The sequence below is a fragment of the Kitasatospora sp. NPDC092948 genome, from assembly GCF_044754805.1.
In the GTDB taxonomy this organism is placed as follows: domain Bacteria; phylum Actinomycetota; class Actinomycetes; order Streptomycetales; family Streptomycetaceae; genus Kitasatospora.
Window position 1 is genome coordinate 755,275 of sequence record NZ_JBIVPU010000001.1, and the last position, 54,176, is coordinate 809,450.

Annotated in this window: 56 protein-coding genes and 1 pseudogene (2 of these 57 only partly in view); 29 read left to right on the forward strand and 28 right to left on the reverse strand. The window is 74.3% G+C overall.

Annotated elements, in window-relative coordinates:
- From ACIQF6_RS02920 to lepB, 3 genes are all read left to right on the forward strand, one after another.
- Window positions 1-893 carry the 3' portion of a terpene synthase family protein gene (locus ACIQF6_RS02920; RefSeq protein ID WP_400889404.1) on the forward strand. Its footprint begins 64 nt before the window's first position, so the window shows 893 of its 957 coding nt (coding positions 65-957); its start codon lies beyond the left edge, outside the window; it ends in the stop codon at window positions 891-893.
- 950 nt (window positions 894-1,843) lie between these two features.
- Window positions 1,844-2,503: a TetR/AcrR family transcriptional regulator gene (locus ACIQF6_RS02925; protein ID WP_400889406.1), complete on the forward strand. Its 660-nt coding sequence runs from the start codon at window positions 1,844-1,846 to the stop codon at window positions 2,501-2,503.
- A 77-nt stretch (window positions 2,504-2,580) separates the two neighbouring features.
- Window positions 2,581-3,222, forward strand: a complete 642-nt coding sequence (lepB, locus tag ACIQF6_RS02930; RefSeq protein WP_400889408.1) for a signal peptidase I — start codon at window positions 2,581-2,583, stop codon at window positions 3,220-3,222.
- A 7-nt stretch (window positions 3,223-3,229) separates the two neighbouring features.
- Here lepB and ACIQF6_RS02935 read toward each other — a convergent pair whose 3' ends face one another.
- The gene (locus tag ACIQF6_RS02935) at window positions 3,230-3,817 is read right to left on the reverse strand and encodes a TetR family transcriptional regulator (RefSeq protein WP_400889410.1); all 588 of its coding nucleotides are present in this window, start codon (window positions 3,815-3,817) and stop codon (window positions 3,230-3,232) included.
- Window positions 3,818-3,991: 174 nt separating this feature from the next.
- Between ACIQF6_RS02935 and ACIQF6_RS02940 the strand changes: the two genes are divergently transcribed.
- The 6 genes from ACIQF6_RS02940 (at window position 3,992) to ACIQF6_RS02965 (ending at window position 8,019) form a co-directional block, all read left to right on the forward strand.
- Window positions 3,992-4,744 carry a cholesterol esterase gene (locus ACIQF6_RS02940; RefSeq protein WP_400889412.1) on the forward strand — a complete coding sequence of 251 codons (753 nt, stop codon included), beginning with the start codon at window positions 3,992-3,994 and terminating at the stop codon, window positions 4,742-4,744.
- A gap of 87 nt (window positions 4,745-4,831) precedes the next feature.
- Window positions 4,832-5,251, forward strand: a complete 420-nt coding sequence (locus ACIQF6_RS02945; protein WP_400889414.1) for a DUF6114 domain-containing protein — start codon at window positions 4,832-4,834, stop codon at window positions 5,249-5,251.
- Between the two features lie 260 nt (window positions 5,252-5,511).
- Window positions 5,512-6,285, forward strand: coding sequence for a DUF6230 family protein (locus ACIQF6_RS02950; protein ID WP_400889416.1), 774 nt, complete (start codon window positions 5,512-5,514; stop codon window positions 6,283-6,285).
- Complete coding sequence (locus ACIQF6_RS02955) at window positions 6,279-6,668, forward strand: DUF6114 domain-containing protein (protein WP_400889418.1); 390 nt, start codon at window positions 6,279-6,281, stop codon at window positions 6,666-6,668. Before ACIQF6_RS02950 ends, ACIQF6_RS02955 begins: the two co-directional genes overlap by 7 nt.
- Window positions 6,665-7,315: a hypothetical protein gene (locus ACIQF6_RS02960; RefSeq protein WP_400889420.1), complete on the forward strand. Its 651-nt coding sequence runs from the start codon at window positions 6,665-6,667 to the stop codon at window positions 7,313-7,315. The genes ACIQF6_RS02955 and ACIQF6_RS02960 overlap by 4 nt, the downstream gene beginning before the upstream one ends.
- Window positions 7,312-8,019: a DUF6230 family protein gene (locus ACIQF6_RS02965; RefSeq protein ID WP_400889422.1), complete on the forward strand. Its 708-nt coding sequence runs from the start codon at window positions 7,312-7,314 to the stop codon at window positions 8,017-8,019. Before ACIQF6_RS02960 ends, ACIQF6_RS02965 begins: the two co-directional genes overlap by 4 nt.
- A gap of 7 nt (window positions 8,020-8,026) precedes the next feature.
- Here the strand turns inward: ACIQF6_RS02965 and ACIQF6_RS02970 are convergent, their stop codons facing one another.
- Window positions 8,027-8,254 (reverse strand): hypothetical protein, encoded by a 228-nt coding sequence (locus ACIQF6_RS02970; RefSeq protein ID WP_400889424.1) that lies wholly within the window; start codon window positions 8,252-8,254, stop codon window positions 8,027-8,029.
- Window positions 8,255-8,391: 137 nt separating this feature from the next.
- On the opposite strand from ACIQF6_RS02970, the gene ACIQF6_RS02975 reads away from it, so the two are divergent.
- A complete protein-coding gene (locus ACIQF6_RS02975) occupies window positions 8,392-8,658 on the forward strand; it encodes a GlsB/YeaQ/YmgE family stress response membrane protein (RefSeq protein ID WP_400889426.1) in 267 nt (88 codons plus the stop codon).
- Window positions 8,659-8,719: 61 nt separating this feature from the next.
- Here the strand turns inward: ACIQF6_RS02975 and ACIQF6_RS02980 are convergent, their stop codons facing one another.
- Window positions 8,720-9,031 (reverse strand): ADP-ribosylglycohydrolase family protein, encoded by a 312-nt coding sequence (locus ACIQF6_RS02980; protein ID WP_400889428.1) that lies wholly within the window; start codon window positions 9,029-9,031, stop codon window positions 8,720-8,722.
- Between the two features lie 852 nt (window positions 9,032-9,883).
- Between ACIQF6_RS02980 and ACIQF6_RS02985 the strand changes: the two genes are divergently transcribed.
- The 6 genes from ACIQF6_RS02985 (at window position 9,884) to paaE (ending at window position 15,109) form a co-directional block, all read left to right on the forward strand.
- Window positions 9,884-11,053: a M20 family metallopeptidase gene (locus ACIQF6_RS02985; RefSeq protein WP_400889430.1), complete on the forward strand. Its 1,170-nt coding sequence runs from the start codon at window positions 9,884-9,886 to the stop codon at window positions 11,051-11,053.
- Between the two features lie 296 nt (window positions 11,054-11,349).
- Window positions 11,350-12,333, forward strand: coding sequence for a 1,2-phenylacetyl-CoA epoxidase subunit PaaA (gene paaA, locus ACIQF6_RS02990; protein WP_400889432.1), 984 nt, complete (start codon window positions 11,350-11,352; stop codon window positions 12,331-12,333).
- The gene (gene paaB, locus ACIQF6_RS02995) at window positions 12,330-12,623 is read left to right on the forward strand and encodes a 1,2-phenylacetyl-CoA epoxidase subunit PaaB (protein WP_033257582.1); all 294 of its coding nucleotides are present in this window, start codon (window positions 12,330-12,332) and stop codon (window positions 12,621-12,623) included. The genes paaA and paaB overlap by 4 nt, the downstream gene beginning before the upstream one ends.
- A 46-nt stretch (window positions 12,624-12,669) precedes the next feature.
- On the forward strand, window positions 12,670-13,551 hold the full coding sequence (paaC, locus tag ACIQF6_RS03000) for a 1,2-phenylacetyl-CoA epoxidase subunit PaaC (protein ID WP_400889434.1): 882 nt from the start codon (window positions 12,670-12,672) through the stop codon (window positions 13,549-13,551).
- The gene (paaD, locus tag ACIQF6_RS03005) at window positions 13,545-14,042 is read left to right on the forward strand and encodes a 1,2-phenylacetyl-CoA epoxidase subunit PaaD (protein WP_400889436.1); all 498 of its coding nucleotides are present in this window, start codon (window positions 13,545-13,547) and stop codon (window positions 14,040-14,042) included. Before paaC ends, paaD begins: the two co-directional genes overlap by 7 nt.
- Window positions 14,042-15,109 (forward strand): 1,2-phenylacetyl-CoA epoxidase subunit PaaE, encoded by a 1,068-nt coding sequence (gene paaE / locus ACIQF6_RS03010; RefSeq protein ID WP_400889438.1) that lies wholly within the window; start codon window positions 14,042-14,044, stop codon window positions 15,107-15,109. The genes paaD and paaE overlap by 1 nt, the downstream gene beginning before the upstream one ends.
- A gap of 33 nt (window positions 15,110-15,142) precedes the next feature.
- On the opposite strand, the gene ACIQF6_RS03015 is transcribed toward paaE, so the two are convergent.
- From ACIQF6_RS03015 to ACIQF6_RS03025, 3 genes are all read right to left on the reverse strand, one after another.
- Window positions 15,143-16,258, reverse strand: coding sequence for an NAD(P)-binding domain-containing protein (locus tag ACIQF6_RS03015; RefSeq protein ID WP_400889440.1), 1,116 nt, complete (start codon window positions 16,256-16,258; stop codon window positions 15,143-15,145).
- Window positions 16,255-17,172, reverse strand: a complete 918-nt coding sequence (locus ACIQF6_RS03020) for a RimK family alpha-L-glutamate ligase (protein WP_400889442.1) — start codon at window positions 17,170-17,172, stop codon at window positions 16,255-16,257. The genes ACIQF6_RS03015 and ACIQF6_RS03020 overlap by 4 nt, the downstream gene beginning before the upstream one ends.
- 128 nt (window positions 17,173-17,300) lie before the next feature.
- The gene (locus tag ACIQF6_RS03025) at window positions 17,301-17,672 is read right to left on the reverse strand and encodes a YbjQ family protein (RefSeq protein WP_400889444.1); all 372 of its coding nucleotides are present in this window, start codon (window positions 17,670-17,672) and stop codon (window positions 17,301-17,303) included.
- Window positions 17,673-17,815: 143 nt separating this feature from the next.
- Here ACIQF6_RS03025 and ACIQF6_RS03030 point away from each other — a divergent pair, with 143 nt between their 5' ends.
- Complete coding sequence (locus ACIQF6_RS03030) at window positions 17,816-18,733, forward strand: hypothetical protein (RefSeq protein ID WP_400889446.1); 918 nt, start codon at window positions 17,816-17,818, stop codon at window positions 18,731-18,733.
- 35 nt (window positions 18,734-18,768) lie between these two features.
- Window positions 18,769-19,503 (forward strand): aminoacyl-tRNA hydrolase, encoded by a 735-nt coding sequence (locus ACIQF6_RS03035; RefSeq protein ID WP_400890087.1) that lies wholly within the window; start codon window positions 18,769-18,771, stop codon window positions 19,501-19,503.
- A 148-nt stretch (window positions 19,504-19,651) separates the two neighbouring features.
- On the opposite strand, the gene ACIQF6_RS03040 is transcribed toward ACIQF6_RS03035, so the two are convergent.
- The 5 genes from ACIQF6_RS03040 to ACIQF6_RS03060 form a co-directional block, all read right to left on the reverse strand.
- A complete protein-coding gene (locus tag ACIQF6_RS03040) occupies window positions 19,652-20,581 on the reverse strand; it encodes an NmrA family NAD(P)-binding protein (protein ID WP_400889448.1) in 930 nt (309 codons plus the stop codon).
- A gap of 97 nt (window positions 20,582-20,678) precedes the next feature.
- The gene (locus ACIQF6_RS03045; RefSeq protein WP_400889449.1) at window positions 20,679-21,143 is read right to left on the reverse strand and encodes a hypothetical protein; all 465 of its coding nucleotides are present in this window, start codon (window positions 21,141-21,143) and stop codon (window positions 20,679-20,681) included.
- Window positions 21,144-21,320: 177 nt separating this feature from the next.
- Complete coding sequence (locus ACIQF6_RS03050) at window positions 21,321-21,839, reverse strand: MarR family winged helix-turn-helix transcriptional regulator (protein ID WP_400889451.1); 519 nt, start codon at window positions 21,837-21,839, stop codon at window positions 21,321-21,323.
- Between the two features lie 288 nt (window positions 21,840-22,127).
- Window positions 22,128-22,442 (reverse strand): Ada metal-binding domain-containing protein, encoded by a 315-nt coding sequence (locus ACIQF6_RS03055; RefSeq protein ID WP_400889453.1) that lies wholly within the window; start codon window positions 22,440-22,442, stop codon window positions 22,128-22,130.
- Between the two features lie 12 nt (window positions 22,443-22,454).
- The gene (locus ACIQF6_RS03060) at window positions 22,455-23,192 is read right to left on the reverse strand and encodes a 2OG-Fe(II) oxygenase (protein WP_400889455.1); all 738 of its coding nucleotides are present in this window, start codon (window positions 23,190-23,192) and stop codon (window positions 22,455-22,457) included.
- A 663-nt stretch (window positions 23,193-23,855) separates the two neighbouring features.
- Between ACIQF6_RS03060 and ACIQF6_RS03065 the strand changes: the two genes are divergently transcribed.
- Both ACIQF6_RS03065 and ACIQF6_RS03070 read left to right on the forward strand, forming a co-directional pair.
- A complete protein-coding gene (locus ACIQF6_RS03065; protein ID WP_400889457.1) occupies window positions 23,856-24,302 on the forward strand; it encodes an ester cyclase in 447 nt (148 codons plus the stop codon).
- Window positions 24,303-24,380: 78 nt separating this feature from the next.
- The gene (locus tag ACIQF6_RS03070; RefSeq protein ID WP_400889459.1) at window positions 24,381-24,893 is read left to right on the forward strand and encodes a methylated-DNA--[protein]-cysteine S-methyltransferase; all 513 of its coding nucleotides are present in this window, start codon (window positions 24,381-24,383) and stop codon (window positions 24,891-24,893) included.
- 599 nt (window positions 24,894-25,492) lie between these two features.
- Here the strand turns inward: ACIQF6_RS03070 and ACIQF6_RS03075 are convergent.
- The 3 genes from ACIQF6_RS03075 to ACIQF6_RS03085 are packed head-to-tail and all read right to left on the reverse strand — an operon-like array spanning window position 25,493 to window position 30,581.
- On the reverse strand, window positions 25,493-26,233 hold the full coding sequence (locus ACIQF6_RS03075; RefSeq protein ID WP_400889461.1) for a hypothetical protein: 741 nt from the start codon (window positions 26,231-26,233) through the stop codon (window positions 25,493-25,495).
- 26 nt (window positions 26,234-26,259) lie between these two features.
- Complete coding sequence (locus ACIQF6_RS03080) at window positions 26,260-28,383, reverse strand: PQQ-binding-like beta-propeller repeat protein (protein WP_400889463.1); 2,124 nt, start codon at window positions 28,381-28,383, stop codon at window positions 26,260-26,262.
- A complete protein-coding gene (locus ACIQF6_RS03085) occupies window positions 28,380-30,581 on the reverse strand; it encodes a protein kinase (RefSeq protein WP_400889466.1) in 2,202 nt (733 codons plus the stop codon). Before ACIQF6_RS03085 ends, ACIQF6_RS03080 begins: the two co-directional genes overlap by 4 nt.
- A gap of 161 nt (window positions 30,582-30,742) precedes the next feature.
- On the opposite strand from ACIQF6_RS03085, the gene ACIQF6_RS03090 reads away from it, so the two are divergent.
- The 6 genes from ACIQF6_RS03090 to ACIQF6_RS03115 all read left to right on the forward strand — a co-directional run bounded on the left by ACIQF6_RS03090 (window position 30,743) and on the right by ACIQF6_RS03115 (window position 36,208).
- Window positions 30,743-31,351 (forward strand): hypothetical protein, encoded by a 609-nt coding sequence (locus ACIQF6_RS03090; protein WP_400889468.1) that lies wholly within the window; start codon window positions 30,743-30,745, stop codon window positions 31,349-31,351.
- Between the two features lie 163 nt (window positions 31,352-31,514).
- Window positions 31,515-32,117 carry an EF-Tu/IF-2/RF-3 family GTPase gene (locus ACIQF6_RS03095; protein ID WP_400889470.1) on the forward strand — a complete coding sequence of 201 codons (603 nt, stop codon included), beginning with the start codon at window positions 31,515-31,517 and terminating at the stop codon, window positions 32,115-32,117.
- A 49-nt stretch (window positions 32,118-32,166) separates the two neighbouring features.
- Complete coding sequence (locus tag ACIQF6_RS03100; RefSeq protein ID WP_400889472.1) at window positions 32,167-32,499, forward strand: hypothetical protein; 333 nt, start codon at window positions 32,167-32,169, stop codon at window positions 32,497-32,499.
- 458 nt (window positions 32,500-32,957) lie between these two features.
- On the forward strand, window positions 32,958-34,160 hold the full coding sequence (locus tag ACIQF6_RS03105; protein WP_400890089.1) for a molybdopterin-dependent oxidoreductase: 1,203 nt from the start codon (window positions 32,958-32,960) through the stop codon (window positions 34,158-34,160).
- Between the two features lie 5 nt (window positions 34,161-34,165).
- Window positions 34,166-34,687, forward strand: a complete 522-nt coding sequence (locus ACIQF6_RS03110) for a hypothetical protein (RefSeq protein ID WP_400890091.1) — start codon at window positions 34,166-34,168, stop codon at window positions 34,685-34,687.
- Between the two features lie 3 nt (window positions 34,688-34,690).
- The gene (locus tag ACIQF6_RS03115; protein WP_400889474.1) at window positions 34,691-36,208 is read left to right on the forward strand and encodes a hypothetical protein; all 1,518 of its coding nucleotides are present in this window, start codon (window positions 34,691-34,693) and stop codon (window positions 36,206-36,208) included.
- A 28-nt stretch (window positions 36,209-36,236) separates the two neighbouring features.
- On the opposite strand, the gene ACIQF6_RS03120 is transcribed toward ACIQF6_RS03115, so the two are convergent.
- The 3 genes and pseudogenes from ACIQF6_RS03120 to ACIQF6_RS03130 all read right to left on the reverse strand — a co-directional run.
- The gene (locus ACIQF6_RS03120; protein WP_400889476.1) at window positions 36,237-36,902 is read right to left on the reverse strand and encodes a methyltransferase domain-containing protein; all 666 of its coding nucleotides are present in this window, start codon (window positions 36,900-36,902) and stop codon (window positions 36,237-36,239) included.
- The gene (locus ACIQF6_RS03125; RefSeq protein WP_400890093.1) at window positions 36,899-37,549 is read right to left on the reverse strand and encodes a DUF2064 domain-containing protein; all 651 of its coding nucleotides are present in this window, start codon (window positions 37,547-37,549) and stop codon (window positions 36,899-36,901) included. The genes ACIQF6_RS03120 and ACIQF6_RS03125 overlap by 4 nt, the downstream gene beginning before the upstream one ends.
- Window positions 37,535-38,242 (reverse strand): annotated as a pseudogene (locus tag ACIQF6_RS03130) (glycosyltransferase family 2 protein); the annotation flags it as partial. The gene ACIQF6_RS03125 and the pseudogene ACIQF6_RS03130, both read right to left, overlap by 15 nt.
- A 164-nt stretch (window positions 38,243-38,406) precedes the next feature.
- Between ACIQF6_RS03130 and ACIQF6_RS03135 the strand changes: the two are divergent.
- Window positions 38,407-38,862: a hypothetical protein gene (locus ACIQF6_RS03135; protein WP_400889478.1), complete on the forward strand. Its 456-nt coding sequence runs from the start codon at window positions 38,407-38,409 to the stop codon at window positions 38,860-38,862.
- A gap of 392 nt (window positions 38,863-39,254) precedes the next feature.
- Here ACIQF6_RS03135 and ACIQF6_RS03140 read toward each other — a convergent pair whose 3' ends face one another.
- Window positions 39,255-40,310, reverse strand: a complete 1,056-nt coding sequence (locus tag ACIQF6_RS03140; RefSeq protein ID WP_400889480.1) for an NAD-dependent epimerase/dehydratase family protein — start codon at window positions 40,308-40,310, stop codon at window positions 39,255-39,257.
- Between the two features lie 271 nt (window positions 40,311-40,581).
- On the opposite strand from ACIQF6_RS03140, the gene ACIQF6_RS03145 reads away from it, so the two are divergent.
- Window positions 40,582-41,298 carry a class I SAM-dependent methyltransferase gene (locus tag ACIQF6_RS03145; RefSeq protein WP_400889482.1) on the forward strand — a complete coding sequence of 239 codons (717 nt, stop codon included), beginning with the start codon at window positions 40,582-40,584 and terminating at the stop codon, window positions 41,296-41,298.
- Window positions 41,299-41,360: 62 nt separating this feature from the next.
- Here ACIQF6_RS03145 and ACIQF6_RS03150 read toward each other — a convergent pair whose 3' ends face one another.
- The 5 genes from ACIQF6_RS03150 to ACIQF6_RS03170 all read right to left on the reverse strand — a co-directional run bounded on the left by ACIQF6_RS03150 (window position 41,361) and on the right by ACIQF6_RS03170 (window position 49,051).
- Window positions 41,361-43,163, reverse strand: coding sequence for a BTAD domain-containing putative transcriptional regulator (locus tag ACIQF6_RS03150; RefSeq protein WP_400889484.1), 1,803 nt, complete (start codon window positions 43,161-43,163; stop codon window positions 41,361-41,363).
- 153 nt (window positions 43,164-43,316) lie between these two features.
- Window positions 43,317-44,345, reverse strand: coding sequence for a CHAP domain-containing protein (locus tag ACIQF6_RS03155; RefSeq protein ID WP_400889486.1), 1,029 nt, complete (start codon window positions 44,343-44,345; stop codon window positions 43,317-43,319).
- Window positions 44,346-44,529: 184 nt separating this feature from the next.
- Window positions 44,530-45,924, reverse strand: coding sequence for a hypothetical protein (locus tag ACIQF6_RS03160; protein ID WP_400889488.1), 1,395 nt, complete (start codon window positions 45,922-45,924; stop codon window positions 44,530-44,532).
- 314 nt (window positions 45,925-46,238) lie between these two features.
- Window positions 46,239-47,900: an NlpC/P60 family protein gene (locus tag ACIQF6_RS03165; protein WP_400889490.1), complete on the reverse strand. Its 1,662-nt coding sequence runs from the start codon at window positions 47,898-47,900 to the stop codon at window positions 46,239-46,241.
- Window positions 47,901-48,115: 215 nt separating this feature from the next.
- Window positions 48,116-49,051 (reverse strand): S41 family peptidase, encoded by a 936-nt coding sequence (locus tag ACIQF6_RS03170; RefSeq protein WP_400889492.1) that lies wholly within the window; start codon window positions 49,049-49,051, stop codon window positions 48,116-48,118.
- Between the two features lie 57 nt (window positions 49,052-49,108).
- On the opposite strand from ACIQF6_RS03170, the gene ACIQF6_RS03175 reads away from it, so the two are divergent.
- Window positions 49,109-49,615, forward strand: a complete 507-nt coding sequence (locus ACIQF6_RS03175) for an ArsR/SmtB family transcription factor (RefSeq protein ID WP_400889494.1) — start codon at window positions 49,109-49,111, stop codon at window positions 49,613-49,615.
- Between the two features lie 30 nt (window positions 49,616-49,645).
- Here the strand turns inward: ACIQF6_RS03175 and ACIQF6_RS03180 are convergent, their stop codons facing one another.
- The 5 genes from ACIQF6_RS03180 to modA all read right to left on the reverse strand — a co-directional run.
- Window positions 49,646-50,557: a DMT family transporter gene (locus tag ACIQF6_RS03180; RefSeq protein WP_400889496.1), complete on the reverse strand. Its 912-nt coding sequence runs from the start codon at window positions 50,555-50,557 to the stop codon at window positions 49,646-49,648.
- 215 nt (window positions 50,558-50,772) lie between these two features.
- A complete protein-coding gene (locus ACIQF6_RS03185) occupies window positions 50,773-51,651 on the reverse strand; it encodes a glycosyltransferase family 2 protein (RefSeq protein ID WP_400889498.1) in 879 nt (292 codons plus the stop codon).
- A 65-nt stretch (window positions 51,652-51,716) separates the two neighbouring features.
- A complete protein-coding gene (locus ACIQF6_RS03190; RefSeq protein WP_400890095.1) occupies window positions 51,717-52,790 on the reverse strand; it encodes an ABC transporter ATP-binding protein in 1,074 nt (357 codons plus the stop codon).
- On the reverse strand, window positions 52,772-53,611 hold the full coding sequence (locus tag ACIQF6_RS03195) for an ABC transporter permease (RefSeq protein ID WP_400889500.1): 840 nt from the start codon (window positions 53,609-53,611) through the stop codon (window positions 52,772-52,774). The genes ACIQF6_RS03190 and ACIQF6_RS03195 overlap by 19 nt, the downstream gene beginning before the upstream one ends.
- On the reverse strand, window positions 53,608-54,176 hold the 3' portion of the coding sequence (gene modA, locus ACIQF6_RS03200) for a molybdate ABC transporter substrate-binding protein (protein WP_400889502.1). Its footprint extends 217 nt past the window's final position; 569 of the gene's 786 nt are visible here — the last part of the coding sequence; the start codon falls outside the window, past its right edge — the gene reads right to left on this strand; its stop codon occupies window positions 53,608-53,610. The genes ACIQF6_RS03195 and modA overlap by 4 nt, the downstream gene beginning before the upstream one ends.

The following is a 54,176-nucleotide window of genomic DNA, read 5'->3' on the forward strand; positions in this document are numbered from 1 at the left end:
CCGCCCCGGCGCCGCACCCGCACGCCGAGGCGCTGCACGCCGAGATCGCCCACTGGCTCACCGGCACCGGCCTCCTCGACGCGCCCGCCACCGCGCACTTCCTCGACCGCGGCCACCTCGACCTCGCCGCCCGCTGCTGGGGCGACGTCCCCGCCGGGCCGGGGCTGCGGGCCGCCACCAAGTGGCTGGTGCTGACCCGGATCCTGGACGAGCGCGTCGACGGCCGCGACGAGACCGCCCGGCGGACACTCGCCGCGCTCCAGTCGCTGACCGCCACCGGCCACGTCGTCCCGGCCGCGCGGACCGAACCGGACGGCGCGGAACTGCCACTCGTGCGTGCCTTCGAGGAGCTGCGACGGGACGGGGCGACCCTCGCCGGGCCCGACTGGCAGGCCCGCTCGGCCGCCGACTTCCGCGCCCACCTGGACAGTTCACTCGACCAGTGGGAGGCCTCCGGCTCCGCCCCGACCGTCCCGCAGTACCTGACCCACGGCGGCCGCGACGGCGCCACCCGCTGCGCGGCCGGCTGGGGGGAACTCGCCCACGGCCTCGACCTGCCCGACCACCTCCACCGCCACCCGCAACTCACCGACCTCCTGACGCGCTTCAGACACCTGGTCCGCTGGATCGGCGACCTCGGCTCCACCGACCCGGCCACCGGCCAGAACCTGCTGCGCGCCCTGGAAGTCCACCGCGGACTGCCGTCGCACCTCGCCGCCACCAGGGTCGCCGAGCTGTGCGCCGCCGAACTCACCACCCTGGAATTCCTCGCCGACGGCATCGCCCGCGGCTCCCACTGGCCCACCCAGGTCCGCCGCCACGCCCAGGGCCTGGTCCGCCACGTCCACGCCCTGATCCACTGGACGGCAGGCGCGCCCGCGCAGCAGCGCTGAGACGAGGGGCCGGGCGAACGGGCTCGGGAGGGGGCGGCCGTCGAGCGGGCGGAGAGACACGGTGCGACGGTCCATGAGCCGGACAGCACAGCGGAGTTGAGGCCGGGGGGCGGCATCCGTGGGCGGCCGATCGGCTCCGTCAGGCGGCGGGCCCGCGTGCGGGAGGTCGTCGTCGAGCCAGCAGGCGGAGTGGGAGGTGACGGCGAGGAGTTCGGCGAAGGCGGCCGTGGCGGGGCCCGCGATGAGCTGCGGGCCGATGGCCCAGAGGCCGGGCGGGAGCGGGGAGTCGGGCGTGGCGGCGGGGGCGGAGACGGGGCTGAGGAAGGCGGGGGAGGCGAGGGCGTGGCCGCGCCGGGTGGCGAATGCGGCGGTGGCGGCGAGGAGTTGGGCGGGGGAGGCGCCGTGGCGGAGCTCGTGCAGCAACACGTCCCGGTAGGCGGGGAGTTCGGCGATCAGCGCGTCCGTGGCCGGGTGTCGGCCGAAGGTGACGGTGAGGACGGCCGGGGCGGCGCAGCCGCCGAGACGCGGCGTGCCGCGCAGGACGCAGCCGGTGCCGGGGCGCAGCCGGGGGCCGGGCAGCGGGCCGCGGCGGGGCGGGCCGAAGCGGACCCGGGGGCGGAGGGCGAAGTCGTGCACCCCGGCGGAGGCGAAGGTCAGCCGGAGCAGGTCCGCGGCCTGCCGCTCGGTCAGCCCGGGGGTCAGTCGGGACGCCGCCAACCGCAGGCAGCGGTAGGCGAGTTGCTGGAGATCGCGGTAGCGGTCGAGTTCGGACTCCTCCAGCGGGAGCGCGGCGGACGGCCAAACCGGGCTGCTGATCGGCATGGTTCCTGGCCTCGGGGTGGGGTGCGGGCCAACGGCGTGGGGGCAGGCCGCTGTTGAGTGGAACTCAAGAACTGTTGAGCAGTACTCAAAAGTAGTCAGGCGGCCGGGGAAGTCAATACGATGCGCAAATGCCTTCCTCCCCGGTACCGGCACGACGGCTCACCGCCGACCAGCGCCGACGACAAATCCTCGGCAGCGCCCGGGAGTTGATGCTCGACCGGGGACTGGACGAAGTATCGGTGGAGAGCGCCGCGGAACAGGCCGGGGTCTCGCCGGGCCTGCTGTTCCACTACTTTGGCTCGCAGGGCGGCTTCCGGGACGCCCTGGTCGAACTGGTCGCGCAGGAGTTGCTGGAACAGATCGCCCCCGACCGGACACTCGCTCCGTCCGCCCAACTCCGGTCCGGCATCGAGAGGTTCGTGGACACGGTGGTCCGCCACCCGAAGCTCTACCAGGCGGTGGCCCGGCACGGCGCCCGCGGCGGACCGGGCCGGATGGCCGGCCTGCACCGGGCCGCCCGGGCCACCATGGCCGACTGGATCACCGGCGCGGTCGCCACCGCCGGGGCCGACCGCACCCCCAGGCTCCGACTCGCCGTCGCGGGCTGGCTGGCGTTCATGGAGGAGGCCGTGCTCGGCGCCCTGTCCGGGGTCGAGGTCGGCCGTGACGACCTGGTCGACCTCTGCGAACGCACCGCCTACCAGGTGCTGGAGACCGCCGTCGCCGACCCCGCTCGCTGGCCCGCCGTCCGCGCCGCGCTCGACCGGCCGCCGCAGCCGGAGTCTTGACAGTCGATCATCCGCGCCGTCACGCTCACCGCCACGCACCGGCCGTCGGCCGGCCCTGCGGCGAACAGGAGTCGGCGATGACGGAGCAGGTCGAACAGCGGGCGGGCCGGCCGTGGCGGCGGATCGTCCTCGCAACGCTCGGGGCGCTGCTGGTGACGGCGCTGGTCGCCGCCGTCGCCGCCGCGGCGCTCGCCGTCCGGGTCGACGGGCACAGCATGGAGCCCACCCTGGTGAACGGGCAGCGCCTGCTCGCCGTCCCCGGCACCGCCGGGCGCGCCGAACGCCTCGACGTGGTGCTGCTGCGCACCCCCGGGCGGGACACCACCATGGTCAAGCGCGTCATCGGCCTGCCCGGCGACCGGGTGGAGATCCTCGCCCGGCCGGACGATCCGTTCGTGGTGCTGGTCCAGCCCGGCGGAAGCGGCCAGTGGTACCGCGTCGACCTGCCCACCGGGCGCGACCAGGACCGGCACGCCTCGCCGTGCTGCGCCGCCGACGGGCGCAAGCAGTCCGTCGCCGCCGCCCAACTCGTCCCGCCCGGAAAGCTGTTCTTCCTCGGCGACAACTCCGACCACTCGGACGACGCCCGCAGCTTCGGCTGGGGAGACCTCGCCTCCGTCACCGGCCGGGTCGGGTGGAGCGTCCTGCCGCTCAGCAGGATCGGCGCGCTGTCGTACCGGGCCGAGATGACTCCCGTCGCGGCACCGGAGGAGAACTGACGGATCGTCAGGTGAGGCAAGCGATGCGGACGAAGACCTCGGCGATGCGGCGGGCGGAGTCCTCGGGGGTGGCGGCGCCCTGGACGATGTGGCTGGCGGTGAGGCGGACCACGGTGTCGGCGGCGAGGGCGCGGGAGTCGGGGTCGATGGCCGGCCAGGCCTCGGCGGCGTAGTCGGCCAGCACGGCGGTGGCGGTGGCGAAGACCGGCTCGGCGTGCGTGGTGAGGTGGGCGAACATGCCGTCCGTGCCGTCGGGGGCGGCGGTGAGCATGGCGCGGGCGAGCGGGTTGCGGCCGGCCAGCCGCAGGGTGAAGAGCGCGGCGGCCTCGGCGGCGGCGCGCGGGTCGGCGCGGTGGGCGTCCAGGTGCTGCCCGATGCCGAGCAGGCAGCGCTCCAGTTCGCGCCCGAACAGGGCCTCGCCGAGCGCGTCCTTGGACCCGAACTCGTTGTAGACGGTCTGCCGGCTGACCCCGGCGACCGCGGCGACCTGGGTCATCCGGAGCCGGTCGAAGCCCTCGGCGGCGACGAGCCCGCCCGCCGTGTCGAGCAGTCGGTCGCGCAGCAGCGAGCGGACGGTCTCCCTGATCCATGCCATCGGTCGAGCATATCGACGCCCTGGCGGGCCTCGGGCCGCATGTGCTCAGGGTCTGCACATTCTATTGACACTCCATCTAGTAGTGCTTACTTTCTGGACACAATGCCGAAAGGTGTAAACCGCTCCGGGGGTCAGGGATGGGCTCCCGGGGCCGGACGACCCATGGAGACCCCCATGCAGGACGAGTCCACCGCCGCCGACCCGCAGCCCGCAGCCACCGTCGCACCGGCCGACCGCCGCGGCGTCACCCGGTGGCGCCGCTCGGCGCTGATCGCACTGCCCGCCACCGCCGTGGTCGCCGCGATGACCGTGGCGATGGCCCAGGGCGTACTGGCCGCGAACCTCTCACTGACCAGCGTTCCGTTCACGCTGTCCTCGACCACCGTGGCAGCACCCAAGGGCATCGGCGCCGTGCTGACCACCGTCACCGCGGGCAGCCCGACCGCCGCCGCCGAGGTCGGCCTCCCGAAGGCCGGGCTGGACGGCATCTGCATCCACGCCGTCCAGTCGGTCAACCTGCCGGTGATCGGCACCGTCGGCACCTGGTCGCTGAACATCAGCTCGCCCGCCGCCGCGACCCCGCTCACCACCGCCCAACTCGCCGCCGGCCAGGGCCTCCAGGCCAACAACCTGATCCTGGACGCGCAGGCCGTCAAGGGCGCCAGCGCGACCCTGAACGCCACCCCCGCCACCCCCAACCAGATCGGCGCCGCCGCCGACAGCGCCAACATCAAGGGCACCGGCATCAACGACGGCACCGCCGGCCAGTTCGGCCTGGACGCCACCGGCGGCGAGACCGACATCAGCGGCCTGCGGGCCAACGCCAACGGCGCCACCATCGGCGGCGCGATCACCCTGCCCAACCTGTCCATCAACCTCGCCAACGGCGACACCGCCGGCAAGGGCGCCGGCGGCAGCGACTGCTGACACCCCGTCGAAGACCTTCGGGCGGGACGGAACCTCCCCCCGTCCCGCCCGCCCCGCCCGTCGCTGTCGACCCGAGAGGCACCCCCCATGGCCCGCAACCCGCTGCCGGCACTCGACCGGGCCCGGCTCGCCGTGCGCCGCTGGCGCCGTACCCGCCCGTTCTGGGCCGCCCTGTGGACGGCACTCGGCGGCCTCGTCATCCTCTACCTGCCGCTCGCGCCGGTCGCGAAGATCCTGCACGTCGGCATCGGCGGCGTCAGCGGCATGGCCGCCGGGGCCATCCTGATCGCCCTCGCCCTGCTGATCCTGCTGCTGCCCGGCCAGCGCTACACCGCCGGAGTCATCGCCGTCATCGTCGGCGTCGCCTCCTTCCCGCTCAGCAACCTCGGCGGCTTCTTCGTCGGCATGTTCCTGGCCGTCCTCGGCGGCTCGATGGCCGTCGGCTGGATGCCCGAGAAACCCGCCCGCCGCCGGTGGCTGCGCCGCAACCGCCCCGCCGAGACATGACGGGTCGTCAAGTGGGCTCTGTGTACGGGAGTGACGGCAGGTGAACCGGAAGTGTTCGGCCGCCCGGCCGTGGCGCTTCGCCCGCCCCGCTGCGCGCGGTCGTGCTGCCGGGCTTTGCGTCAGGAGTGACGGCAGGTGAACCGGCGGTGTTCGGCCGCCCGGCCGTGGCGCTTCGCCCGCCCCGCCGCGCGCGGTCGCGCCGCTCTCGGCCCATGACCCGACGCTTCGTCAAATTCTCGACCCGTCAAGGAAGATCGCAGATGAATCAGCAGCGTTGGACCACCCGGCTACGGTCGCTGGCCCGCCCCGCCGCCGGCGCGGCCACCCACTGGAACGGCCGAATGCTGGCCCTGGCCGCCGACGGCCCCCGCCACGGGACCAGGTGGGGGCGCTCCGTCGCGGTGCTGCTCCCGGCCGCGCTCACCGCCGGTGCACTCGGCGGGGCGATCGCCGACGGCGCGCTCGCCGCGAGCTTCAACGTCACCAACTCGCCGTTCACCCTCACCTCCAACGGCGTCTCCGGGACCGGCTTCGGCGCGATCCTGAACACCCCCTCCGTGGAAGCCGCCAACGGCTCCACCTCCACCAGCACCGCGATGGCCCGGGTCGGCTTCGCCAGCGCCGGACTGGCCGGACTGTGCGGCATCGTCCACCAGTCCTTCGCCGGGGTGCCGTACTCGATGCTGCTCACCGCCGGCCAGCCGGTGACGGCCGCGCCGCCCACCGCCTTCACCGCCGACATCAACGCGTCCAACCTGTACATCGAGGCCCCGACGCTCACCGCCGCCGGCAACACCACGCTGCAGAACGCGGTGCTCGGCATGTCCGCCGACCAGGTGATGGTGGCCGGGCAGGGGCTCACCGGCGCCCAGGCCGGCGGCTTCGGCCTGGGCTCGGCCGGCTCCGGGCCGGGCGGCAGCACTGTCACCCTGGCCGGGCTGAACGCCAGCGCCTACACCGCCGAGATCGCCGGCTCGCTCACCCTGCCCGCCCTCAACATCAGGGTCGTCCCCGGATCGGCCACCACATGCTGACCGCCCGACTCGCCGCCGGGTGGCGCTGGTTCCGGGCCTTTCGCCGCACCCGCCCGTTCTGGGGCGGACTGTGGCTGGTGCTCGGCGGCTGGACGGTGCTCAAGTTCTCGCTCGGCGCGATCCAACTGGTCACCGCGACCGGCTTCAACGCGGTGGCCGGCTACCTGGTCGGCGGCGGCATGATGCTGTGCGGCCTGATCCCGCTCGCCGCGCCCGGCCAGCGGATCACCTTCGGCCTGATCGGCACCGTGCTCGCCGTGGTCTCCCTGGTGGTCTCCAACCTGGGCGGCTTCCTGGTCGGCATGCTGCTCGGCATCCTCGGCGGCGCGATGACCGCCGGCTGGGGACCGAAGCGCAAGTCAGCGCTGGGGGAGTCGACATGACTAAGCGTCAAATACATTCTGCGGTCGGGGTGTTGGGGGCGTTCGCCGTGCTGGTGGCCGTTGCCGCCGGACCGGGCGACGGCGACCGGGCAGCGGCGGCCGACGGCGCCGTGTCCGCCGCACCGCAGGTGCTGCCCGGTGAGCCGCAGCCGCTCGGCATGCCGTTCCTGCCCACGCCGAACCCGATGCACGTCACCATCGCCAGCCTCAACGCCGTCGGGCTGAGCGTCAAGAACAACGTCACCATCCGGCTGTCCGACGGCACCACCCGCACCACCACCCAGTACACCTTCACCCAACTGGCGATCCGCTCCAACATGCAGGTCGCGCACACCGCCCCCGACGGCACCGCACTGACCATCTCGGTGCCCGCCGCCGGCTCGCTCGGCGGCCTCGACCGGGCCGGGAAGCCCGAGACCACCGTGATGTGGGGCGACATCAGCAACCTCTGTGTCACCGTGCTGTTCGAAATCTGCGGCATCCAGGGGCTGCTGAACTTCTTCGGCTCGTTCATCAAACTCGACGCCGGCGCCACCAGGTTCACCGCCGACATCTACGGCATCCAGACCGTCGACGACCATGCCGCCCTCGACTCCACCGACAACCCCGTCCACCTGCCCGGCACCATCACGGTCACCAGCCCATGAGCGAACACGCCGACGAGACACCGGAGTTCGGGCACACCCACTGGCGGCGCGGCGCCGCCGTCGCACTGCCCGCGCTGCTCGCCGCCGCCGCACTCGGCCAGGCGATGGCCGGCGGGGCGCTGGCCGCCGGGCTGCAGATCCAGAGCGGCACCGTGCAGCTCACCACCAGCAGCCTGTACGGCACGCACTTCGCCGCCGCCGTGGTCGACCAGCCCTACACCCGGCCCGACGGCAGCACCGGCATCGCCCACCCGCTGCGGATGGGCTTCGCGCAGGGCGTCATCAACGGCCTGTGCCTGGCGCAGAAGCAGCAGATCCTCGGCGCCACCTACACGCTGATGATCACCGTCGGCGACAACAACCCCGCCACCTGGGAGATCACCACCCAGAACACCGTCCTCGACCTGCGCAGCGCCACCGGAGCGCTCGACATGGACGGCCTCGTCGACCTCAACATCAACGGCCCCGACACCACCACGGTCGGCGACGGCGCGGGCGGCTACCTGCCCAACCCGCTGAACAGCCCGCAGCACCGATTCGGCATCCAGGCCGGCTACGCCAAGTTCGACAAGGTCACCGCGACCGTTCACGACCTCCAGCTGCCGGGCCTGCTCAGCACCCCCGGCCTCACCATCGCCGTCCGCCCCGGCTCCGTCGACTGCCCGGCCCCGGCCGCACCGGTCGGCACCCCGGGCAGCAAGTGACATGCCGTCAGGCCGGGCCGTTTCGCCTTCGTCGAGCAGCAGCGCCGGCGCCCGCCGGGGTGGCGCTGCCGACGGCCTCGCGGCGGTCGTCTACCGTCGCAGCCACGGCCGGGCGCCGGAGCTTCACCGCGTGCTGCTCGAAGCGCTGCCCGTCCGGCAGTTCGACGTCCGCGACCCACGCGTTCAGCCATGCGTCCTGGTGCGCCGTGCGCTCCCCGTGCACCTTCCGCCGCATCCCGCCACCCCTTCCGCCCGCAGTGCGCCACCGCAGCCGGCGCCCGCCGCGGCCGGAACCGAACGGTTGTCCCACTCGTCCTTGTCGGGGAGAAGCACGACGGGATTGGCCCTCGTGGCGAAGGGCAGGAGAACGGCATGGGCATCGTCAGTTGGATCATCCTAGGGCTCCTCGCCGGAGCCATCGCCAAGCTGCTGCTCCCCGGCAAGGACCCGGGCGGCATCATCGTCACCACCCTGATCGGTATCGCCGGCTCGTTCATCGGCGGGTGGCTGTCCACGAAGATCCTGCACAGGTCGATCAGCGTGCACTTCTTCGACCTGCCGACCTGGATCTCCGCGATCGCCGGATCGCTGGCCCTGCTCATCGTCTACCGGCTGATCTTCGGGAAGTCACGCGACTGACGGAACGTCAGACAGGTGCCCCGGCCGAGACGTTCGGCCGGGGCACCCTGCGTTGTGCGCGTCACAGCGCCGGCAGCGGCTCCCGCGCGACCGCCCGGGCCCCGGCCGCCGCCTCCGGATGTGCGTGGGTGGCCCGGGCGGAGCGCTCTGCCTGCTCGGCGACCACCGCCAGATCGTCGGCGAACCACGCGTCCAGCGGCGCCACCCGCATCGCCGCGCCGTTGCCGGGCGAGCCCTGCCCGCCGAACATCGCACCGGTGACGGCGACATGGTCCTCGCCCGCGTGCACCGCACGCAGCACCTGATGCATCGACGGGCCGTACTTGCGGTGCGGCACCGCCGTGTACTCCGCCGCGAACTCCCTTGCCAGCACGGCCGTTTCGACCTCGCCGTGCTCGCCCAGGTGGATGGCGCTCGTCCTGCTACGCCGACGGCGCCGGGCGGACCGGCCGCCCCGCGACCTCCGCCGACGCCTCCACCCGCCGGCGGACGAACCAGCGGTCGCCGAAGGCAATCGCCCAGCGCCAGACCGTGCAGGCTGTCCAGGGCGGGCGGCGGGACGGGGTACATGGTGACTCCTCGAACGTTCAGGTGGCACCGAGTCCGGCCCGGCGCCCCGCCGCCCGTCGAGCCGATTTCCCGGCCGGAGCCCGAGCCCGGTCCCGTCTCGCCCATCGGACGGGATTCGCTCGATCGTGAGCGATTCGCGCTGCTGATTCGCCCTCGCGGGTTCAAGGTGGGAGACGGACGCGCTCGGAGACCGCGTCCCGCTCGCCGCGTCGGGCCAGGGCCCGTGGCCGCTCCCCGGCCCCGACGACGGGTCGGGCGGCGACAGCGCGGACGGAGCACACTCGCAGGGAACTGATCGAATCTTCTAGGCTCGCTTCCCGGTCCCCTGCCACGGTCGCCCCTCCGCGCCGAGGAACAGAGGACCGACGTCCCCGGACCCCGGGCCGAGCCGGGGTCGCGGACCGAGCGAGGAGGACGCAGTGCTGCCCAGCCCCACATCGCACCGGACACCACGACCGAGCCCGAAGCCGCAACAGATCCCCGCGACACCCGCCCCGGCCATACCTCCCAGTGCCACGCGCCCCACCGGGGGTGAACGGTGAGCCGCCATACCGTGGTCCCCGAGCCACATCCCGCCACACCCCCGACCGCACCGCCGGCCGCACCCCCGACCGCGCCCCCCGAGGCCGATGAACCGCCCACCACGGCAACGACGTTGGCCACCGCCGCACTACCGGGCCTGCCCCGCACCCTGACCAGCAGGGCCCGCACCCTCACCGCCGCCGTCCGCAAGCGCTGCGCGGACCTCGCCCGGATCGAAACCCCGTCCGGCGACGCGCCCCGGCTGAACACCCTCGCCGAAGAACTCGCCGCCGGATACACCGCCACCGGCGCCACCGCCACCCGCGACAGCTGCGACCACGGCGACCACCTCGTCCTCAACTGGCCCGGCCGGCACGAAGACCTGCCGCACCTGCTGGTGGTCGGACACCACGACACCGTCTGGCCCGTCGGCACCCTCGCCGACTGGCCCGTCGAGGAACAGGACGGGCGTCTCACCGGCCCCGGCATCCTCGACATGAAGGGCGGACTCGCCCTGCTGGAAGGCGCGTTCGCACTCCTCGCCGACCTCGGCCAACGCCCGCACCGACCGGTGCGGATGATCGTGGTCTCCGACGAGGAGATCGGCAGCCCCGACGGCCGCCGTCTGTTCGAACAGCACCTGCGCGGCGCGGCCGCCGTCCTCGGGCTCGAACCCGGCCACCCCGACGGCCGGTTGAAGACCGCCCGCCGAGGCTCCGCCCGGGTCCGGCTCACCGTCACCGGACGCGAGGCACACGCCGGCAACGACGCCGCGGACGGCGTCTCCGCGATCGACGAACTCGTCGACCAACTCATCGCCGTCCGCGGCCTCTCCCGGCAGCCCGGCACCGAACTCAACGCCGGACGCATCGGCGGCGGCACCCGCGCCAACGTCGTCGCCGGCCGCGCCGAGGCCGAGATCGGGCTGCGCTTCTCCACCACCGAGGCCCAGCGCCGCACCCTCGACACGCTCGCCCACCTGACCGCGAACCGGCCCGGCGCGAACGTCCGCACCGAAGTCCTCTCCTCCCGCCCGGCCTGGCCCGAGCGCCCGGCGAACCCGCTCCTGCGCCACGTCCGCTCCCTGGCCGCCGCCCTCGGCCACCACCTCGACGGCGCACCCGCCGGCGGGGCGGGGGACACCAACCTGGCCGGCGCGAGGGGTCTCCCGACACTCGATGGCCTCGGGGCGGTCGGGGCGGGGCCGCACGCGCGGCACGAGCACTTGCGGATCGACCAGCTGGGACCGCGGATCGCCCTGCTGGCAGCTCTGCTGGCGGTGCCGTTGCCCCGCTTGAGGTGACCACCGGGGCGTGGGGAGTGTGCGAGATCAGGGGCGCGTGGGGCGCCTCCCGGCCCGCCGGGGCCGGGGGAGACCTGCGCGACCAGCGCAAGGCCTGTCCGCCAGGTCGCGAGCACGTGCAAGTGATTGCCCTGCGTCGCGATCTTGCGACGTAGCGCCTTCCGCTTCGCGCCGTTCCCCGCGCCCCTGTTTTCGCGCCCACCTGCTCAAGCGCCCACCCGCTCTCGCGCAGGTCTCCCCGCGCCTCGGTTTGTGCCTCCGTACATGCTTGTCACCGGGTCTCCCGTGTGTACAGAATGGAACCGACCGAACGGTCAGTCGGGAGGTGGGTGGTGGAGGCGAGCGCGGAAGCGCAGTCGCGGTTCGAGGCGGTGGTCGCCAACGAACAGCGGGTGGAGCCCCGGGACTGGATGCCGGAGGCGTACCGGGCGACGCTGGTGCGGCAGATCGCGCAGCATGCCCACTCGGAGATCATCGGGATGCAGCCGGAGGGCAACTGGCTGACCCGGGCGCCGTCGTTGCGGCGCAAGGCGATCCTGCTGGCGAAGGCGCAGGACGAGGCCGGTCACGGGCTGTATCTGTATGCCGCGGCGGAGACCCTCGGGGTGGACCGGGCCGAGCTGACCGAGAAGCTGATCGACGGGCGGCAGAAGTACTCGTCGATCTTCAACTACCCGACGCTGACGTTCGCCGACGTCGGCGTGATCGGCTGGCTGGTGGACGGCGCCGCGATCTGCAACCAGGTGCCGCTGTGCCGGTGCAGTTACGGGCCGTACGCGCGGGCGATGGTGCGGATCTGCAAGGAGGAATCGTTCCACCAGCGGCAGGGCTACGAACTGCTGATGACGCTGATGGCCGGCACCGACGCGCAGCGCCGGATGGTGCAGGACGCGGTGGACCGCTGGTGGTGGCCGTCGCTGATGATGTTCGGCCCGCCGGACGGGGCTTCGCCGAACAGCGAGCGGTCGATGGCATGGCGGATCAAGCGGCACAGCAACGACGAGCTGCGGCAGCGTTTCGTCGATATGACCGTCCCGCAGGCCGAGCACCTCGGCGTCACGCTGCCGGACCCGGCGCTCGCCTGGAACGAGGAACGCCGCAGCTGGGACTTCGGCGAGCCGGACTGGTCGGAGCTGCAACAGGTGATCAAGGGCCAGGGCCCGTGCAACGAGCAGCGGATCGAACGGCGGCGCGCCGCCCACGAGGACGGCGCCTGGGTGCGCGAGGCGGCGTCGGCGTACGCGGCCAAGCACGCGCAGGGAAAGGGGAGTTCGGAATGAGCGGAGAGCGGGCGTCCTGGCCGCTGTACGAGGTGTTCGTACGGCCGCGGCGAGGGCTGAACCACGTGCACGTCGGGTCGCTGCACGCGGCCGACGACCGGATGGCGCTGCTCGCGGCCCGGGACCTGTACACCCGGCGCAACGAGGGGGTGAGCCTGTGGGTGGTCCGCTCGGACGCGATCACGGCGTCCAGCCCGGACGAGCAGGACCCGTTCTTCGCGCCGAGCGGGGACAAGGTGTACCGGCACCCCACCTTCTACCCGATCCCCGAGGACGTCCCGCACATCTGACGCCACGCACCTGACGCCCCGTCAATCACTCAGCAGGGAAGGCGACATGACCGACGACCACGTGTACCTCTCACTGGCTGACGCCGCAGGTGAGCCGGACGGCGAGGCGCGCTGGGCCTACGGCACGGGGTTCGCCGATCCGCTGCTGGGCGTGGACGCCGCGCCGCCGCCGGGAATCGACCCGGCGGACCTCGCGGCGTACTGCCTGATGCTCGGCGACGACGCCCTGGTGCTGTCCCAGCGGCTGATCCAATGGGTCACCCGGGCACCGGAGTTGGAGGAGGAGGTGGCGCTCGCCAACCTCGGCCTCGACCTGCTCGGACAGGCCCGCCGACTGCTCACCCGGGCCGGCCAGCTCGACGGCACCGGCCGCAACGAGGACGAACTCGCCTACTGGCGCGAGGACTTCGACTACCGCAACGTCCGCCTGGCGGAGCTGGAGAACGGCGACTTCGCACAGTGCGTCGGGCGGATGCTGCTGTTCGCCACCGCCCGCGAGGAGCTGTACCGCCGGCTGGTGGAGCACGCCGACCCGGTGCTGGCCGCCGTCGCGGCGCTCGGCGTCAAGGAGTTGGCGTACCACCGGGAGTACGCGCAGTCCTGGGTGCTGCGGCTCGGCGACGGCACCGAGCACTCGCACGAGCGGATGCAGCAGGCGCTGGAGGCGCTGTGGCCGTGGCTGGACGAGCTGTTCACCCCGCACGAGGTCGAACTGCGGCTCGGCGTCGACCCGTCGGAGCTGCGCGAACCCGTACTGGCAAGCCTCGCAGCGGTGTTGGAGGAGGCCACGCTGAGCGTGCCGCAGGCCGCACCGCGGGCGTACGTGAACGGCCGGGCCGGGCGGCACGGCGTGCACACCGAGGCGCTCGGCCCGCTGCTGGCGGAGCTCCAGGTGGTGGCCAGGGCGCACCCGGGGGCGACATGGTGAGCACCCTCGAACGGGCCCGGGAGGTCGCGGCCGCGGTGCCCGACCCCGAACTGCCCATGCTCACGCTGGCCGACCTCGGCATCCTCGCCGACGTCGAGGAGCACGACGGCGCCGTCACCGCCTGGATCACACCCACCTACTCCGGCTGCCCGGCGGTCGCCGAAATGGCCGGCGACGTGGCCCGGAGGCTGCGCGCGGCCGGATTCGACCAGGTCGAGGTGCGGTTGCGGATGAACCCGCCGTGGTCCAGCGACCGGATCAGCCCGGAGGGCCGCCGCAAGCTCGCCGAAGCCGGCATCGCCCCGCCGGTCTTCGGGGCGCGGCCCACCGCGACCCGGTTGACGCTCGGCCCGACCCGGCTGGCCGTGCCGTGCCCGCAGTGCGGCTCCACCGACACCGAGGAGCTGTCCCGGTTCGGCTCCACCGCCTGCAAGTCACTGTGGCGGTGCCGCAGTTGCCGGGAACCCTTCGACCGGATCAAGGAGATCTGATGGCCGCCCGCCGCCCGCAGTTCCACCCGCTGCCGATCGGCAACCTGGAACGGCTCTGCGAGGACGCCGTCGCGGTGACCTTCGACGTACCGCCCGCGCTGGCCGAGGAGTTCACGTTCAAGCCCGGGCAGGTGCTGACACTGCGCCGGATCGTCGACGGGGTCGACGAGCGCCGCTCGTACTCGCTCTGCTCGCCCGTCGGCGGGCCGCTGCGGATCGCCGTCCGCGAGGTGCCCGGCGGGCTGTTCTCGCACTGGCTGGTCGGCGGGACCGCGATCGGCGAGACGGTCGAAGTGCTGCCGCCCAGCGGGTCGTTCACCGCCGACCCGGCCGAACCCGGCGAACACGTGCTGATCGCCGCGGGCTCCGGCATCACCCCGATGCTGTCCATCGCCGGCTCCGTGCTGGCCGGCCACCCCGACTCGCGCGTCACCCTGCTGTACGGCAACCGGCGCAGCGACACGGTGATGTTCGCCGACGAGCTCGCCGACCTGAAGGACCGTCACCTCGACCGCTTCCAGCTCGTCCACGTGCTGTCCCGGGAGAGCCGGGACGCCGAACTGCTCAGCGGACGCCTCGACGCCGACCGGGTGAAGGCGCTGCTGGAGGCGCTGGTGGACGTCCCCGACGTCGACCACTGGTGGCTGTGCGGGCCGTTCGGCCTGGTCGCGGACGCCAAGGAGCTGCTGGCCGGACTCGGCGTCCCCGCCGGGCGGGTGCACCAGGAACTGTTCCACGCCGAGGACGAACGGGCCGAGGAGCGGCACCTGGAACCCGCTCCCGATGCCGCCGCCAGCGAAGTCACCCTCGTCCTCGACGGCCGCTCCAGCACCCTCGCCCTGCCGCGCGACCGCTCCATCCTGGACGGCGCCCAACGCGCCCGCCCCGACCTGCCGTTCGCGTGCAAGGGCGGCGTCTGCGGCACCTGCCGGGCACTGCTCTGCGAGGGCAAGGTCGAGATGCGCCGCAACTTCGCACTGGAGGAGTCCGAACTGGCCGCGGGCTACGTGCTCACCTGCCAGGCCCGCCCGGTCTCCGACCAGGTCACGGTGGACTACGACCGGTAGCTGCCGCCACGGCCGCAACTGCCGTAACTGCCGTTACACGACGGCGGGTTCGGCGGTCGGCCGGTCGCCTTCGCGGAGCAGGCGGACGACCTCGTTCACCGCCGCGCGGCCCGCCCGGTTGGCGCCCACCGTGGACGCCGAAGGGCCGTAGCCGAGCAGGTGGATGCGCGGGTCGTCGGTGACGTGCGTGCCGGTCATCCGGATGCCGCCGCCCGGGCCGCGCAGCGCGAGCGGCGCCAGGTGGGTCAGCTCGGCGCGGAAACCCGTCGCCCAGATGATCGCGTCCACCGCCAACTCCTCGTCGCCCCAGGCGACTCCGTGCTCGGTCAGCCGGTCGAACATCGGGCGGCGGTTCAGCACGCCCAGCTCCTCGGCCCGGCGGTAGGCGACGCTCGGGCCGAGGCCGGTGACGGACACCACGCTGCGCACCGGAAGCCCCGCCGCCACCCGCTCCTCCACCTTGGCGACCACCTCACGGCCGAACTCCGGTGTGAACGGCCCCTGGTGGACCACCGGCGGGGTGCGCGTCACCCACACCGTCCCGGCGACCGCGCCCACCTCGGACAGCACCTGGATCGCCGACGCCCCGCCGCCGACCACCAGCACCCGCCGGCCCGCGAACTCCGCCGGGCCCCGGTAGTCCGCATAGTGCAGCTGACGGCCCGCGAAGTGCCCCGGGTAGCGCGGCAGGAACGGCCGCGTCCAGGTGCCGGTGGCGTTCAGCAGCGCGCGGGTGACCCAGCTGCCGGAGTCGGTCTCCACCAGCAGCCGCCCGTCCGGCCGGTCGCGCACCGCCAGCACCTTCACGGGCCGCACCACGGGCAGCGCGTGCTGCGCCTCGTACGCGGCGAAGTAGCCCGGCACGGCGACCCGGGCCGGGGTGGCCGGGTCGGTGGCGGGGAGTTCGAAGTCCGGCAGGTCGTGGAAGCCGTGCACGGTGGCCATGGTCAGCGAGGGGGAGCGGTGCGCCCAGGCTCCGCCCGGGGCGTCGTCCGCGTCCAGCACCACGAAGCCGGTGTACGGAGCGAAGCCGCGACGGCGCAGGTGGTAGGCGGCGGACAGGCCGGCCTGGCCCGCGCCGATCACCAGCGCGTCCACCTCGCGGGGTGCGGCGCCGGCCGGGTCGATCGTTGCACCTTGAACAGTCACGCCCGTGAAACATCGGGCTGCGGCCGGGTGTTCCCGTCGCCGGCCAGCAGGCGCACCGTGGCGGCGGCCAGCGCCTCCGGGCCGTCCGGGCGCAGGTCCAGGAACAGCCGGGGCTCGGTGAGCTCCAGCTCGATCAGCACCGGCGAGCCGTCCGGCAGGCGCACCAGGTCGACCCGGGCGTAGAACAGCTCCGCGCGCTCCGGGACGGCCGCCAGGATCCGCTCGGCAAGGGCGAGTTGGTCGTCGGCGGGGTCGCGGACGACGTCCCGGAAGCCGCCGCCGAGCATCGGGCCGCGGCGCACCGCGTGGCTGAACTCCCCGCCCAGGTACAGCAGCGAGGTCTCGCCCTCGTCCTCGACCATCGGCAGGTACGGCTGCACCATCGCGGTGCGGCCGGCCGCCGTGAGCGCCGCGACGTGCGCGAGCGCCTCCTCGCGGTCGGTGGTGCGCAGGGTGTCCCGGGCGCCGGAGGACACGGTCGGCTTCACCACCAGCTCCGGCCAGTCGGCGCCGGTGAGTTCCTCGCCCGGGGCGACCCAGGCGGTGGGGACGATCGGCACCCCGGCCTCGGCCAGGTCGCGCAGGTAGGTCTTGTCGGTGTTCCGCTCCAGCACCGGCACCGGGTTGGCCACCCGGGTCAGCGCCGCCGTCCGGCGGGCCCAGCCGAGGAACTCGTCGCGCTGCAGGATGTAGTCCCAGACGCTGCGGATCAGCACCAGGTCGAAATCGCCCCAGTCGACGTCCGGGTCGTTCCAGACCGCCGCCTCCGCGTGCACGCCGGCCCGGGCGAACGCGGCCAGCACGGGGAACATCTCCACGTCCTCGATGCCGAGGCAGGTGGCGTACGCGACCCTCGGGCCGGACGCGGGCAGGACGCCGGACGCGGGCAGGACGGGGTGCGGGGAGGTGCTCACGGGTGCTCCAGGCGGTGCGCGGGACGGTCCGGCAGTGAGGCTCTTACGCACCCGTAAGCAGTGTCAACCGCTTTACCGACTGTCGGACAATATGCCTGCCTGGCTTGTCCGGTGGTCGGGGCCGGCGGTCAGCCGATCGGGGCGATGACCGCGGCGGTGCCGTACGCGCACACCTCGGTGCCGACGTCCGCGGCCTCCGTCACGTCGAAGCGCATCATCAGGACGGCGTTGCCGCCGCGCGCCTTGGTCTGCTCGACCAGCCGCTCCATCGCCTGGTTCCGGGTCTCCACGAGCGTCTTGGTGAGGCCCTTCAGCTCGCCGCCCATCAGCGACTTCAGGCCCGCGCCGATCTGCGAGCCGATGTGCCGCGACCGCACGGTGAGGCCGAACACCTCGCCGATCACCCGCTCCACCCGGTATCCGGGCACGTCGTTCGTGGTGACCACCAGCACGCCGCCGGACGGGTCCTGTCCGCCACCGAAATCGTTCAGTTCAGTCATGGTTCCCACCTTCTGTGACGATTCGTTCCGGGCGCCAGCATGGCACACGGAAAGCGCTTTCCGGTTGGTCCCCGCGCGATCGTCGGGCACCGGATCGGGAGAGCCGATGGACACCGGACCCTCGGGTTTGTCAACCTTGGGGCATGGGCGAGCGAAGCGATCATCCACAAGGGCCTGGCGCGGCGGAGGACTCCGGCGCGCAGGAGATCGAGGCCACCGTGGTGCTGGGCATCCGGATCACCGACTGGCCGGCCCTCCGGGCCGCCGCACAGGCGGCCGTCGAAGACCTCGACTTCGCCGGAATCGACCCCGAGGGCCAGCGCCGCCAACTGCTGCAGGAGGTCACCGAAGACCCCAACGCGGCCCTCGGCGCCCTGCTCCACCCGGACCGGCTGGTCGCCGCGATCCCCGGCATCGAAGCCCTCGGCGGCACGCTGGAGATCGCCGTCTCCGACGACTTCGCCCCCGACTTCGCCGCACTCTTCCCGCTGGACGACGACAGCGACACCGGTGACTGGACCCTGACCCCGCGCACCGCGTGCCTGCTGCACACCCAGCTGATCAGCCTCTCCGACGCCGCCTACGAAGACCTCGACGAACACGGCGACGACCCCGTCACCGTCGCCGACGAAGCCGACTGGAGCGTCTTCGGCCGCCTCCAGCAGCGCACCTGGAACCTCCACCGCGGCTGGCGCCGCGCCTTCGCCCGGGCCTTCGACGACCTCGCCGACGACCTCGCCCTCGGCGAATGGCCACTGCCCCGCAGCCTCGCCGAGGACGTCGCACTGCGCCTCGCACTCGCCGACGCCCGCTCGCTGCTCGGCTCCCAACCAGAGTCGGTGGCCGACATGATGGGCGGTCTGCCCGCGGACCTGTACGACTACGACTGGGACGGCTGCACCGACGAACTCTTCGGCGTCTACGGCCCCGAGGAGACCGAGGACGACCTGGACGCCGCCCAGCGGATCGACCGACTCCTCGCCGCCACCCACCCCGAGGGCTGGTTCCTCGGCTACCAGGACGCCGAGGAGCGCGACCCCGGGCGGGGCTACCGGCGCTGAGCTGGCATGCTGGAGGGGTGAGCTCACCCAACGATGTGACCGGCGAACCGACCCCGTCCTCCCCGGCCCCGCTGCCCGCGGTCGGCGGACACGCGGAGGACCGGGACTCCCACGACCAGTACGTGCTGCCACTGGTGGTCCGGCTGGAGAAGGCCGAACCGCCGCGCCGGACGGACGCGTTGGAGACCTCGGCCCGGGCCGTGCTCACCCTGCTCTCCGACCCGCGGGTCACCGCCGACGACGGCGAGTGGGCCGAGCGCGTCAAGGCCTGGGAGGACGCCCGGATCCGCAAGGTCGTCCGGCGGGCCCGCGGCGGCGAGTGGCGCAAGGCGAACGAGCTGCCCGGCATCACCGTCACCGGCGAGAGCGCCGAGGTGCGGGTCTTCCCGCCGATCCCGCTGGACGGCTGGCCCAAGGAACTCGCCAAACTCCAGGTCTCCGGCACCGAACTCGACGACCCCGCCCCGCCCGCCCCCGCCCCCGAGGGCGTCCCCGTCCTGTGGCTCAACCCGGAGTTGCAGATGAGCGCCGGCAAGACCATGGCCCAGACCGGCCACGCCGCCCAGCTCGCCTGGTGGGAACTGGACGACGCACAGCGCAAGCAGTGGGCGGAAAGCGGTTTCCCACTGGCCGTCAGAACCGCCACCGCCGCCGACTGGCCCACCCTGACGGACGGTCGACTCCCGGTCGTCCGGGACGCCGGCTTCACCGAGATCGCCCCCGGCAGCTGCACCGTCGTCGCCGACCACCCGGCCCTTCGACGCTCCTGAACGTGCCCGCCGACCCCCGCACGGCAACGTGGCAGGCGAGGCGTACGCGTCCTGGCGGCCGTCGTACGCCTCTGACGGGTCCTTCGGCGCGGCGCCTCCCGGGTACCGGCGTTCGGCGAGCCGTTCCGGATACGCCGAGCAGCCTGAATCACCGGAAGTGGCTGCGGTGTTCGCTCAGGAAGGCGTCGAGGGTGCGGGGCGGCCGGCCGAGGATGTCGGTGACGGTGCTCGTGGGGAACTCGGGCCGGGCGATGGCGAGTTGCTGGATCTCCACGAGGTGGTCGGCGAGCCAGGCGGGCAGGCCGGCCTGCTGGACGAGGTTGTCGCGCAGCTCGTCCGGAGCGAGGTCGACGTACTGGATCCGGCGGCCGGTCAGTTCGGTCAGCCGGGCGGCGAGGTCGGGGTGGGAGACGGCCTCCGGTCCGGTCAGCGTGTAGGTTCCGCCGGCGAGGTGGCGCCGGGTGAGCACGGCGGCCGCGACGTCGCCGATGTCGCGGCAGTCGATGTAGTTGCAGGGCGCGTCCCTCATGGCGCCGAGGACGAGGCCCCGGGCCACGGTGGGCGCGAGGCGCAGCAGGTTCTGCATGAACGCGTAGGGGCGCAGGACGGTGCCGGTGAGTCCGGAGGCGTGCAGGTGTTCCTCGACCGCGTGGTGTCCGCGGGATATCGCGACGGGTGCCGTGGGCTCGGCGGCGGGGGCGGAGAGCTTGACGATGTGTCCGATTCCGCTGCGGGCGGCGATGTCGATGACGCGGGTTTCGAGTTCGACCTGGGCGGGGCTGTTGGCCATGGCGAGGAAGAGCTGATCGGCGCCGGCGAAGGCCGCGCGCAGCGAGTCGGGGTCGCCGGCATCCGCGTACCGGACCTCGACGTGCGGGTCGTGCGGGTCGTGCGGGTCGTGCGGGTCGTGCGGGTCGTGCGGGTCGTGCGGGTCGTGTGTCGGGTCGTGCGGGGCTGCGGTGCCGGGGAGCGGTCGGTGCGGGGTGCGGGTGAGGGCGCGGACGGGGACGTCGAGGGCGCGCAGGCTGTGGAGCAGGGCGGTTCCGGTGGTTCCGGTCGCTCCCATGACAACGATCACCGGGTGTCTCCTCGGTGCTTGGTGGTGTCCGCGGCAGCCGGTGCCGCCGGGTTGGGTTCGGTGCGTCCGGGCACAGGCGCCCGGGTGTCGGGGCCGGTCACGGCCGGGCTTTCGGGAGGGTGCCGCGCCAGCGCAGGGTGACGATGGTGGTGGCGAGGACGGCGGAGACGGGCAGGTCGATGCGCAGTCGCCGCAGCCAGGGGGCGGCGTGGAGCGAGGCGCGGGCCGGCAGCCACTCGGCGGCGAACCATCCCAGCGCGGCCGCCGCACCGGTGGCCGCGCTGACCAGCAGCGCGGTCAGGACTACGCGCGGCAGGGTCGTGGTCCAGCGTCGCGGCCGCCCGCCGTGCCGAAGCCAGGCGCCGACCAGGAACGCCACCACCGCGGACGTGCCGGCGATGGAGGTGCAGGCCGCCACGGTCAGATCCGCCTGTCCGGTGACGACTCCCGCGGTACCCGCCATCAGGGCGGGGGCGGCGTAGGCGGTCAGCACCTCGCGCCACAGCGTGAACGGCCGGGCGGCCGCCCGGTTCGGGCCGGTGCTGTCGTTCGTCGTGGGCATCTTGGCCTCTTCATCTCGTTCATCTCGTTGGAGTTCCGAAAAGCGAAGGGGTGCGGGTGGGGCCCGGCGGGCCTTCTCGGCAGGCTAATTGAGTGGAGTAATTAGGTGGCTAATTACTACCTCGTGAAAAGGGCTCCCACCCGCGGGATGGGAGCCCGGGCCCGGCGGCCGGCCGGGTCAGTCGGCGGTCAGGGCCGAGCTGCTGCGCACGACGCGCGCGAGCAGGTCCAGGAACGTCGCGCGCTCCTCGACGGTGAGCCCCGTGACCATCGCCTCCAGTCGCCCGAAATGCTCGGGCGCCATGTCGCGCAGGCGCTGCGCGCCGCGCGCGGTCAGGATCGCGACCGTGCCGCGTCCGTCCTCGGTGGACGGGCGCCTGGCGATCAGGCCCTCGCGTTCCAGGCCGTCCAGCAGGCCGGTGACCGTGGCCCTGGAGACATCTAGGTCGGCCGCGAGTTGCGAGGGGGACTTCTCTCCTCCATGGCCTTCGAGGTCCGCGAGCAGTCGGTAGCGGCCCGTCGACAGTCCGAACCTGGCGAAGTGGGCCTCGGCGGCCCGGCCGACCCTCGCGCCTGCGGAGATCAGTCGCACCGCGACCAGTACCGCCTGTGGGTCCGTCTCCAGGCCGTAGTGCCGAAGTTGCCACCCGGCCTGCTCCAGTGTGGGCTGCTCGCTGTCGGCCTGGTCTCTCGTCATGTGAGTAATATGGCGGCTAATTACTTTGGGTGTCAAGGGGGACTGGGCTGATTTAACCCCGGGCCGCCTCGCTCCGGGGCGGCGGTACGGTCCGGCACCGGCTGCGCAGCCGGATCGGGCGGCTTCGGACCGCTGTCGCCCACCCCTTCCGGCCGCTGCTCGCCATCGCAGGGGACGGCCTCGCGGTCCGGCTCCGGGGCCCACGCGCCGGCGGGCAGGTGGCCGGCCTGCGCGGTCGCGTCGGCCGGAGCGGCGGAGTGGGGAGCGGGGGAGCGGGGGAGTGGGCGTTCACGGTGCGGAGGTCGCTCGGGTGTTCCACTGCCGGAACTTCTCGGGCAAGCACGTGCCGCAGGGCCGGTAGCCGGCGGCTATCGCGGTGGCCTCGTCCCGGAAGAAGACGCGGTGGCGGACGTAGTGGTCGGCGGCGATGAAGCGCAGGGCGGAGGGGCAGTCGAGGCGGCCGTAGATGCGCTTGGGGCGGTAGCCGCCGAGGGTGCCGGGGGTGGTGCTGGTACACGGGTGGCCGTCGGGGCCGATCAGGGTGTAGGTGCGCGGGGGTGCCGGGGTGGTGGTGGCGGGGGTGGACATGCCGTTGGTGGTCATGGTGGCGGTGCGTCAGGCGTCGTGGAAGACCAGGCCGAGGGCGTGCCGGCGGCCGGTGCGGACGGTGCTGACGCCGTGGCGCACCGGCGCGGCGTAGTGGCCACGGGCGGAGGGGACGGGACGGTCACGGGTGGTGAAGACCAGGCCGTGGCCCTGGGGCAGGACGGTCGCGGTGCCGCGGGACTGGGCGCGGGGGCGCTGTTCGACGAGGAGGAACTCGCCGCCCGTGTAGTCGGTGCCGTGCACGTCGAGGCCGATGACGACCTGGAGCGGGAAGACGAGGTCGCCGAAGACGTCGCGGTGCAGGGCGTTCCAGTCGCCGGGGCCGTAGCGCAGCAGGATCTGGGAGCTCTTGCCCTGACCAGCGGCATGGCAGCGGGCGGTCCACTCGGCGAGGGAGTCGGGCCACGGCGCGGGGCGGCCGAGTCGGGCGGCCCAGGCGCGGGCGACGGTCAGCAGGCGGGGGTAGAGGGCCTCGCGCAGCGCGGCGACCGGCTCGGGCAGATCGTGGGTGAAGTAGCGGTACTGGCCGGAGCCGAAGCGGTGGCGGGCCATGTCGACGGTGGTGCGGAACAGTTCGGGCCGGTCGTAGAGCGCGGCGAGCTGTCGGCACTGGTCGGGGTCGAGCAGGCGGGGCGTCAAGGCGCAGCCATGGGAGTCGAGTTCGGAGGTCAGGGCGGCCCAGTCGGCGGTGTCGAGGGTGCGTTCGGCGGCGGTCGGGGCGGTGGCGGTGGCGGTGGCGCTGTGCACGGGGTGTCCTCGGGGGTGGGTCGGACGGTCGGGAGTGGGTCGGACGGTCGGGTGTGGGCGGGCCCAGGGAGTGGTGGCCGAGGCGGACGGTCGGCGGCGCGTTGGCGAGGACCGCGGTGCCGAACGCCCGGACGGCGAGGGCGGCGGCCCTGGGAGGGGTCCTTCGGCGCGCGGGGTGGTGTCGGAGTACTGGACGGTTCCGATCGTCGTCCGGCCGGGGCCCGGGTGCTGGCGGCAATCGGACCTCGCGTCCGGGCGGAACGGGCTGGGCGATGCCGGGCAGGTGCGAGCGCTGCGCGGGTGCGAGTGCCGCGCGGGCAGGAGTGCTGGCTGGGTGACGGGGTGGTCGAGGCCGGGGCGGTCGAGGCTGCGGCCCCGTCGTCAGGAGGCCGGGGAGCTGTGGGGCGAGCGCCTCGGCTCGCATGCGGCTGACGGGTTGTCCGTGTGGGACGGGGGAGGCGGCCGGCAGCGCGGCCCCGGTGGTTCGGGCCGGTGCTCGCGGAGCTGCGAACGCCCGGTCCGAATACCGCCAGCACCCGGTCGGGGACCGGGCCAGGATCGTAAACGCCGTAAAACGGCCGGAAACCTACCGGACCGTCACTATCGGGGCGTCCTGCTGCGCACGCACGCGGTTGCCGCCCCGCCCGTACGAAGGAGCGCATCATGTCGATGGAGGAGAACAAGGCCGTCGTCGGTCGCTGGTTCACCGAGTTCTGGGGCCCCGACTTCAACCCGGCCGTCATCGACGAACTCGCCGATCCGGACATCACGTTCGAGTACTCCATGCACGCCCCCTGCCGCGGCCGCGAGGAAGTCCGCGCCTTTGCGGAGAAGTTCCGGGCCGCCTTCCCCGACCTCGCCTTCTCCGGCACCGCCGACCTCCTCGCGGAGGGCGACTACGTGGTCGGCCGGTGGGTCGGTGGCGGCACCCACACCGGTGAAGCGTTCGACGACCTGCCCGTCGGCGCCCTGCCCGCCAAGACGGGGAAGGCGATGCACTTCAGCGGTACCACCGTCTTGAAGGTCGAGAACGGCAGGATCACCGAGGAGATCGGCCTCGACGACGGTCTCACGGCCCTCCGGCAGCTCGGGTTGGTCATCCCCGCCTGACCGGCCGCCCGCCCCGGGGCACCCGCACGTCGTACGTCCGCACCACGGGCGGACGGCAACCGCAGAGAGGAGATCGAGATGGACGTCCGACATATCCACGTGGACAGTCCGGTGGGAGCGCTGCTGGTCGTCGCCGGTGGCGAGGCGCTGGTCGGACTGTACTTCCAGGGCTACCGGTACACGCCGCCGCCGTCGGCGTGGGGCCGCCGCGCCGAGGTCTCGGCCGATCCCGTGCTGGCGCAGGCCCGCAGCGAACTCGACGAGTACTTCGCCGGGGAGCGGCAGGTGTTCGACGTCGCGGCGGCGACAAGCGGTGACGGATTCCAGGAGCAGGTCTGGGCGCGGCTGCGCAGGATCCCCTACGGCGGACGGATCACGTACGGCGACATCGCTGCCGAACTGGGCGGCAGGGGATTCGCGCAGTCCGTGGGCCAGGCCGTGGGGCGCAACCCGGTGAGCATCGTGATCCCCTGCCACCGGGTGGTGGGCGCGGGCGGCAGGCTCACCGGATTCGGCGGCGGGCTCGAACGCAAGCAGCTCCTGCTGGACCTGGAGGAGCCGGCCGAGGCGCGGGCCGGGCGCCTGTTCTAGGCGTCCTCCGGCCTGTGCTGCCCCGTGAAGACGGCCCCCAGGAGGGCGGGCGGACGGTCGTCCGCCCGCCCTTCTACCTGTGCGGGCGGCGGCCGGACCGGTCGGGGCCCGTGGGCCGGGGACACCGGCCACGTTGAACTCCCGGTCGGCGCCGGCCCGGAGTCCGAGCGGGGCCAGCATGCTCGGCCCGGAGCCCGAGCGGGGCCTGCATGCCCGGCCCGGAGCGTTCGGAGACGATGTCGGCCGGGTCCCGCTCGCCCGCCAGCGAGACGTATGCCACCGGCAGCGCGTCAGCCAGGGGTGGCCGGTGTGGTGCGGCGGCGGGTCCCGGCGCCGTCGTGCGTGGCGGCGGTGACTTCGCGTAGCAGCCCGTCGGGGGCCGCCCGGGTGGGCGGCGCGACCAGGACGGCTCCCCCGGGCGATTGCGCGGATCTACTCGGTGGGGTGGTCGAAAGCCATTGTGCCGCCAGGGAGTTCACCGGTCGGAGCGTCGGCCGAGGCCCGGTTCGGCGGGACGTCCGGGGTGTCGGCACCTCCGACGGCAGGCCGGTGGACCAGGGGGAGTGGGCTGGCGTCGAGGCCCGGGGCCGGGGCGGGGTTCATGGAGTGGCGAGGGTGTTGAGGGCGTCCTTGGCGCAGGTGATGGCGGCTGTTTCGGCGGCGTCCAGGGGGGTGCTCTCGGGGGTGGGGCCGGTGGTGGTGATCGCGGAGTACTCGACGGTGACGAGTGCGTTGTTCCGGACGATCGAGAGTTTGACCCGGCCGTAGCCGCTGTAGGAGGTGTAGAGCAGCGTCGCCTTGTCGCCGAGGTCGGGAACGCTTCGGTCGTCGGCGATCGTCGCGCCGGTGGTGGTTGCCGTGGTGCGGTCGTCGGTCAGGGTCTCCTGGTGGATGCTCTCCGCGAACGGGGACAGGATGATCTCGACGTCCGCGTCGGCGTAGCCGGAGTCCTTGCTGGTCCAGACGCCTCGGGAGGTGGCGTCGCCGGCGTGGTTCGGTGCGGTGCAGGTCGCTCCGTGGAGGTAGTGCTCGACCGTCTCCGGGCGCAGCAGGGCACAGCCGTCGACCAGTGCGGTGTAGGGGGTGGTGGTCGGGGTGGCCGGTGCGGTGGGGGGTGCCGGGGTGGTGAGGTTGGCCGTCAGGGTGAGGGCGAGGGCGGCGGCGCCGGCTCCGGCGGTGAGGCCGCCGAGCAGCCAGGTCCACCGGCGGGTGGGGCCGGCGGGGCGCAGGTCGGTCGGGTCGGGGAGGGTGGCGGGGGTGGGCTGTTCCGGGAGGATGCGGGTGGGCGGGGCGGTCGGCGGTTTCCGGTCGGGGGGAGGGGTGTCCTCGATGTCGGCCATCTCGTGGTGAACCTTTCGGGCGTGGGTCAACTGCTGGGCAGGCGGTAGGCGGTGAGTGTGGTTCCGTAGCCGACCAGGAGGGCCGAGTCCTGGAGCAGCACCTGCGGATCGCCCGGCTGCCGGGCGAAGGTCTGCTGCCATCGGAGGTCGCCGTCGACGGCGCTCAGCGCCTGCAGGGTGATCCCGCCGGCGGCGGTCGGTGCGGTGAGGAGGACCAGCTTCCCGGCGGAGCCCCGGACGGTGGCGGCGCCGTGGGGCGACGGCCAGGTCCAGGCGGTGCGCCCGGTGCGCAGGTCGGTGCCGGACGTGCCCTGCGGTCCGCCCAGGGCGAGCACCCCTTCGGCGTCGGCGCTACCGGTGGCGGGGCCCCGGTGCCCGCCGCTCCAGAGCCGGGTGCCCTGAGCGGGGTCGAACGCCGCCGTGTTGATCGGTTCGTCCGGGGGCGTCGAGGCTGCTTCGGGTATGCAGGTGAGGACGCCCCGGTGGAGGGAGAGCGAGGCCAGGTAGCCGGCCAGGGAGACGGTCTGGGCGGCCGGCGACAGGCCGGTGGGGCGGCTCCACACGGTGGCGCCGTCCTGGCCGTCCACCGCGGCGAGGGCCAGGTCCATGGTCAGGGCGTACAGGCGGCCGCCGGTCGGCGGCGCGTACAGGTCCCGGGCGGTGAGCGACCAGCGTTGCCGCCCGGTCGTGCGGTCGAGCGCCGCGAAGCGGTACCCGCCGCTCACGGCCAGGTCCGAGCCGAGCGCCACGACCAGCAGGCCCGCCGGGGCCGTCCCCTGGAGGCGGTAGGAGGTGCCGAGCGCGGCGCCGGTCCACAGCAGGTCCCCGGTGGTCGCGTCGTAGGCGTGCGGAGCGCCGTCCCCGGCGGTGACCAGCAGCAGGTCGGGTATCGGCAGGGCGACGGACTGCACGCCGGGAACCGTGTCGGGCGAACGCCAGAGCGTCGCACCGGTGCGGGCGTCGCGGGCCTGCACCACCCCGGCCGCGTCCACGGTCCACACCCGGCTGCCGTCGGCGACCGGGAGGATGCCGGTCTCCGCGGTGCTGTTCCACAGCACATGCCCGTCGGTACGGTCGTGGGCGACCGTGCCGGTGCGGTCCGCGCACATCACCGCCGCCGGTCCGCATCCGAGGGGAGCCATGCCGGCCCGGGGGAGCGGGACCGACCAGGCCGTCGGGGGCGGGCCGGCCCGACCGGGCCACAGTGCCCGGGTGGTGCCCGCGGTGGCGGCCGTGGCGAGCAGGGCGCCGCCGAGCAGGAGCAGGCGGCGGCGGGTGCCGTTCGGGTCCTTCAGCACCCGGGCCAGGTCACGCTCGCGTCGGCGCACCGACCGTTCGGCCTCGCCCATCCAGTCGGTGCCGACCGCCGGACCGTACCGGAAGGCGGCGGCGAGTTCGGCCGGGTCGGGCCGCCGGGTCGGGTCCCGGTCCAGGCAGCGCACCAGCAGCCCCACCAGTTGCGGTGGCACTCCGTCGAGGTCCGGGGGCTCCTCGGCGGAGCGGTAGATCAGGACGGCGGCCGGGCCCTCGCCGAACGGTGGGCGGCCGGTGGCGGCGAAGGCCAGGACGGCGCCGAGCGAGAACAGGTCGCCGGCGGGGGTGAGGTCCTCGCCCGCCGCGTGTTCGGGGGACATGAAACCGGGGGTGCCGACGAGCTCGCCGCTCGCGGTGGGCGCCGCGTCGACCGTCGGCTTGCTGATGCCGAAGTCGATGACCCGCGGACCGTCCCGGGTGAGCAGGATGTTCGACGGCTGCAGGTCGCGGTGGATGATCCGGGCGCGGTGGATCGCGTTCAGCGCCTCCACCAGCCCCGCCCCCAGCACCTGCAGCGCCGGCCCGGTGAGCGGGCCGTGCCGTGCCACGGCCTCGTGCAGCGACGGTCCGGTGACGAACTCTGTTGCCAGCCAAGGGACTTCCGCCTCGGTGTCGGCATCCACCACCGCCACGGTGTAGGCCCCGTTGACCGCCCTGGCCGCCGCCACCTCCTGGGCGAACCGGCGGCGGAACCCGGCATCGGCCGCGTGCCGACGCCGGACGGTCTTCACCGCGACGGGGCGTCCGCTGTCGGTCGTGGCCAGGTAGACGTCGCCCATGCCGCCCGCACCGAGCCGTCGCAGCACGCGGTACGGGCCGATGTTCCGCGTGCTCATGCACCGCTTGCCCGGTAGGCGCGCAGCGTGGTGGCAGACCCGCAGTAGAGCGTTCCGCCCTTGGCGGCGGTGGTCCAACTGCCCTCGTCGGAGGGGGCTTTGGCCACCCAGCGGATCGCACCGTCGGCGGCGTCCAGGACGGCTGCCCCGGACGACCCGTCCAGCAGGGGCACCCCGAAGAAGCCGTCCCCGGCGGACGGCGCCATGAAGTCCACGCCCGCGTTCGGCCCGGCCTGCGTCCCCACGGTGGTGTGCCACAGGCCCTTGCCGGTCGTGACGTCCAGGCAGTACGCGGTGCCCTCGATCCCGGAGAGCAGCAGCCGGCCGGCCCCGAGCGCGACGCCGAGGACCATCTGCGGGACGGCGGGAGCCGACCAGCGGTGCTGCCCGGTCGCCGGGTCCAGCGCGACGATCGCGAGGCTGCCGAGGAGCAGCAGGAGTTCGCCGGCGCGCAACATCCGGGTGGGGCTCAACGGGCCCCCCGGGGTGATGCCGGTGACCTGCCAGTGGGGCGCGCCGGTGCGCAGGTCCAGCGCGTGGATGACGTTGCTGTCCTCGTAGTAGCAGCGGCCGTCGGCGACCAGGCCCATCGAACTGCCGGAACCGGCCGTCATCTGCTCCGTCGCGCGGATCTCGGCGACCGCGTCGTTCTGGGTGATCACCTGCTGCCACAGCACCGCACCGCTGCTCAGCTCGGCCCCGGTCACCACTCCGCCGCCATTGAGGGAGGTCTGCCGGGCGAGCACCACCGTACGGCTGTCCGCGCCGAAGGTCTGCAGGGTCAGCGCGGCGTTGGCGCGCTGGTCGGCGGGCACGGTGAGCGGTCCCTGCCCGCTCTCGCCGCCGGAGTTCAGCCACACCAGGTCCGTGAAGCCCGGGGACGTCCCGTACAGCAGGTCGTTCTGCACCTGGAAGAACTGTGCGTCCTGCCGGGACCAGACCTGACGCCCGGTCGCCCCGTCGAAGCCGATCGCGCCCTGCCCCCGGCCCCACCACACCGGGGTCGCACCGAGCACGGACAGCTGGTGATCGGCCGTCACACCGCCGATCGGGACGCTCCACAGCGGCGCGGGCGCGGCGGGCGGCGTGCCGGCGGTCGCCGCTTCGGCGCCCCACGCGTCCACCGCCTTGCCCACCGTCGCCCCGCCCCCGGCCGGCCGGGCGCGACGGGTGAGCAGCAGCGGCACGCCGACGGCGGCGGCCACGCCCGCGCCGAGCCCGGCGCCGAGTCCCAGCAGGCCGCGGCGGCTGAGCGACTGCCAGGTCCGCACCGGCAGTGCGGGCGGATCGGCCGGCGGCGCGCCCAGATCGGCCTCGGCCTGCCGCTCCCGGGCGTCGAGGTCGGCGAGCAGCCACGGGCTCAGCAGCGCCGCCGGATCGGTCGGCGCCAGTGCGCGCAGCACGGCCGCCGTGCTGGGCCGCCGGAGCGGGTCCTTGGCCAGGCAGGAGGCGACCAGGGGGAGCAGCGGCGCGGGCACTCCGGAGAGGTCCGGCTCCTCGTACACGACCCGGCGGTTGACGTGCGCGGGCTCGCCGTCGCCGAACGGGGTGCGGCCGGTGAGGGCGAACACCAGCAGACAGCCGAGCGAGAACACGTCGGCTGCGGCGGTGGTGGCGGAGTCGGCGACGATGCGCTCCGGGGCGACGTAGCCGGGGGTGCCGCACACCATGCCGGTCCGGGTCAGGTGCGCGGCGTCGAAGGCGCGGCTGATCCCGAAGTCGATGACGCGCGGACCGTCCCGCGCGATGAGCACATTGCCCGGCTTGAGGTCGCGGTGCACCACCCCCGCCGCGTGGATCGCGGCCAACGCCTCGGCGAGGGCCGCCCCCAGGGCCCGCGCGCCGGCCTCGCCGAGGGTTCCGAACCGCAGCACCACCTCGCCGAGATCCGGCGCGGGCAGGTAGGACGTGGCCAGCCAGGGCCGACGGCCGCGCGGCTGCGCGTCCACCACGGGCGGCGTGTGAAAACCCGTCACCCGCCGTGCGGCCTCGACCTCCTGCCGGAACCGCCGCTGGAACTGCGGGTCCTCGGCGTACTCGGCCCTGACCACCTTCACCGCGAGCAGCCTCAGCCCGGGCGAGCGGGCCAGGTACACCTCCCCCATGCCGCCCGCGCCCAACAGCCGCAGCAACTGGTGCGGGCCCACGAACACCGCCTGCTGTGCCCGTGCGCCCTCGACGTTCCGGTCGGCAGCCACCAAGCCTCCCCCGCGAGTGATGCCGTCATCACAGACAGACACAGTGACACGTCCCGCTCGTCCGGCGGTGGCCTTTCGCGCAATGCGCCCGGCGCGGGTTCGCTGCCCTCAACTTCCGGGAAGGCCCTGACACTTGGCCGCCCATCCGTGAAGATGCCGGTATGGCGGACAGTGCAGAGCTCTTCGGTCTGATCGGGGTCGTGGGCGGAGCCGTGCTGGGTGCGGGGGCCACCATGTTCTCGTCGGCCCTGCAGACCAGAACGGCGGAACGCATCCGCCGGCGCTCGCGTGCCGAGGACGAACTGCGCCGGCTCATCGCCCTGCGCAAGAGCACCCGCGAGGCGCTGAAGTACCTGTCGGACGCGATGGAAGGCCTGGAGTCCGGCCGACCCTACTCCCGGGACGAGTTCATGGCCGGCTGGCAACCGGCACGCAACGCCGTCACGGACGCGGCGGACCTGACCGCGATCGACGGACTCGGCCTCGCGCAGTCCCCCGGCAGCGAGGAAGCCATGCGCCAACTCCGGCGCGCACACCGACGCAGGTGGCCCCGCCGCCGGGAGAGCCCGTCCCAGGACCGACCGGGCATCGTCGTCGCACTGGACGCGGCCGGCTTCGCCCTGGGCGAAGCGCTGCGCACCCAGGACCTCGGCACCGCCCTGGACGAGGAGGACATGCGGCGGCTGCGTGAGCTGGTGACGCGGGTGGAAGAGGGCCGCACCGCGCTGATGACCACCCTGCTGGACCGGATGGAAGGCCTGAAGGACTGACTGCGCGTTCGTCGCGGTCGGCATGGCGGTCGCCCCGGTGGTCCGTCGTCCCGTGCCCGAGGTCGCTCGATCGGGTGGGGTGGCGGCGCGTTCCCGTGCGGACCGATGCCAGGTGGGGCAGGGTTCGGGCGGGAAACGATCATCGTTGGAGGGAGTCGGCGCGGTGGAGGAGACGGAGACGGTGGAGCAGGCACCGGACGTGGACGGGCCGTTCCTGCTCGCGTTCGAGGACGCGTTCAACGTGCCGAACCGGGGCGTCGCGGTGACCGGCACGATCGAGCGCGGCACGGTCACGCCGGGGAGCGAGATCGACATCGTCGGGCTCGGCGAGACCCGGACGGTGACCTGCGTCGAGATCCGGCAGCGCAACCAGGTGCTGGAGCAGGCGCAGGCGGGCGCGGCGGTGGCCCTGCTGCTGACCGGAGTGACCGTTGACCAGCTGACGCGTGGTCAGGTGCTGGCCAGGCCGGGCAGCATCAAGGCGCACACCCGGTTCGAGGCCGACGTCGAGCTGCTGGCCACGGAGGCCGGTGGCCCGAAGGAGCCGGTCACCGGCGGCAGTTGGCCGCGCTTCCACATCCGCACCGCCGAATTCGGCGGGTCCGTCGAGCTGCCGTCCGGCGCCGACGCGCTCAAGCCCGGTGACACCGCGCGGGTGACGGTGACGCTGGAGAGCGCCGTCGCCCTTGAGGACGGCACGCAGTTCTGGCTCCGGCGGGCCGGCCGCACGGTGGGGGTCGGCACGGTCGTCGGGATCGTCGAGTAGTACGCCCGTACGTCCGTTCACGTTCTCGTAGACAAGGAGCCCCTGACGCATGCTCACCCGACGGGCCACCGCGGCCCTGCTCGTCGCGATCTTCACGGCGGGCCTGGTCGCCGCCCCGGCCCAGGCCGAGAACCGGGCCCAGGCCCGGCCCGCCGCCGCCCGCGACGTTCCCCAACTGCCCGAGGGCGCGGAGCTGCCGGAAGGGCAGTGGCTCAACTGCCACCCCCACAGCTTCCGTGACTGGTGCCCGATCCTGGGGCCGGAGTGGCACGCACTGTTCTGGCAGTACTGCGACAGCATCTTCGGCAAGCAGGAGTACTGCGTCAAGACCCCGGCCCCTGCCGCCGCCCCGACCGATTCCGCCCTGCCGGCCGAGAGTTGACCGTTCGCCTCGGCCCGTGATGCCCTTCGCCCGTGGGGCCGGCTGCTCGTGGCCGCCGGCGCAGGGCCCGGGCGGGGCGGGCGGCAGCGGGCGGGTGGCATTGGTCCGAACGGCGGAGACACCGGGGTGTGCGAGCCGCCCTGGGCCCGGGGTCGGGCGGGCCGCACCAGAATCGGGGAGCACCGCGCCCCGGGGGACGGCGGGCGGCGGGTCCACGAGCCAAGGAGAGTCCTCGGGTGACAGGCGATCAGCGGGACGAGGAGCCCCCCGGCGGTGCGGCGGACCGGCCCGAGGGCGGGTCACCTCCGCGAGGGCGAGCGAGGAGGCCGCGCGCGCGGCGATCCGGCCTGAGCGCCGCCGTCCGGCAGGTCCGGGAGCGGGTCGCGGCAGCGCAGGAAGTCCCGCCACCTGGGCCGTTCCGGCCCGGCTTCTGGCGCAGCCCGATCCGCGGGCCGTGGCTGACGTCGGTGCTCGGGCTGGTCCTGCTGGTCGGGATCACGGTGCTCTTCGTGACCGGCCTGCTCTCGTACGCCGCCTACAACCCGGGGCTGGGCGCGGTCAACGACCAGACGCCGGACAAGGGCATCCTCGGGTTCTACCTGTTCACCTGGCCCACGCACCCGTACTGGCTCTACCGCCTCACCCAGGGCGTCCACGTCACCCTCGGCGTGGTGCTGGTACCGGTGGTGCTCGCCAAACTGTGGTCGGTCGTCCCCAAGCTCTTCGAATGGCCGCCCGCCCGCAGCCCGGCGCACGCGCTGGAGCGGCTGACGCTGCTGCTGCTGGTCGGCGGAGTGGTGTTCGAGTTCGCCACCGGGATCCTGAACATCCAACTGCACTACGTCTTCCCCGGGTCCTTCTACACGCTGCACTTCTACGGCGCGTGGGTGTTCATCGCCGCGTTCGTCGTGCACGTCGCCCTGCGCCTGGGCCGGATGTGGCGGGCCCTGCGCTCGCGCCGCCCCGGGGAGGTGCTGCGGACCGACACCGCCCGCACCGAGCCGGAGCAGCCGGACAGCGAGGGCCTGGTCGCGCTCTCGCCCCGCCCCGCGACCACGAGCCGGCGCGGGGCGCTGGCGCTGACCGGCGCCGGCTCGCTCGCGCTGCTGGCGGTGACGGCCGGTCAGAGCATCGGCGGCGGCTGGCGCCGCACCGCGCTGCTCGCCCCGCACAACCGCGATCCGGGCAGCGGCCCGAACGGGTTCCAGGTCAACAAGACCGCCGCTTCCGTCGGCGTGACCGCCGCCGACATCGGCCCGGACTGGCGGCTGACCCTGCAGGGGCCGGCCGGCACCCGGGTGCTCAGCCGCGGGCAACTGCTGCAACTGCCGCAGTACACGGCGGCGCTGCCGATCGCCTGCGTGGAGGGCTGGTCCACCGACGACCAGCACTGGTCGGGGCTGCGTCTGGCCCACCTCGCCGACCTGGCCGGCCTGCCGCACGCCGGCAGCGTGCTGGTGGAGTCGGTGCAGCGCGGCGGCCCGTTCAGCACCGTGCTGCTGGCGGGGAACCAGATCCGCAACCCGCTCTCCCTGCTGGCGCTGCACGTGAACGGCGCCGACCTGTCCGCCGACCACGGCTACCCGGCCCGGATCATCGTCCCGGCGAACCCGGGTGTGAACAACACCAAGTGGGTCGGCAGCCTCACCTTCCGGACGTGACCGCGATGAACCGAATCCCGTTCCGCCGCCGGTACGGCGCCCACCCGATCCACCTGCTCCTGATCGCCGCCGCCCTGGCACTGGCCGGCTACGCCGCCGTGCGGCTGCTCACCGGCCGCACCCTGGAGGTCGCCCTCTGGGTCGTCGGCGGCGCGCTGATCCACGACCTGGTCCTGGTGCCGCTCTACTCCGGGGCCGACCTCACCGCGCAGGCCGCCGTGAACGCCCGCGCCGAGCGGACCGGGCCGGGGGCGTCGGCCGGGCCGGGGCGGGGCGCCGTCAACTACCTTCGGGTTCCGACCTACCTGGCGCTGCTGCTGCTCCTGGTCTGGTTCCCGCTGATCCTGCGCCTGTCCCAGCCCTACACCGCCGCCACCGGCCTCTCCCAGGACGTCTACCTGGGCCGGTGGCTGCTGATCACCGCGGGCCTGTTCGCCGCCTCGGCCGCACTGCTCGCCGGACGGCTCTGGGTGCTGCGCCGCCGCTCGCACCGCCGGAAGCCGCACCGGCCCGCGAAGAAGGCCTAGGACATGGCGGAACACCGGCCGGCACCACAGGCGGACCTCGGCGCCGTCGGCGGCCCGGGCCGGTACGCGCGCCCTGCCCCGCCGGGCGCCGATCCGTTCGCGCCGCGGCCGGGGCAGCCGGGTGGGAACCGGTGGACCGTCCTGCCCTGCGCCCTCGCCCTGCTCGGCCTGCTGGCCGCGCTGGGCGGCACCCTCACCGGCGGCCCGCGACTCGCCCACGGCCTTCCGCTGTACGACTGGTACGCCCTGGACACCGCGCTGTTCGTTCTCGCGGTCCTCCTGCTGCGCCGCGTCCCGGCCGGGCTCACCGTCCCGCTGGTCCTGGCGGGCAGCGTCGCCGTCGCCGCGGTGGGCCTGCTGACCCCGCCGCGCACCAGTGACGACGCCTACCGCTACGTCTGGGACGGGCGGGTCCAGGCGGCCGGCCTCTCGCCGTACCGCTACGCGCCCGAGGACCCGGCGCTGGTCGGGCTGCGCGGGCCGGACCTCTTTCCGACCGGGACGGCCTGCACGGGGTGGGACGAGCACCGGACGGCGGACGGGGCCTGCACCCGGATCAACCGCCCCGCCGTGCACACCATCTACCCGCCCGTCGCCGAGGCGTGGTTCCTCGCCGTGCACCCCTTCGGCGGGGGCGTGCGCGGCGTGCAGGCCGCGGGGGCGCTGCTGGCGGTGGCCACCACCGGGGCGCTGCTGCTGGTGCCGCGTCGGAGACGGTGGCGGGCGGCGCTGTGGGGATGGTTCCCGGGGATCGCCGTGTGGTCGGTGAACGACGCCCATGTCGACACCCTCGGTGCGCTGCTGATGGTCGCGGGCCTCGGCTGCGCGGTCCGGGGGCGGGCCGGGCCGGGCGGTGCGCTGCTGGGCGCGGCCGTCTCCACCAAGCTGCTGCCGGTCCTGGCGCTGCCCGGTGCGCTGTCCGGCACGCTCCGCGGGTTCCCGGGGCGGTGCCGGACCGGGCGCGGAGTGCGGCGGGCGGCCGTGCTCTCGGGGGCGGCGGTCGGCGTCTTCGCGCTCGCCTACCTGCCGTACGTCCTGCTCTCCGGCGCCGGGGTGGTGGGCTACCTGCCCGGCTACCTGCGGGAGGAAGGGTACGACCAGGCCCACGTCGAGCGGTTCGGGCTGCTGCGGATGCTGCTGCCCGACCGGCTCGCGCCCTGGGGCGCGGTCCTGGTGCTGGGCGTCGTCGTGCTGCGGGTGCTCCGCCGCGGCGACCGGGACCGGCCCTGGGGCGGGGCGCTGCTGGTCACCGGCACGGCGCTGTTGACGGTCGCGCCGAGCTACCCGTGGTACGGGCTGCTGGTGGTGGCGCTGGTCGCGCTCGACGGGCGCTGGGAGTGGCTCGCCGTACCGGCGGCGGGCCAGGTGCTGTACCTGCTGGGTGGCGACGAGGTCCAACGGGCCGCCTACGGGGCGGCCCTGGGCGTCGTCCTGGCGGGCTCGCTGGTGCGCCGGTGCGCCGCCCGTCCGGTCGCCGGGCAGCGGGAGGAGCACGAGGAACTGTCGGCGGTGCCGACCTGAGGGGACGGCCCTCGGTCCGCCCCGGATGTCACCGCATGCGGAACGCCTTGCGCAGGGCCAGGAAGGAGCGGCCGTGCGAGGTCCACCGCTCCAGCTCGGCGAGCCCGGTCGCGCGGGCCCGACGGGCAGCGGCGTCCGCGCCCAGTCGCGCCCACTCGAACGGCGGCCCGAGCCTCCCGTCGGGCCCTTCGACCCGCACCGTGCAGCGCTCGTCGGCGTCCCGCGGCTCCACCTCGACCAGCAGCACTCCGCCCGGGGCGAGCAGTTCGGCCCCGCGCCGCAGCAGGGCCGCCGGGTCGCCGCCGATGCCCAGGTTCCCGTCCGCCAGCAGCGCCCCGCCCCAGCGGCCCTCCGCGGGCAGCCGGTCGAACACCGAGCGGGAGAGGGCCGGCCCGCCGAGCCGGCGGGTGCGGGCGACGGCGGCGGCGGTGATGTCGACGCCCAGCGTGGGCACGCCGAGTTCGAGCAGCGCGGTCACCAGCCGCCCCGGGCCGCAGCCCAGGTCCAGCACCGGCGTGGCCAGTCGGGTGCAGCGCTGGAGCAGGCCGAGGTCCGCCCCGGCGGCAGGCGCGCACCAGCGTTCGATGTCCAGCCGGATCCGCCCGCCGTCGCCCCGGAGCAGCCAGAGCGGGCCGCGCCCGGTGCGAACCGCCTCGGCGAACGGATCGTCGACCCAGGCGGCCGCCCGCGTCACCCCGTGACCTCCGGCGTCCCCGCGATCGTGCGCAGCCGGGTGGCGAACCGGCTGTGCGGTGCGGTGGCCGCGACCTCGTGGGCGGCGTGGACGGTGTCCACGTCGGTGAGTTCCGGCAGCCGGGCGACCGTCAGACCGTGGGCGTCCAGTCGGCCGAGCAGCGCGGCGCCGGTGCCGGGAGTCGACATCGGCACGCCCACCAGCAGGCGGGCGGCCAGGCGCTCCGTCGGCCGGGCCAGGCCGAGGGCCCAGAACCCGCCGTCGGCGGCCGGCCCGTACCAGGCGTCCACTCCGGCCCGGCGGACCGCGGAGAGCGGCTCGGCCAGCATCGGTGCGGTCAGCTGCGGGGTGTCCATCCCCACCAGCAGGGCCGGGGCGTCCGGCGCCAGACGTGCGGCGTGCGCGAAGGCCGCCGCGAGCCGTTCGTCCAGCCCGCCGCCGGCCTGCGGCACCACCTGCCAGCCGGGCGGCAGCCACCTCCCCGGCTCGCCGTCCAGCACCAGCAGCCGGCGCCCGGCGGGGACGGCGGACAGCGTCCGAAGCGTGTCGGTCAGCGCGGCCTCGGCCAGTGCGGCGGCCTGCTCGGGTGTGCACGGCGGGGTCAGCCGGGTCTTCACCCGGCCCGGCACCGGCGCTTTGGCGATCACCAGCAGGGTCGGCGGCGGGGCGGCGAGCACCGCGCGCATGTCGCGCACGGCCTGGCGGGTGCCGCGCACGGTTCCGGTCACCTTGGAGCGACCGGAGCGCGGCAGGTAGTCGACCGGCGTCTCGGCGATCCGCATCCCCGCCGCCGCGGCGGCGAGCACCATCTCCAGCGGGTAGCCCGAGCGCCGGTCGCCCAGCCCCAGGGCGAGCAGTCGTTCGCGGGGTGCGGCCCGCATCGGCCCGAGGTCGTGCAGCGGTGCCCCGGTCCGGGCCCGCAGCCGGCGGGCCAGCACGGCGTTCGCCAGGCGGGCGTGCACCGGCCAGGCCCCCGCCGAGACGGGACGGCGTCGCCCGAGCACGAGGTCCGCCCGGTCCTCGGCCACCGGCCCGGTCACCCGGGGGAGTTGGGCGGGGTCGAGCGAGCCGTCGCAGTCGAGGAAGCAGACCAGGTCGGCGGTTGCCGCCAGCAGCCCCGCGTGGCAGGCGGAGCCGAAACCCCGCCGGGACTCCTCGACCACGGTCGCCCCCAGCGAGCGGGCGAGCTCCGCGGAGCCGTCCCGGGAGCCGTTGTCCACGACGATCGCCCGCCAACCCGCGGGGATCCGTCCGAGTACCCACGGCAGTGCCGACGCCTCGTCCAGGCAGGGCAGCACCACGTCGACGGACGGGGAAGTGAGTGAGGTCACGCCCGCCACGCTAACGGCACGGTGGCCGTCGGAAGCCGCAACGGCTCCTCGCGAGAGTCCGCCGTGTCGCCGTCCGAGCCCGGCCGGTCGCCCGGTCCGGCGGATCTCACGGAACCCGAACGGCGTCCGCGCCCGGTGCGGTCGGCGGGCCCGCTGCTCATATCGTCGTCCGGGTGACGCACGAACCAGCCGCTCCGACGATGCGATCAGGCGCCTGCGACGGCGCCTGCGACGGCGACCGCGACGGCGACGGCGACGGCGACCGGGACCCGACCGGACGACGGCCGGCGGCCGGACGGCGTCACCTGCCGCTGACGGGGCCTCCCCTCGGCGGTGCTGCCGCCCCGGCGCTACTGCACGCGCGCACCGCGGAGCGCTCCCGGCACGAGCTGGTCGCCTGGATCCTGCAGGACCTGTACGGTCCGCTCGCCGAGATCACCACCGCGGCCCAGGGCATGGCGGGACGCGGCAACGGCAGCGGCACCCCGGAGGCGGAGCTCCAGCTGAACCGGCTGAACAGCGGGATCGAGCGGCTGGGCTGGGTGCTGGCCGATCTCCGTGAGGTGCTGTCCCCGGACGGTGACGCATCGTCAGGTTTGGCCGTGGCCCGGCTGCCCCGTCCGGCCTGACGGATGGGTCGGGCCGCGCGGGCCTCGGACCTGCCGTGGTGCTCCGGCGAACTCCGCCATGCTCGGCGAAGTGCTGTCCCGGACGGTGATGCACCGTCAGGTATGGCCCGGATACCCCGTTCGGTCTGGCGGCGGGTCGGGCCGTGCGGGGCTTGGACCTGCCGTGGCGTTCCGGTGAACTCCGCGTAGTGCTGTCCCCCGGCAGTGGCGCATCGTCAGGCGTGGCCCGGCTACCCCCGTTCGGTCTGGCTGCGGGGCGGGCCGTGCGGGGCTTGGACCTGCCGTGGCGTTCCGGTGAACTCCGCGAAGTGCTGTCTCCGGACGGTGGCGCATCGTTAGGCGTGGCCCGGCTGCCCCCGTTCGGTCTGGCGGCGGGTCGGGCCGTGTGGGCCTCAGGCCGGCAGCGGTGCCTCGGCGAACTCCGCCATGCCCGCGCGGAAGGAAACTCGGGGCTGCCACCCCAGCTCGGTGCGCAGCCGTGACGAGTCGGCGGTGATGTGTCGGACGTCGCCGAGCCGGTATTCGCCGGTCACGACCGGAGGGGGGCCGTCGTGGGCCGCCGCGAGCTCGGTGGCCATTTCGCCGACGGTGTGGACGGTGCCGCTGCCCACGTTGTACGCCCGCGAGGTGCCGGGCGGCCGATCGGCGAGTGCGTGCAGCGCGGCCAGGTTCGCCGCCGCCACATCGTCGACGTGGACGAAGTCCCGGCGCTGCCGGCCGTCCTCGAAGACCCTGGGCGCCTCGCCCCGGGCCAGTGCCGAGCGGAACAGCGAGGCCACGCCGGCGTACGGGGTGTCGCGGGGCATCCCCGGGCCGTAGACGTTGTGGTACCGGAGCGTCAGAACCGCCGCCCGGTCCGTGCGGGCCCAGACGGCGGCCAGCTGCTCCTGGGCGAGCTTGGTCACGGCGTAGACGTTGCGGGGGTCGGCGGGCGCCCGCTCGTCCACCAGCCCGGGCCGTAGCGCGGCGCCGCAGCGCGGGCAGGGCGGCTCGAACCGTCCCGCGTCCAGGTCGGCCGGCCGGCGCGGGCCGGGGGCGACCTCGCCGTGCTCGGCGCACCGGTAGCGGCCCTCCCCGTACACCACCATGGAGCCGGCCAGCACCAGCCCCCGGACGCCGGTGCGGTGCATCGCCGCGAGCAGCACGGACGTCCCCAGCTCGTTGCAGCCCACGTACGCGGGCGCGTCGTTCAGGTCCAGCCCCAGGCCCACCATCGCGGCCTGGTGGCAGACCGCGTCCACCCCCTTGAGCGCCCGCTCCACCGCATCGGCGTCCCGCACGTCGCCCCGCTGGAAGGCGACGCCCTCCGGCAGTCGCTCCGGCGCCCCCGAGGGATGGACCACCGGCAGCAGGGCGTCCAGCACCCGCACCCCGTGCCCCGCCGCGACCAGGGCCCGGACAACCGCCGAGCCGATGAAACCGGCACCGCCGGTGACCAGGATCTCCATGCCGCGACGCTATCCCCGCGAGAGCGCGGAAGTCCTCGCACGACCACGCGACGTCGGCGTGTCGGGTGTCGGACGGCAGCGGGCGCGACCCGGGACGTCCGGTGCGGTGACGGTTCGTCAGCCGGTGGCGGGCGGGCCGCCGTTGCCGGGTTGGGGAGGCCAATGTTCGGTCGGCGGAGGCGAGTTGTGTCCCGTTCGGGGGTGCGGCGTCCGGTGTTCTGGCAGGCTGGGGCACGGCATGTCCGAACCGGTCCGGTCAGGAGTGTGGTCCATGGCGGCGAGTGAGCAGGAACCCGCCCAGTACGACGCCCTCGGCGAGCGGTACGCCGGCTTCAAGCGCACGCGCGGCAACGCGCCCGAGGAGCCTGCGGTGCGCGCCCTGCTCGGGGATCTCTCGGGGGCCCGGGTTCTCGACGTGGCCTGCGGGTTCGGCCGCTACACCCGGCTGGCCATGGAGGCCGGCGCCGCGCGGGCCGAGGGGGTGGACGTCTCGGCGGAGATGGTGGCGCTGGCCCGGCAGGAGGAGGAGCGCAGTCCGACCGGGGCCGTGTACCACCGGCACGACGCGACGGCGCTGCCGGTGCTGGGGGTCTTCGACGTGGCGGTGGCCGTCTGGTTGTTCAACTACGCCGAGGACCCCGGGCGGATGGCCGACATGTTCCGGGGCATCCGCGCCAACCTCGCCCCCGGCGGCCGCCTGGTCGCGGTGACGGTCCACCCCGGCTACGACCCGGCCGACCCGGACCGGCAACCCGCCGGTGCGCGCGTCACGGCGGGCCGGCCCGGCGCGCGGGGCACCGCGCTCGTCGTGGAGTTCCCGGTCGAGCCGCCGGTCGTGCTGGCGTGCACCCGCTGGGACGCGGACGTCTACGAGCAGTCCGCCCGGCAGGCGGGATTCACCGACCTGACCTGGCACCCCGTCCGGAACCCGGCCCCGGAGGCGCCGGGACGGGAGGACCCGTTCACCGCCGCCCTCGTCTGCGCCTGACCGGAGAGGTCCGCCGGCCGCTCCAGGCGCTCGTCCGGCCCGGCACGCCTGATGACGTTGCGTCAGCCGGCGAGGGCGGGTCGGTCGGTGGGGCGGGGGTGGGCGAGTTCGCGGGCGTAGGTGCGGAGGAGGGGTTCGTACCGGTAGTGGCCGGGCTCCCGGGCGGTGAGCAGGCCGGCGTCGGCGAGGCGTTCGAGGAGGCGTTCGGCGCGGGCCGGGGATTCGCCGAGGAGCCGGGCGGCGGTGGCCGGGCCGACGGTGTCGGTCGGGGCGAGGGCGAGCAGGTGGAAGGCGCGGACGGTGGGCGGGTCGAGGGCCTCGCAGCCGGTGGTGAAGGCGGACCGGACGTCGAGGCTGCCCAGGGAGAGCTCGTCGAGGGCGCGGCCCTCGTCGGCGAGGCGTTCCACCAGGTGCCGGACGGTCCAGGAGGGGCGGGCGGCCAGTCGGGCTCCGCAGATCCGCAGGGCGAGGGGCAGTCCTCCGCAGGCGGCCGCGAGCTCGGTGAGGGCCCGTGGTTCGGCGGCCGCCCTGGCCGGGCCGAGCAGCCGGGCGAGGAACGTCCGGGAGTCGTCCACGGGCAGCGGCCCGAGGTGCACGGGGTGGGCGCCGCCGAGGTCGGGCAGCCGGGTGCGGGCGGTGATCAGTGCGGCGTTGCCGGGGCCGGCGGGCAGCAGCGGCCAGACCTGGGCGCCGTTCCGGGCGTCGTCGAGGACGATCAGGGTCCGCCGGCCGGCCAGCAGCGAGCGGAAGAGCGCGGTCCGGTCCTCGGTGTCGGGCGGGACGGCGTCGGCCGGGACGCCGAGGGCGAGCAGGAAGCTGCCGAGCACGGCGTGCGGCGGGGTGGGCTGCGGCCGGCTGCCGCGCAGGTCGGCGTAGAGGGCGCCGTCGGGGTGCGCGGCGCGGGCGGCGTGCGCGGCGTGCCGGACGAGGGCGGTCTTGCCGGCGCCGGGCTGGCCGCTGACGACGGCGATCAGCGGGGCCCGGCGGCCGGCGCCGACCTCGGCCAGCCGGGCGGCGAGGTCGCCGGCCTCGACGGTCCGGCCGGTGAAGTCGGGCAGGTCGGGCGGCAGTTGGAAGGGGGTGACGGGCACGGCGCGAGTCCGGGCGGGCCGGACGGGGGCGGCCAGGGCCGGGTCGGTGCGCAGGACGGCGCCGTGCACGGCGCGCAGCTCGTTGCCCGGGTCGACGCCGAGCTCGTCCGCGAGGACCCGGCGGGCCTGCCCGTACACGGCGAGCGCCTCCGCCCGGCGGCCGCAGCGGTACAGGGCTGTCATCAACTGGGCCCAGAGCTGCTCCCGTTCCGGGTGGGCGGAGGTCAACGACCGGAGTTCGTCCAGGAGTTCGGCGTGTCGTCCGAGCGCCAGCAGGGCCTCGGTGCGGCCTTCGAGGACATCCAGGCGGGCCTCGGCGAGCCAGCCGGCCTCGCTGCGGCGCAGCGTCTCGGAGGGGATGTCGACCAGGGTCGGTCCGCGCCAGAGTGCGAGGGCCTGCTCGTAGTGGGCGGTGGCCCGTTCGGGCTCGTCGTGGCGCAGCAGGGCGTGGCCGAGGTCGCGCAGCCGGGTGAACCGGTCGGCGTCGAACTCCTCGGCGTGGGCGGCGAGGAGGTAGCCGCCCGCTTCCGTGGCGAGCCGCTCACCGGCCTCGCCGAGCGCTTTGCGCAGCCGCATCACGTAGTTGCGCAGGGTGGTGGCGGCGGTGCGCGGCGGCCGTCCGTCCCAGACGGTGTCGGCGAGCACCTCGGTCGGCACCACCTGCCCCCGTCGGACGAGCAGCGTCGCGAGCAGCGCCCGCTGCTTGGCCGCCGGTACCGGCCGGTCTCCCGCGCCGTCCCGGACGAGCAGCGGTCCGAGAATTCCGAACTCCATGCCCCATCACCCTTCGCACCTCGGCTGCTTCGCCGGCCGGGGCGGACGCGTCCCCCCGGTCGGATCCGCCCGGCAGGACTCCGTTCTAGGCCTGGGCGGGTTTGACCGGGGGACCGCGCGGTGACGGTCAATCAATTCCGTTCAACGGGAGGCTCAGCCGCAGTGGCTCCAGCCGCTGGACCAGGTGGTGCCGAGGTAGCTGCCGCCCCAGTCGACGCAGGTGGCGCTGGCGGGGAGGATCACCGGGCCGGCGTAGTAGGTGTAACTGCCCGGATTGTCGGCGGTGGCGCCGCCCTGGACCTTGAGGGTCGCGTTCATCGAGACCGGACCGGACGGCTGGGTGGCCATGGTGACCACGCAGTTGCGGCCGCTGGACGCCTCGTACAGCAGGTAGGCGGTGGCGCCGCCGAGGGAGTGCGAGTCGATCACGCCGAAGCTGCCGCCGCAGACCTGGGCGGGGGTGTACGGGTTGGCCGTGGAGGTCGTGACCGGGGTGATGTAGCCGTCGATGCGGTAGCCGTCGGCGGGGTCCACGGTGCTGGGCACGCTGCCCGTGGCGCGCTGGGCGGCCGGAATGGTGAGCGACACGACGGACGAGCTCTTCGCGAAGTCGGCCTCGCTGGTCGCGTTCGGGTTGCCGTTCCAGTCGCCGTTGGCGGTGACCACCGATCCGTCCGCGTTCAGCGCGGTGACGATGCCGACGTGGTGGATGACCAGGCCCGTGCCGCTGCCGGTGCCGTAGATCACCGCGTCGCCGGGCTGCGGGACGTACGAGGCGGCGGTGTGCAGGGTGCCGTTGTTCTGGCCGTAGGTGCGGAAGCTGACCGCGGAGGCGTCCAGGCCGGCGACGGAGAGGCCGGCGTTGCGCCATGCCCAGATCGCGAAGTCGGCGCACCAGTACTCGGGGACGCCGGCCCAGCCCACGCAGCTGTGCTCGAACTGGGAGCCGCCCAGGGTGTTGTAGGTCGGCGTGTTGGCGCAGGTGCCGGCGGAGCGGCCGACGTTGGCGGCGGCCAGCTGGGCGGCGTCGGAGGCCGTGGCGGTCGTGGTGGTCGCGGCGGCGGGGGCGGCGGCCGGGGCTGCGGAGGCGGTCGCGGCGGGTACCAGGGCGGTGAGGCCGAGAGCGAGGGCGGCAGCGGCGGCGAGAGTGGCCGTGCGGCGCAGGAAGCGGGTGGTTATCACCGTTCTCCTCGGTGGCGGAAGGCGGTTGCGGAGACGGCGGCAACCGCGGGCCGTCGCCCGCCGTTGCCGCCGTCTCCGCATCCTCCGGGCAGGCCGTAGCGTCCGCGTCGCGCCGGGCCGCCGCCCGGTCCCGATCAGCCCCTTTCGGCCGTCGACGTCCCGCGAACGGGGCCGGGCCGGTGGATCAGCCGTGCTTGGTGTCCGGGTAGCGGCAGGCGGCCTTCCGGGCGCGGGTGAGCTCGTCCTCGCCGAGCTCGGCGACCGGGAGGGCGCCCTTCGCCGCAGCGGAGACCAAGCGTCGGTCGGTGACGGTGCTGGCCCCGTCGCCGCCGAAACAGGCGACGGCCACCACCCGCACCGCGGCCTGCGGGTCGGCGCCGTCCGCGGGCGGCGCGGGCTGCCAGGGCACGAGGAATCCGGCGGAGGCGTCCGCGGACATGCCGAGCTGCTGCCACTGGAGCGTGCTGCTGCCTGCCCTGGGCAGGTACGCGGCATAGCCGACGATGCCCAAGTGGTCGCCGGTGGCGCGGAGTTCGTAGTGTCCGGGCTCGTCGGCACGCGGTGCGACGGCGAGCGCGATCGAGCTGGGCGCGGGCACCGCGTCGGGACAGTCGGTGGGTTGCAGGGCGGCGGGCGGGTTGCCGTGGATCACCGCGGAGGAGACGTAGCCGCCGGTCGCGACCCTGAACCAGCGCACGTCGGGGGAGCCGGAGGTGGCGTCGATCACCACGTCGCCCAGGCAGAAGCCGGTGATCGGCAGCTGGCAGCCCGCGGGCACCTGGAAGAGGACGTCGGCGCTGAGGCTGGCTCCGGCACGCAGCCGGGTGGTGCCGTTGTAGGTGGTGCCGGAGAACGCGGCGGCGGGGGCGGTGGGGCTCGGGCAGCCGACCGGTCCGCCGGTGCTCGACGCCGCCGCGTGGGTGCCGGACGCGGGCAGGGCCGGGGCGTTCTGGGCGACGGTCAGGTTGCGGCCGAGACCGGCCTGCTGCGCCGCGACCAGGGCCAGGACGGCGGTGAGGACGAGGAGGACGGCCTTGCCGACGGCCGTCCGGCGGGGCGGCCGCCGACCGCTGTGCACGGTGTCGACCGGCGGGTGCGGGTGCGGGTGCGGGTGCGGACGTACGGGTGGCAGAGCGGCGACCGGATCCGCGGTCGGGGCCGCGGGTGCGGCGGTGGCCGGTCCGGGGTCGTCGGCGGCAGGTGGGGCGGCGGCCGGATCCGCGGTCGGGGCCGCAGGCGTGGCGGTGGCCGGTCCGGGGCCGTCGGCGGCGGGTGCGGCGGTGGTCGGTTCGGGGTCGGCCGCGGGCGTGGCGGCGGCGCGGCGGTCGAGTTCGTTCCAACGCCGGGTCCACTCCTCGACGTTGCCGCCGCAGGCCCCGACGAAGGCCTGGGTCACCTCCAGGCTGGGCAGCCGGACGCCGCCGGCCGCGTCGCTGAGCGTGGTGGCGGCGAATCCGGCCCGCTCGGCGAGCACCCGGTAGGTGGGGTTGCCGGCCTGCTCCCGGAGCAGTCGCAAGTCGTGGGCGAGGGCTTGGACCGGCCCGTCGGCGGGATTGACTGGACGCGGTCTGCGGGCCATGAAGTCTCCTCGCCTGGCGGATCGGCAGCTGTAACGCGAACTTCCGAGTGCGGCGGGGAGTTTCTGCACCGTGTGCACGGGCCGGGGAGATCCGGGCAGGCGGAGGAGCCTCCCCGCGGGGTGGCATGTGCATGGTCATCATAGACCGCACTGATGAGACGTCAGTTTGAATTATGGCGATACGGCGGAGATACAAACGCAGATGATGCACCGTCAGGCGGCGATACCGTCCGCCGCCGGGCGTCAGGGGGACGCAGAGACCCCCTCCCGAGGCCGGGTCGGCTCTCCGAAGGGGGTCGGTGCGGCGGCTCGCGTCAGCTGAAGATACGGATGGCGTAGCTGTGGCTGCCGTACACGTTGGTGACGTGGACGCTGCTGGTGCCGCGCGGCGGGGCGGCCTCGATGATCTGGCCGTTGCCGATGTACAGCGCGACGTGGTCGGTGTTGCCCGGGCTGCCCCAGAAGATCAGGTCGCCGGCCTTGATCGAGCTGTACGGGACCTGGGTGGCCTGGACGGACTGCACATTGGTGTTGGCGCCGATGTCACGGCCCGCGGCGGCCCAGAACAGGTACTCGGTGAAGCCGGAGCAGTCGAAGCCGTACCGGTTGTAGTCGTCGTACCCGCCGGGCGAGAGCGAGGCGATGCCGCAGCTCGGGCCGCCCTTGCCGCCGCCGCCCCAGGCGTAGCTGAGGTTCTTGGTGGTCTGCTGCTGCGCGAGCGCGATGATCCGGTCGATCTTCTCCGCGCTGGTGCCGGCGGTGGTGCCGGCCGGGCCGCCGATCCGGCCGTGCCCCGCGGTGTCGCAGACCCCGTTGCCGGTGGTCGGGCCGGTTCCGCCGCCCGACGAGCCGCCGGTGGGCTGGTCGTTGTCGCAGCGCGGCATGTTCGACACGAAGCCGTCGGTGCCGGTCTTGACGTAGTAGTCGGCCACCCACAGGTTGTCGGTGGTCCTGTCCCAGATGTAGCTGCCGTAGGCGTACTCGCCGTAGGCCTGGCAGGTGATGGTGACGGTCGAGTCGGCCGGATAGATCTTGACCGCCGGGGCGGACACGGTCTTGGTCGCGCGGCCGTTCAGCTCGGTCTTGGCGGGGTAGCCGGTGCCGGAGCCCGAGGTGTTGTCGGTGCAGCGCGGCAGGCCCGGGTCGAAGCCGTCGAAGCCGGTCTTGACGTAGTAGTCGGCGACCCACAGGTTGTCGGTGGTCTTGTCCCAGATGTTGCTGCCGTAGGCGTTCTCGCCGATGGCCTGGCAGGTGATCCGGACGGTGCTGCCGGCCGGGTAGACCTTGACCGCCGGGGCGGCCAGCTGGGTGGTGGCGCGCCCGTTGAGGTCGGTCTTGGCCAGGTAGCCGGCCGAGCTCGGCGGGGCGGTCGAGGAGCACTGCGGCAGGTTCGGGTCGAAGCCGCTGTAGCCGGTCTTCACGTAGACGTCGGTGACCCAGAGACCGTCCGCGGTCTTGTCCCAGATGGTGCTGCCGTACGCCGAGCCGCCGGTGGCCTGGCAGACGACCGGCACCGACTCGCCGTTGCGGTAGGCGTTCACCTGGAGAACGGCGGCGGACAGGCTCGGGCTCTGCCGACCGTCGAGGTCGGCGGTGGCCGGGAAGGACGTCGGGTCGAGCGAGGTGTCGCCGCAGCGCGGCACGCCCGACGCGAAGCCGTCCGAGCCGGTCTGCACGTAGAAGTCCGGGACCCAGACGCCGTCGGTGGTCCTGTCCCAGATCGACGAGCCGTACGCCACCTCCCCGCGCGCCTGGCAGGCGACAGGCACGCCGGCGCCCTTGAGGTACATGTTCACCTTGACGGTGTTGGCGTTCAGCGACGGCCCGTCACGGCCGTTGAGGTCCTCCTTGGCGGTGAAGGTCGTGGCCGCGGCGGCCGGGGCGGCGGCCAGCGCGGGCAGCCCGACCACACTGGCGGCCACGGCGAGCAGAGGTGTCAGAGCGCGGACGAGTTTGAAGCGGGTGCGTATCTGCATGCCCATGGTCCTCCGTGAACTGGGGCGTGACGCGACGGCCGGAAGTCGGCTCCGCGGGCGGCCCGGCAGGGCCGGGCGAGGGGAACCCTGCCCCCGGCGAGTAGCGGGCCGGTCGCCTCGCGGTAGCGCCGAGGACGTGACTTCCGAGGCGTCAGACACCTCTGTACACAGGAGAATTGGTGGTGCGGTGCGATTTCTTGCGGGCTACCGGGGGGCTACACCGGACGGCCCGGGCACAGTCGGGCCAGGCGTTCCGCGGCCAGCGCCAGCGCGCGGTCGAGCGCCGCGGCGGCGTCGCACGGCACGTCGGGCCGGACGCCGACGCCCTCCCAGTTGGTGCCCGAGACCGGGTTGACGGCGCGGGCGACGGGCACGGCGAGCTCCAGCTGCGGGTGCACCGTCCAGCCCTCGCGCGGGTGCGCGCCGCCCCGGGTGGTCTCCCCGACGACCTCGGCGCGCCCGAGCTGCTGAAGGTCGTAGGCGAGTTCCTCGCCCGCGGAGAAGGTGTCCCCGCCGGTCAGCACGTACAGCGGCTTGCTGCCGCCGAACCGGGCGCCGGGCACGAACGGCGGCGACCAGGACTGCGCGGCCACCTCGCCCTGCCGGGAGAGCATGGTGTTGAGGTGGGTGCGGCGGTCGAGCAGGTAGCCGCAGACGAAGGCGACCGTGTCCGGGTCGCCGCCGGTGTTGCGCCGCAGGTCCAGGACGAGCGCGCGGGCCGGGGCGACCAGCGAGAGCGCTGCCGCCAGCGACTGCGCGGACCAGTCCAGCGGGAACATGTGCGGCGCGATCTCCAGGACCGCGACGCCGTGGTCGAGGAGCTCCACCCGCGGGACGCCGCCCAACGAGGCGTCGAACGTCCGCCGCATCGCGGCGAGGGCCGCCGCGCCCTGCTCCGGCGGCGCGGGTATCTCGTGGTACTTGAGCGACAGGTGCAGGTCGCCGTTGGCCGACCGCAGGTCCGCCGTGACCGCGGCGGCCAACTCCTCGGCGGATGCGGTGCGGTAGCGGCCCTCGGCGTTCCGGCGGCGGAGCAGCGCGGCCAGTTCCCGGGCGATGTCGGGGAAGACGTAGTGCTCGCCGACCAGGTCGACGACGGACTCGACGACGGCGGCGGCGTCCAGCGCGGGAAGCGAGGTGGTGGAGGTCATGGCAGGGAGTAGACCAGCGGCTTGTCAAAGCGTCAAACATGCTTAACGCTTGATCTGATGAGCCATCAAATAGGCGGAGACGTCCAGCAGATCAGCACGCCGGTGCAGCACGCCGCGCTCGCCCACCCCATGCGCCAGCGCCTGCTGTTCGCGCTGAGCGCCCGGCCGTCGACGATCAGCCGGCTCGCCGCGCAACTGGGCGCGAACAAGGGCAGCGTCTCCCACCACCTCGGGGTGCTGTGCCAAGCCGGGCTGGTGCAGAGCGCCGGGACACGACGGGTGCGCGGCGGCACCGAGAAGTACTACCGGCGGGCGGCCGAGCGGCTCCTGGTCGCCGAACCGCGGCCCGAGGGCACCGCCGCGCTGTTCGGCGCCGTCGCCCAGGAGCTGGAGCGCTCGCCCGCCGACCACCTCCTGACGCTGCGCCACATCCGGCTCACCCCCGCCAGGGCGGCGCGGCTCGCCGAGGCGCTGGCCGCGCTGGTCGACGAGGCGGAGGAGGACACGGAGGGCGAGCCGGTGCACGGCCTGCTGGTGACGCTCTACCAGCAGGCCGGCACATGAGGTTCCCTTCCCGCCGGCGGGGCCGGGGGCTCAGGAGGCCCGCAGCTCCGCGCGGGCCAGGGCCACCACCGACAGCAGCAGCACCACCGTGCCGAGCAGCGCCGACGGCGTGAGCGGCTCGTCCAGCACGGCGGCGGCGATCACCGTCGCGCTCAGCGGTTCGATCAGTGCCACCACCGACGCCGTGGCGGCGCGGATCACCGCCGCGCCCGCGAAGTACAGCGCGTACGCGAGGGCGGTCGGCACCGTCGCCAAGTACCCGAGCAGCAGCAGCGTCGACGGCAGGGCGTGCGCCGCCGGCACGAGGCCCTCGGCGTACGCGAACGGGGCCAGGCAGAGCGCGCAGATCGCGAACGACCGGAGGGTGGTGACGGCCGGGTCGTCCACGACGCCCGTGCGGGCCCAGTGCCGGGTGGCGACGGTGATCGCCGCGTAGCCGGCCGCGGAGGCCAGTGCCCAGGCCAGGCCGGCCGGGTCCACCCCGGTGTCCGTCCCGCCGCCGAGCACCAGCACCGCGAGGCCCAGCAGCGCCCCGGCGACCGCCGAAACCCCGGCGCGGCCCAGCCGTTCGCCCATCAGCAGGCGCCCGCCGAGCGCCACCATCACCGGCGCCGAGCCCAGCGTCACCACCGTGGCCACGGCCAGGCCGGTGTGCCGGACCGCGAGGAAGTACGCGGCCTGGAAGAGCGTCAGCCCCAGGCCGTTCAGCAGCGTGCGGACGGGCGAGGGCCCGGGCCGCCCGCCGGCGCCGCGGCCCGTCCGCAGGGCCAGCAGGACCGCGGCGCCGCCGAGCGAGCGCCAGAACGTCAGGGCGAGCGGCCCCAGTCCGCTCTGCCGGAACAGCAGCGCGGCCGCCGCCCCGGCGGTGCCCCAGGCGGTCGCGGCGAGCGCGACGTACAGCAGGCCCCGCCGCGCGGGCAGGGCGGTGTGGAACGAGAACACGGGTGAACTCCCGAAAGCCGTCATGGTCAGTGGCCACGGAAGCGGGCAGCACCGACCGGCCCGGGGCACCCCTGCACGAAACGGCAGCAGCCCGGACATGCTCAGGAAGTGGCCGGCCGCCCGCTCAGCCGACGGGAGGGGGCAGAACACCGCGATGCATGCCCGCCACTGTACGCGCACCGACCGACGGATCGTCAGAAACGCGTAGCCCGACGTCAGATCAGGGGCGGACGCCCGAGAAGGGTGAGGCGCCGGACGGTGCGCCAGCTCATCGGACGGCGGGGCGGGCAGGACGTGCGAAGGCCCTCGGCGAAGCCGCCGAACCAGGCGGTGAGGCCGGGGAGGGAGCGGATGCGGGCGAGGGTGAGGAGGAGCCAGGTAGCGAGGTAGAGGGGGACGAGCGGGGCGGGGAGGCGGCGCTTGGCGAGCCAGACGCGGTTGCGGGCGGTGTAGCGGTAGTAGACGGCGTGCCGGGCCGGGGAGGTCTTGGGGTGCTGGAGGACCACCTGCGGGTCGTACTGGATGGTCCAGCCGTCGTCCAGGGCACGCCAGGCGAGGTCGGTCTCCTCGTGGCCGAAGCGGAACTCGCCCGCCCACAGACCGGTTCGGCGCAGCATCGGCACCGAGAGGGCGTGCCCACCGCCGAGGAACGCGGTGACGGGGCCGCCCCGCATCGGGTCGGACGCCCGCAGGCGGGGGACGTGGCGGCGCTGGGTCTCGCCGTGCTCGTCCGCGATCCGGAACGCGACGATCCCCAGCCGTGGCTCGGTGGCGTACCGTTCGGCGACCCGGCGGAACACGTCGTCGGCGATCAGCAGGCCGTCGTCGTCGAGCTCCACCACCACGTCGACGTCCCCGGCGTCCAGCAGTGCCCGGAGTCCGACGTTGCGCGCGCCCGGGCAGCCCGGGTTGTCGGTGAGCGGGAGCTTCTCCAGCCCGGGCCGGTCGAGGTCGGTGAGCGGGCAGGCGCTGCCGACCAGGACGATGCGGTGCGCGGGGACGTCCTGTCGTTCCACCGAGTCCAGCAGGGCGGCGAGTTCACGTGGGCGGTTGCCCATGGTGACGATCACGACGCCGATCCGTGGTGTGTTCATCAGGCCGGACTCCGGTGCGGGGAGGGTGGGTTCGGCACCGGATCCTAGCGGTTGGGCGGGGCCGGTCAGGCCGGGTAGGCGTGGGTTTGGGTGGCTTTGACGGCGGCCCAGACGCGGGTGCCGGGGGTGAGGTCGAGGGCGGTTGCGGCGGTGGGGGTGAGGTCGGCGGCGAGGGGGAGGGGGCCGGTGAGGTCGACGCGGAAGCGGTCGCCGTGGAGGTCGAGGCCGGCGACGGTGCAGGGGAAGAGGTTGCGGGCGCTGGTCTCGGGGCGGTGGCGGTGCAGGGTGACCGCGTCGGGCGGGAAGGCGACGAAGGCGGGGCCGGTCAACTCCTCGTCGGTGGCGAGGACCTGGCCGTCGGGGAGGGTGACGTGGCGGCCGCTCGCGGTGCCCTGGTACAGGTTGAGGCCGACCAGGCGGGCGATGTAGTCGGTGCGCGGGCGGCGGGCCACCTCCGCCGGGAGGCCGGTCTGGACGACCCGGCCGGACTCGATGACGACGAGGCGGTCGGCGAGCACCATCGCGTCCAGCGGGTCGTGCGTGACGAGGACCGCGACGGCTTCGAACTCGGTGAGGTGGCGGCGGAGTTCGGCGCGGACGTCGAGCCGGGTGCGGGCGTCGAGCGCGGCCAGCGGCTCGTCCAGCAGGAGCAGGCGGGGGCGGACGGCGAGGGCGCGGGCCAGGGCGACGCGCTGCGCCTGGCCGCCGGAGAGCTTCGCGGGGCGGCGGCCGGCGTGCTCGGCCAGGCCCATCCGCGCCAGCCAGGGCAGCGCCTCGGCGCGGGCGGCGGCGCGGCGAAGTCCCTTGCAGCGCAGGCCGAACGCGACGTTGTCGAGGGCGGAGAGGTGCGGGAAGAGCAGGTAGTCCTGGAAGACCACGCCGATCGGGCGCTGCTCGGCGGACCGGAAGACGCCGTCGGCGGGGGAGTCCAACTGCTGGTCGTAGAGCGAGATGCGGCCGTCCGTCAGGGGGAGCAGCCCCGCCAGGGCGCGCAGCGCGGTGGACTTGCCCGCGCCGTTCGGGCCGAGCAGGGCGACGACCTCGCCGGGCTCGGCGGTGAGCGCCACGTCGAGGGTGAACGCGCCCCGGGAGACGAGGAGTCGGGCGTCGAGGGCGGTGTTCACGGGGCGGACATCCAGCGGTCGCGCAGTCCGGCGAGGACGGCGACGGAGACGGTGAGCAGGATCAGGCTGAGCGCGATCGCGGCCTGCGGGTCGGACTCCATGGCGAGGTACACGGCCAGCGGCATGGTCTGGGTGCGGCCGGGGAAGTTGCCGGCGAAGGTGATGGTCGCGCCGAACTCGCCGAGCGCGCGCGCCCAGGCGAGCACCGCGCCGGCCCCGATGCCGGGGGCGACCAGCGGCAGGGTGACCCGGCGGAACGCGGTGAGCCGGGACGCGCCGAGGGTCGCGGCGGCCTCCTCGTAGCGAGGGTCCGCGGCACGCAGCGCGCCCTCCACGCTGATCACCAGGAACGGCATGGCGACGAACGCCTCGGCGACCACCACGCCGGCGGTGGTGAAGGGCAGGGTGATGCCGGTCGCCGAGTCCAGCCAGCGGCCGACGACGCCGTTGCGGCCGAGCACCAGCAGCAGCGCGACGCCGCCGACCACCGGCGGCAGCACCAGCGGCAGGGTGACCAGGGCGCGCAGCAGCCGGCGGCCGGGGAACTCGGTGCGGGCCAGCAGCCAGGCCAGCGGGACGCCGAGCAGCAGGGAGACGCCGGTCGCGGCGGTCGCGGAGACCAGCGACAGCCGCAGCGCCTGCCAGACCTCGGGGCCGGTGAGCAGCGTGGGCAGGGCGCTCCACGGGGCGCGGATCAGCAGGCCGAGCAGCGGCAGGACGAGGAAGGCGAGGCCGAGCAGGGCGGGGAGCAGCAGTGCGGCGGGGATGCGAGTGGCCCCCCGGGGCCGCCGCCGGCCCCGGGGGTGTGGTGCGGGAGTGGTTCGGGGGGTGCTCACGGGACCTGGAAGCCGGCCTCGGTGAGCACGCGACTGGCGTCCATGGAGTTCAGGTAGCCGAGGAACGCCGCGGCGCCGTTGGTGTTGGGCGCCTTGGCGAGCGGGGCGACCGGGTAGTCGTTGACGGCCTGCGCGGACTCGGGGAACTCCACGCCGTCGACCTTCGCGGCGTCCGCCTTCACATCGGTCCGGTACACCAGCGAGGCGTCCACCTCGCCGAGTTCGACCTTGGTGAGGGCGCCCTTGACGTCCTGCTCGTAGGTGGCCGGGGTGACCTCGACGCCGGCGGCCTTCAGCGCGGTGACGGCGGCGGCGCCGCACGGCACCTCCTTGGCGCACAGCGCGGTCTTCACCCCGCCGAGGTCCTTCAGGCCGGCGATGTGCTTCGGGTTGCCCTTGGGGACGGCGATCTCCAGCGTGTTGCGGGCGAAGGTCCGCGGGGTCTCGACGATCAGCTTGGCGTCGGTGACGGTCTTCATGGTGGCGGGGCTGGCCGCGGCGAACACGTCCACGGGCGCGCCGGAGACGATGCTCTGCGCGAGCGCCGAGGAGCCGCCGAAGTTGA

Bases quoted from the DNA above. Each gene is read 5' to 3' on its own strand.
- lepB (WP_400889408.1), top strand. From the start codon at position 2,581: ATGACGGAGCAGGTCGAACAGCGGGCGGGCCGGCCGTGGCGGCGGATC.
- ACIQF6_RS03070 (WP_400889459.1), top strand. From the start codon at position 24,381: ATGGACGTCCGACATATCCACGTGGACAGTCCGGTGGGAGCGCTGCTG.
- ACIQF6_RS03160 (WP_400889488.1), bottom strand. From the start codon at position 45,924: ATGGCCCGCAGACCGCGTCCAGTCAATCCCGCCGACGGGCCGGTCCAA.
- ACIQF6_RS02945 (WP_400889414.1), top strand. From the start codon at position 4,832: ATGGCCCGCAACCCGCTGCCGGCACTCGACCGGGCCCGGCTCGCCGTG.
- ACIQF6_RS03045 (WP_400889449.1), bottom strand. From the start codon at position 21,143: ATGCCCACGACGAACGACAGCACCGGCCCGAACCGGGCGGCCGCCCGG.
- ACIQF6_RS02935 (WP_400889410.1), bottom strand. From the start codon at position 3,817: ATGGCATGGATCAGGGAGACCGTCCGCTCGCTGCTGCGCGACCGACTG.
- ACIQF6_RS03150 (WP_400889484.1), bottom strand. From the start codon at position 43,163: ATGGAGTTCGGAATTCTCGGACCGCTGCTCGTCCGGGACGGCGCGGGA.
- ACIQF6_RS03030 (WP_400889446.1), top strand. From the start codon at position 17,816: ATGGGCGAGCGAAGCGATCATCCACAAGGGCCTGGCGCGGCGGAGGAC.
- ACIQF6_RS02975 (WP_400889426.1), top strand. From the start codon at position 8,392: ATGGGCATCGTCAGTTGGATCATCCTAGGGCTCCTCGCCGGAGCCATC.
- ACIQF6_RS02950 (WP_400889416.1), top strand. From the start codon at position 5,512: ATGAATCAGCAGCGTTGGACCACCCGGCTACGGTCGCTGGCCCGCCCC.
- ACIQF6_RS02960 (WP_400889420.1), top strand. From the start codon at position 6,665: ATGACTAAGCGTCAAATACATTCTGCGGTCGGGGTGTTGGGGGCGTTC.
- ACIQF6_RS03080 (WP_400889463.1), bottom strand. From the start codon at position 28,383: ATGAGCACGCGGAACATCGGCCCGTACCGCGTGCTGCGACGGCTCGGT.
- ACIQF6_RS03175 (WP_400889494.1), top strand. From the start codon at position 49,109: ATGAGCCATCAAATAGGCGGAGACGTCCAGCAGATCAGCACGCCGGTG.
- paaB (WP_033257582.1), top strand. From the start codon at position 12,330: ATGAGCGGAGAGCGGGCGTCCTGGCCGCTGTACGAGGTGTTCGTACGG.
- ACIQF6_RS03165 (WP_400889490.1), bottom strand. From the start codon at position 47,900: ATGCAGATACGCACCCGCTTCAAACTCGTCCGCGCTCTGACACCTCTG.
- ACIQF6_RS03075 (WP_400889461.1), bottom strand. From the start codon at position 26,233: ATGGCCGACATCGAGGACACCCCTCCCCCCGACCGGAAACCGCCGACC.
- ACIQF6_RS03025 (WP_400889444.1), bottom strand. From the start codon at position 17,672: ATGACTGAACTGAACGATTTCGGTGGCGGACAGGACCCGTCCGGCGGC.
- ACIQF6_RS02940 (WP_400889412.1), top strand. From the start codon at position 3,992: ATGCAGGACGAGTCCACCGCCGCCGACCCGCAGCCCGCAGCCACCGTC.
- paaE (WP_400889438.1), top strand. From the start codon at position 14,042: ATGGCCGCCCGCCGCCCGCAGTTCCACCCGCTGCCGATCGGCAACCTG.
- ACIQF6_RS03170 (WP_400889492.1), bottom strand. From the start codon at position 49,051: ATGACCTCCACCACCTCGCTTCCCGCGCTGGACGCCGCCGCCGTCGTC.
- ACIQF6_RS03115 (WP_400889474.1), top strand. From the start codon at position 34,691: ATGGCGGAACACCGGCCGGCACCACAGGCGGACCTCGGCGCCGTCGGC.
- paaD (WP_400889436.1), top strand. From the start codon at position 13,545: ATGGTGAGCACCCTCGAACGGGCCCGGGAGGTCGCGGCCGCGGTGCCC.
- paaC (WP_400889434.1), top strand. From the start codon at position 12,670: ATGACCGACGACCACGTGTACCTCTCACTGGCTGACGCCGCAGGTGAG.
- ACIQF6_RS03140 (WP_400889480.1), bottom strand. From the start codon at position 40,310: ATGGAGATCCTGGTCACCGGCGGTGCCGGTTTCATCGGCTCGGCGGTT.
- ACIQF6_RS03050 (WP_400889451.1), bottom strand. From the start codon at position 21,839: ATGACGAGAGACCAGGCCGACAGCGAGCAGCCCACACTGGAGCAGGCC.
- ACIQF6_RS03065 (WP_400889457.1), top strand. From the start codon at position 23,856: ATGTCGATGGAGGAGAACAAGGCCGTCGTCGGTCGCTGGTTCACCGAG.
- ACIQF6_RS03145 (WP_400889482.1), top strand. From the start codon at position 40,582: ATGGCGGCGAGTGAGCAGGAACCCGCCCAGTACGACGCCCTCGGCGAG.
- ACIQF6_RS03185 (WP_400889498.1), bottom strand. From the start codon at position 51,651: ATGAACACACCACGGATCGGCGTCGTGATCGTCACCATGGGCAACCGC.
- ACIQF6_RS02970 (WP_400889424.1), bottom strand. From the start codon at position 8,254: ATGCGGCGGAAGGTGCACGGGGAGCGCACGGCGCACCAGGACGCATGG.
- ACIQF6_RS02955 (WP_400889418.1), top strand. From the start codon at position 6,279: ATGCTGACCGCCCGACTCGCCGCCGGGTGGCGCTGGTTCCGGGCCTTT.
- ACIQF6_RS02925 (WP_400889406.1), top strand. From the start codon at position 1,844: ATGCCTTCCTCCCCGGTACCGGCACGACGGCTCACCGCCGACCAGCGC.
- ACIQF6_RS03090 (WP_400889468.1), top strand. From the start codon at position 30,743: ATGGCGGACAGTGCAGAGCTCTTCGGTCTGATCGGGGTCGTGGGCGGA.
- ACIQF6_RS02965 (WP_400889422.1), top strand. From the start codon at position 7,312: ATGAGCGAACACGCCGACGAGACACCGGAGTTCGGGCACACCCACTGG.
- paaA (WP_400889432.1), top strand. From the start codon at position 11,350: ATGGAACCGACCGAACGGTCAGTCGGGAGGTGGGTGGTGGAGGCGAGC.
- ACIQF6_RS03055 (WP_400889453.1), bottom strand. From the start codon at position 22,442: ATGACCACCAACGGCATGTCCACCCCCGCCACCACCACCCCGGCACCC.
- ACIQF6_RS03110 (WP_400890091.1), top strand. From the start codon at position 34,166: ATGAACCGAATCCCGTTCCGCCGCCGGTACGGCGCCCACCCGATCCAC.
- ACIQF6_RS03100 (WP_400889472.1), top strand. From the start codon at position 32,167: ATGCTCACCCGACGGGCCACCGCGGCCCTGCTCGTCGCGATCTTCACG.